Source organism: Micromonospora chokoriensis, assembly GCF_000718555.1.
Taxonomy (GTDB): domain Bacteria; phylum Actinomycetota; class Actinomycetes; order Mycobacteriales; family Micromonosporaceae; genus Micromonospora; species Micromonospora chokoriensis_B.
The window spans coordinates 1-52,703 of sequence record NZ_JOAN01000035.1 but is presented as its reverse complement, the minus strand read 5'-3'; the positions used below and the strand labels follow the sequence as shown (position 1 = coordinate 52,703).

Sequence of the window (52,703 nt, the reverse complement as noted above, 5' to 3'; positions counted from 1 at the left end):
AGCGGGTGCTTTGTTGCCCACCACAACTCCATGATCGACGGGGGAGGGGGCGGAGGGAGGGAGGGCGGGAGGGAGGGAGGCAGGGGCGGGTGGGGGAGCCAGGGGCACGGCGGTTTTTGGGCTGGCCGTTAATTGGCGGTTGGGGCTGACGGGTGTCCGGCTACGGTGTGCCGATGCCCGCCACCGTGCACGTACGTGAACTCACCGCTGACGACCTCGACGCCGCCTGGGAGCTGGGCCGGTTCGCGTTCGGCTCCGACTCCCAGCGTCCCCCACAGGCGAGCGTCGAGGTGCCCGGCCTGACCCGTTACGGAGCCTTCGACGACGCCGGTCGGCTCGTCGGCAAGGCCGTCGACCTGCACCACGACCAGTGGTGGTCCGGGCGAGCGGTGCCGGCCGCCGACGTGGCCGGAGTAGCCGTCGCGCCCGAGGCCCGTGGTCGGGGCGTGGCGCGCGCCATGCTCACCGCCCTACTGCGGGGCGCCCACGAGCGGGGGGCGGCGATCAGCGCGCTCTACCCGACCGTCGCCGCACCGTACCGGGCCTGTGGGTGGGAGACCGCCGGTGTGCTGCGCACCGTCAATCTGGCCACCGCCGCGCTGCCCCGACACCGTCCCGCCGCGCGTCTGGCCGTCCGTGCCGGCACGCCCGCCGACCTGCCTGCCGTCGCCGCCCTGTACGAGCGGGTCACCCGGCACCGCAACGGCATGCTGACCCGCCGCGGTGAGCTGTTCGACGCCACCGACCGTGGCCTGCCCGGCGATGGGCTCACCCTCGTCGAGGACGACGGCGACCTGGTCGGCTACGCCACCTGGCAGCGCGGCCGCGGTTACGGGGCCGATTCGGTGCTCACCGTCGACGAGGCCCTGGCCGTCAGCGCCGAGGCCGCCCGGGAACTCGTCGGGGTGCTCGGCAGTTGGGCCAGCGTCGCACCGACTCTGCGGCTGTGCCCGCTCGACGGTGACGCTGTCAGCGCCCACCTGCCGCTGGAGTCGGCTCGCGAGCACGAACGGGACCTGTGGATGCACCGGCCGGTCGACGTCGTCCGCGCGGTGAGCGCACGCGGGTGGCCCGCCCACGTCCGGGGTTCCGTCGACTTTCACCTCACCGACCCGCTCGCCGAGTGGAACACCGGCACCTGGCGGTTGACCGTCGCCGACGGCGCCGCCGAGCTGACCCGGGTCAGCGGCGAGGCAGACCTGCGGCTGGAGGTACGCGGCTTCGCCCTGCTCTACGCCGGAGCAGCGCACGCCCGCTCGGTCGCGCAGGCCGGCCTGCTGCACCATGCCGCCGGTGTCGCGCCGGATGCCCTGGACCTGTTGGGCGTCGGAGGTCCGGCGCAACTGCTCGACTACTTCTGACCGGGCCGGGCCCGGCGCGGTCCTGGCTAAAGCGTCACCTCGGCCAGGCCGGGCACGCGGCCGCGAAGGACCGCGCGGGCCGGCCGGTAGGACTTACCCACACCCCGTCGGGCTCGCGCCTGGTCAGGTCGGGGTCGCGGCCAGTTCGGCGTTCGCGCGTCGGGTGACCAGCGTGAGCGCCCGGGCAGCGGCGCTCGCCTCGTCGCTCGGGATGTCCGCGTAGAGGCGAGCGCTGATGCCCGCGACGGCGTCGGCGATGCGGGCCTGCACGGCGTGGCCGGCGTCGGTCAGTCGCAGCCGTGCTGTGTCGGCTTCGTCGTCGACCTGGGCGAGGTGTGCGTCGACGAGGGTGGCGAGCACCCGCTGCACCTCCTGCTCGTCGACCTTGAGCGTGCTGGTGACCCGATGCGTGAGGTCTGCGCGGTCGACTGGGCCGTTGGCCAGGACGTTGAGGGCGAGCACCTGGTTGAACTCGACGCCGAGGGGAGCCACGGCCCGTTCGAGCAGGGCCCGGGTGGCGTAGTGGGCGTGGCCGATGACCTGACCGTTGAGGGTGGGGACGGTGGACATGACGCCTCCTTCGAAACGTTGGCCGCGCCAACGCTGGAGCCGCCAACGTAACACCTAATCGTTGGTCGCACCAACGATTACTGGTAGGCTGCGCTCATGGAAAACGCAGCCCCGCAGTCACCCGCCGGGCTCAGCACCACCCCGAGCTGGCTGCTCAACCAGACCGCCAGCCACGCCACCCGCCTACTCAGCGAGGGCTTCGCCGCGCACGACCTGCGCGGCTACCACTACCGGCTGCTCGCCACCCTGGCCGAGGACGGCCCCGCCAGTCAGGCTGACCTCGGCCGCCGCTGCGGCATCGATCGCAGCGACGTCGTGGCCGCCATCAACGACCTGGCCGGCCGAGGGCTCGTGGTGCGTGCCCCCGACCCGGCCGATCGCCGCCGCAACGTCATCAGCGTCACCGCCGCCGGCGCCGACGAGGCCCGCCGGATGGGCGCGACCGTCGACCGCGTCCAACGCGATCTGCTCGCCCCCCTGTCCAGCACCGAGCGCGAGCAGCTGACGCGACTACTCACCCGACTGCTGCGACACCACAGCGGGCGCTGACCCGCCTCAGCGGGCCTCGCGCAGCTCCGCAAGCCGTGCCTCGATCTCGGCCAGCTCCGCGCGCAGCTTGTCCGCCTGCTGCTCCGCCTCGGCCCGCTCGGTGCCGAGGATCTGCTCCACCGCCTCCTGCACCCCCGGCACGTCGACCAACGCCACCATCTTCAACGCCTCCGCCGGCTTCACCACGTACGGCTTCGCGAGGGCCTTGGCGCCCTGCTGCGCGGCGACGGTCCACTCACCTTCGGCGTACGCCAGGGTGACCGTGAGGCCCGCGGGCCCCTTCGGCTTCACGGCCTTGACCGCCCGCCGCGCCGGCGGCTTCTCCGTCTGCTCCACCTTCGGCTCCTCCTGTCGCTGCGCGGGCACCCGCGGCGTGTCCAACACGAACTCCGGCGCGGCCACCACGGGCGGCTCGGGCTCGGGCTCCGGCTTCGGCTCCACCACCCGCCGGGTCACGCCCTTGGGCGCCACCGCCAGGTCGGCGGGGGAGAACGGCAGCTCGTCGCGGCCGAAACGCACCACCACGAACTCGTCGGACACCTCCGGATCGGTCAGCTCGATCACCTGACCGACCTGACCGGCGATCTGCCCCGCCGCCGCGGTGAACACCACCCGCGGCTTGCGCCCGGCCGCCAACGCCTCCCGGATGCTCTGCACCTCGCTAGTGGACAAACCCTGGCCGGTATCCATCACAACCCTCTTCCGTACACCTGTTTGATTGCTGTCTTGATACCAGCCGGCTGCGACACCCCCCGCACGGGGCTCGTGCCCGCTCAGCCGCCCAGTGCCCGCAACGCCCGGTCCGCGTGGTCGTTCATGCTGACCTCGCTGTGGATCACCTCGATGACCCGCCGATCGGTGCCGATCACGAACGTCATCCGCTTCATGCTCAACGGCCCCAACGGCACCCGCCGCTTGACCCCGAGCTGCTGCGCCACCGCGCCGTCGGCGTCGGACAGCAGCGGATAGTCAAAGCCGTGCAGCTTCGAGAACTCGGCCTGCTTCGCCACCGAGTCGCGGCTGATGCCGATCCGCGACGCGCCCAGCGCCGCGAACTCCGCCGCCAGGTCACGGAAGTGGCAGCTCTCCGCCGTGCACCCCCGCGTCATCGCCGCCGGGTAGAAGAACAGCACCACCGGCCCGGCCGCCAAAAACTCCGACAGCCGCCGCGGCGTGCCCGTCTCATCCGGCAGCTCGAAATCCTGCACCACGTCGCCGACACCCACACCCGCCACCGCGCACCTCCATCATCTGATCGACCGCGCGGTGAGCGTAAGCGATCACGCCCAGAGCGCCGCCACCTCGTCAGCCACCACATCGGCCTGGGCCCGTCCGGCCCGCGCCGCCCCCGCCCGCCGCGCCGGGTCCAGCACGTTACGACCGATCGCCGTACGCGCCGCCGCGTCCGGCGTCACCACCACCACCCGCGACCCGCCCGCCCGCAACCCGTCCACCTGCACCGACAGCCGTGGCATCGGCCCGAACGCCGCCGACGTCGGCGCGAGCACCAACACCCGCCGCGCGTCCGCCGCCAGATCCGCGTTCACGCTCGAACGCATCCCACCGTCGACGAAACGACGCGCGCCGATCGTCACCGGCGGCCACACCCCGGGCACCGCGCAACTCGCGCCCACCGCGTCCACCAGAGACACCCCACTGTCGCGGTCGAACACCACAAACTCACCCGAGGACGCGTCCACCGCCGTGACCAGCAGCCGCCGCGCCGGCCACTCCCGGGCCGGCAGGCGGGCCTCGATCACCGCGCGTCGCGACGCCTCCGACGGAGTACGCGCCGCCACCGCCATCGCCCCGATCCGGGCCCGCGAACGCACCGCGTCACGGGTACGACCACCGGCCCACACCAGCCGCGCCAACGCCGCGAAACCCAACCGCGCCGCCACCTCACTCGACGGTGGCGCCAACTGCTCGGCGTAGAACCCCTGCAGCGGCAACCCGGAGCACACCTGCGCGCCGACCACCGAACCCGCCGACGTCCCCACCACCAGATCCGCCTCGGTGACCGGCACACCCCGCTCGGTCAGCCCCGCCAACAGCCCCAACTCCCAGGCCACCCCGGTCACCCCGCCACCGCCGAGCACCAACGCCCGTTGCATGTGAGCCTCCTCTCGACGACCGACCCGCGCCGGTCACGGTAGCGTCGGCACGACCAGCGCGCAGCGGTCAAACACCCCGGGAGGCACCGTGGCACCCGTCACCGTCATCACCGGCGGCGGCCGGGGCATCGGCGCGGCCACCGCCCGCCGGCTCGCCGCGGCCGGTCACCACGTCGCCCTGTGCTACCGCCGCGACGAGGCCGCCGCCACCGCCGTCCTGACCGACCTGCGCGCCGCCGGCGCACAAGCCCTCGCGGTACGCGCCGACACCACCGACCCCGACCAGGTGCACGCCCTGTTCGACGCGGCCGCGCAGCTCGGCCCGCTCACCGGCCTGGTCAACAACGCCGGCGTCACCAGCCCCATCGGGCCCTTCACCGAGCTGCGCGTCGACGACCTACGCCGGGTCGTCGACGTCAACCTCGTCGGCTACGTCCTCTGCGCGCAGCAGGCCGCCCGACGACTCACCGACGGTGGGGCGATCGTCAACGTCTCGTCGGCGGCCGCGACCCTCGGCAGCCCGGGGGAGTACGTGCACTACGCCGCCGTGAAGGCCGCCACCGACACCCTCACCGTCGGCCTGGCCAAGGAGCTCGCCCCGAAGGGCATCCGGGTCAACGCCGTCGCACCTGGCATCGTGCGCACCGACATCCACGCCGACTCTGGTGTGCCCGACCGCGCCGATTCCGCCGTCGGTCGTATCCCGTTGGGCCGCGCCGGTGAACCCGACGAGATCGCCGCCGCCATCGCCTGGCTGCTCGGCCCGGACGCCTCGTACGCCACCGGGACCGTGCTGCGCGTCTCCGGCGGTCTCTGAGCGCGCGTGCACGCAGTCGGAGACCGCCGGAACCGGCGTCAGTGGGTGAACAGCTTCGCCGCTGTGATGGCGGTCTGCGTCACCCCGTAGCCGAGCAGCGCCGCCACCACCAACCAGGAGATCCACAGCCGGGCCTGCTGCCCGGGTCGGCTATCGTCGCTCATCGCGCGCCACTCCTCTGCGTCGTCGTGTCCTCGGCCGCGTTCCGGCCCGCATCCTGTTGCACGTCCGGCTCCGCTGACGGTTCGTGGTAGCGCTGCGGCACCGGCCGCACCAGCAGGTTCGCCACGAAGCCCACCGCCAGCACACCCACCATCGTGAACAGCGCCGGACGGTACGCCGCCGCCGTCAACGACCCCGGCTCACCCTGTGCGTCGAGGAACCCGTTGACGATCAGCGGCCCCGCGATCCCCGCCGCCGACCAGGCCGTCAGCAGCCGACCGTGGATCGCACCGACCTGGAAGGTGCCGAACAGGTCCCGCAGGTACGCCGGCACGGTCGCGAACCCGCCGCCGTAGAACGACAGGATCACGCAGGCCAACAGCACGAACAGGGCCGTCGCGCTCTGCCCGACCAGCGCCAGCAGCGCGTACAGCACCATGCCGACACCCAGGTACACCAGGTAGATCGGTTTGCGGCCGATGACGTCGGAGGTGGACGACCAGACGAACCGGCCGGCCATGTTGAACAGCGACAGCAAGCCCACGAACCCGCCGGCCGCCGCGACGGTCACCGCCGAGGCGCCGTTGTCCCGGAAGAAGTCCTGGATCATCGGGCTGGCCTGCTCCAGGATGCCGATGCCGGCCGTCACGTTGCAGAACAGCACCACCCACAGCAGCCAGAACGAGCGGGTCTTCACCGCGTTCGCCGCCGACACGTTCGCCGTGGTGACAAGCGGTTTCGCCGCCACGCTGGCCGGGTCGAAGCCGGGCGGCCGCCAGCCCTGCGCGGGCACCCGCACGTTCGCCACCCCGAACATCATGATCACGAAGTAGCCCAGGCCGAGCGTCACGAACAACCACACCAGCGCGCTGCCCGACGCCGTCGAGCCCGCGTTGGCCGGGTCGTAACCGGCGTCGTAGAACGACAACAGCTGCCGCGACAGGGGAGAGGCGACCATCGCCCCACCACCGAACCCCATGATCGCCAACCCGGTGGCCAGACCCGGCCGGTCCGGAAACCACTTGATCAGGGTGGAGACGGGGGAGATGTAGCCGATGCCCAACCCGATGCCGCCGAGCAGCCCGTAGCCCAGATACAGCAGCCACAACTGCTTCGTGGCGATGCCCAGCGAGCCCACCAGGAAACCCGCCGCCCAGAAGCAGGCCGAGACGAACATGGCCTTACGCGGCCCGTTCGCCTCCACCCAGGTCCCGGCGACCGCGGCGGACAACCCGAGCATCACGATCGCGATGCTGAAGATCACCCCGATCGCCGTCTGGCTGGTGTCGAAGTGGGCGATCAGGGAGTTCTTGTAGACGCTTGTCGCGTAGACCTGGCCGATGCAGAGGTGGATGGCCAACGCGGCCGGGGGAATGAGCCACCGGCTGTAGCCGGGCGGCGCGACGGTGTGCCGACGATCGAGTGCGGAAAGCATGCGGTGCTTCCTCTCCGACGAGGACGAGAGACGTCGCACCCAACGTGCCCACACCACGCGTACGCGGCAAACCTCACCGTCGCCGGACGGTCGCTGCGCTGAGCTGAGCGGTCAGTCAGCCCTCAGACCGCTACCGCAGGTCTGGGGTGTGCCAGCCGCCCGCGAGGGCGTCGGCGTCCGCCGGACCCCAACTGCCCTTCTCGTACGACCGCACCGCCGCCGGCAGATCCAGGATCGGCTCGACGATGCGCCACTCCTGCTCGATCGTCTCCGCGCGCGCGAAGCGCAGGTGCTGCCCGTCCATCGCGTCGTCGAGCAACCGCTCGTACGCCTCCTGACGGCGACCGAGCGCCGCACCGAAGTCGACGGACAGATCCACCGGACGGCTCGCCACCTCAGCACCCGGGCTCTTCGCCTGGATCGACATCGTGATGCCGTCACCACGCCCCAGGCGGAACCGCAGCAGGTTCGCGACGGTCACCGTGCCCCGCTCGGCCGGGATCAGCGAGCGCTGCGGCTGCTTGAACTCGACCACGACCTCCGTCGCCGTCCCGGGCAGCGACTTGCCGGTGCGCAGGTAGAACGGCACACCCGCCCAGCGGGGGGAGTCGACAGTCAACCGGGTCGCCACGAACGTCTCCGTGTTCGAGCCCGCCGCCACTCCCGGCTCGTCGCGGTAGCCGGCGTACTGCCCCCGGACGGTCGACTCCGGCGACAGCGGGACGATCTGCCGCAGCACGGCGGCCTCCGCCGCCCGGAACGCCTCGGTGTCCTCGCTGGCGGGCGCCTCCATCGCGATGAGCGCGACGACCTGAAGGATGTGGTTCTGCAGCACGTCCCGGGTCGCGCCCACCGTGTCGTAGAAGCCGGCCCGGCCCTGGGTGCCGAAACCCTCGGCGAGGGTCACCTGGACGTTGTCGATGTGCTCGTTGTTCCACAGCGGCTCGAACAGCCGGTTGGCGAACCGGAAGGCGTACAGACCCTCGACGGCTTCCTTGCCGAGGTAGTGGTCGATACGGAACACCCGCTCCGGCGCAAATGCCGCGCCCAGCGTGCGATCCAGCTCGCGGGAGGACTCCAGGTCACGCCCGAACGGCTTCTCCACGATCACCCGACCCCGATCGGCCAGACCGACGGCCGCCAGGCCCTCGACGACGGAGCCGAACACCCCCGGAGGGATCGCCAGGTAGAAGACCGGCCGCGCGGAGTCGCGCAGCCGCTCCGCCAGCCGCTGGTACGTCATCGGGTCCGCGTAGTTGCCGGAGATCATCGAAAGGTTGCCCGCCAGCCGGTCGAAGGTCTCGTCGTCGACCTCGTCATTGGCCTCGGTGACCGACTTACGGGCCGTGGTGATCAGCTGCTGATCGTCCCAGGGGGAGCGGGCCACGCCGATCACCGGAACGTCGAGGCGGTCGCGCCGGGTCAACTCGTACAGCGCCGGAAACAGCTTCTTCGAGACGAGGTCTCCGGTGACGCCGAACAGCACTACCGCGTCTGAGCGCACGTGCATGGCACTTCCCAATCGATCATCCGAACCTGATCTTCCGAACGGACAACGGCACGACCCACTTCAGGAATTCCCCAGCGTGCGGCGTACGTGAGGTCGGCGACAACGCCGTCTCGCCGAGCCCTTATGTTAAGGAAGGTTTACAGTGCGGGCGGAACGCCGGTAGCCTGCGAATCTAATCGACGAAGGTCGATCATGACGAGGCCTGGAGGTACCGTGCGCCGCCGACACACCACCACACGGCTGCTGGCCCTAGCCGCACTCGCACTACCACTCATCCTGCCCGCCACCCCAGCTACCGCCGCACCCACCGCACCAACCCGACAGCTCAGCGACGTCATCCCGGCACCCGTCGAAACCCGACCCGACGCGCACAACACGTTCCGGATCACCCCCCTGACCGTCATCCGCACCACCCCCGGCTCAGCCGCCGCCTGGCACGTCGGCCACCAACTCGCCACCACACTGCGCCCCGCCACCGGCCACCTCCTACCAGTCCTCCCCGTACGCTCCACCCCGCTACCCGAGATCGCCCTACTCATCGGGGGAGCAGACAACCGCATCGGCCAGCAGGGCTACCAACTCGACGTCACCCGCCGCGGCGTCACGATCCGAGCCAACACCCCCGCCGGGCTGTTCGCCGGCACCCAGACACTGCGCCAACTGCTCCCCGCCGAGATCGAGGCACCCGACCGGCAACGAACCACCTGGACAGTCCCCGGCGGACAGATCATCGACTACCCACGCTTCGCCTACCGAGGCGCGATGCTCGACCTCGCCCGCCACTTCCACACCGTCGACGAGATCACCGCCTACGTCGACCTGCTCAGCCAGTACAAGATCAACTACCTGCACCTACACCTCACCGACGACCAGGGCTGGCGCATCCAGATCGACTCCTGGCCCCGCCTCACCACCGTCGGCGGCGGACCCGGCACCGGAGTCGACGGCGCCGGCCCCGGCTACCTCACCAAAGCCGACTACAAGGCCGTCGTCGCCTACGCCGCCGCGCGACACATCACGATCATCCCCGAGATCGACATGCCCGGGCACACCAACGCCGCCCAGTCGACGTACCCCGAACTCAACTGCGACGGCGTCGCACCGCCCCCACGCACCGACATGGCCGTCGGCTACAGCTCCCTCTGCATCAACGACGAACTCACCTACCGATTCGTCGAAGACGTCATCCGCGAACTCGCCGCCATCACACCCGGACCGTTCCTGCACATCGGCGGCGACGAAGCCCACGCCACCACCGACGAGGAGTACCGCACCTTCATGAACCGGGTCCTGCCCCTGGTCACGAAGTACGGCAAACGCGCCTCCGGCTGGAACGAGATCACCCAGGTCAACCCGCCCACCGACGCCGTCGCCCAGTTCTGGGGCACCGGCACCACCAACGCCAGTCTCGCCGCAGCCGCCGCCCGCGGCAACAAGGTCATCATGTCGCCAGCGAACAAGGCCTACCTGGACATGAAGTACGACGCCAACACCCGCCTCGGCCTGCGCTGGGCCGCCCTGATCGAGGTGTCCGACGCGTACGGCTGGGACCCCGCCACCCGCGTCACCGGCGTCGGCGAGAACGCCATCCTCGGCGTCGAGGCCCCGCTGTGGTCCGAGACCCTGCGCACCCTCGACGACATCGAATACATGGCATTCCCCCGCCTACCCGCGATCGCCGAACTCGGCTGGTCCACCTCCGCCAGCCACGACTGGGAATCGTTCCGGGCCCGACTGGGGGAGCAGGCACCCCGCTGGCGACTGCAACAGGTCAACTTCTACCCGTCCCCACAGGTGCCCTGGCTCTGAGCCGTACCCCCGTCACACGCTAATAGTGGGCACCGGCCGACACGGCCGGTGCCCACGACGCTCAGCGACCGCAGACGGTGTCCAACGCCTTCAGCGACGGGTCGAGATCCGGCGCCTCGACCTCGGTGGCCTTCGGACCGGCGAGGTGCTTCTCCACCCCCACGGCCAGGGTCTCCAACGCGGTACGCACCTGCGGATCGACAGCGGTCGGCGCCGCCGTCTTGAGGTCCTGCAACAGCGCGGTGTAGTGGCCACGCACCTTCGCGCCCTGCTCCTTGGCGCTGACCGGCTTGTCGATCGCGGCGATCGCATCATCCGCCATCGCGACGTAGTGCTTCTTGACCATATCGAGACTGGCGTCGCAGACCTGCTTGCTGTTCGCCGCGACGTCGACGGTCGGGCTGGGCACCGCGGTCGCCGTCGGCGCGGCGGCCCCCGCGCTCTCCTTCTCGGCGGGCTGGCAGCCGACAACGAGGCCAGCGGTCGCGACCAGGCCCAAGACAATACGGACAGGCTTACTCGTCAAGGCGTTCCCCCGTGGTGATGTGCGGCCCCGCCCATCGCGGTGAACGGGCAGCGACCGAAGCGCACCACTGTAGACACCGCACGCCGATGACGCAGACCACTTTTGCCCCGTGGCCGGCCCGGCGCCTACCAGGCCGACAGGACTGGCCACGCCGTACGCACATCTGACAGCCCGCGCTGGGGGAGCAGGCCCCACCCACACGCATCCGCATCTACCACTGCCACCATGCGTCCTTGTTCGACGACTGGTCCTGGCCTGGCCCTGGTTCAGACTGGTCAGACGCCAAGGCGCGCAGCTACAAGCGCTGTCCCTGGAGGGCAGCCGTCAACTGATCCAAGCCCATCGAACCCAGCTCCAACGCCTGCCGATGGAATGCGCGCCGGTCGCCGGGGAAGAACGAGCGGCCTGCCAGCCACACGCGCTCACCCACCTTGTAGGCCAGCGCCTGCCCTGGCCGGCCCAGGTAACGCGCGAGTTCGGCGGACGCGTACGGCCCCTGGTGACAGCGGTCCCGCAGCAGCTTCAGCGCTGCCTCCGGCGTCCACACGGCTCCATCGCCAGACGACATCGGCAGTCGCAGGTGCAGGCCGATATCGAGCACGACCCGCGCTGCCCGCAGGAGCTGCATATACAGATACCCCAGTCGAGCACCCGGTTGTTCATAGAGCCCGAGCTCGTCCATGAACCGCTCGGCGTACAGGGCCCAGCCCTCCTGACTGCCGGAGAGGCCGCCGAGCAGGTTCAGCCGCTGCCCGAGGCCTCCCCGGCAGGCCTCCGAGCCAAGGTGAAGGTGGTGGCCGGGAACGCCCTCGTGATAGGCGGTGCTGTAGGCATACCAGGTGGGGAAACTCGCGGCATCCTCAGGCAGGGACCACCAGACCCGACCCGGCCGCGTCAGGTCCCGCGACGGCCCGATGTAGGCAATACCGGACGACGTGGTCAACCGCGACTCGATGCGCCGCAGCGGGGCGGGCACGTCGAAGTACACGCCGTCCAGCCGCTCGGTGGCGGCCTCCAACAGCTCCTGCAGCCACGCGGCGAACGCCTCCCTGCTGTGCAGCGTGCCGGGTGCGTCGGGGCTGGCGAGCCGGGCAAGCACCTCTGGCACGTTCCCGCCCAGGGCCTCCGCCTCGGCGATCAGCTCTGCCTCCGTCGCTCTGAACTCGTCCCAGCCCCAGTCGTACAGCTCGCGCAAATCAGGCTGGGCCGCGAGGAAGGTGCGCACCCAGAGTGCGTACCGCTGCTGGCCGAACGCTTCCTCCTCAACGGCCCGCGGTGCCAGGTCCGCGGTCAGCATCTCGGCGAGTTTTTGGTACGCCTCTCGCGCGCCGGTCGCTGCGGCCTGCAACGACGCCCGCTGACGCCCCTCGCCGTAGCGATCCACCAGGGCGACATCGTCGTCGATCCAGTCACGGCAGCGCTGCGCGACGAACTCCACTTGACGCCGCGCCGGCAGATTGCCGCGCTCCGCGGCGAGTGAGAGGCTGCGGGCGTACCCGTCCAGGGCCGCGGGGATCGCGGCCAGGCGTGCGCCGACGCGAGCCCAGCCCTCCTCGAAGGCCGCGCCCTCGGCGTCGCCGCCGGGAACCGTGGCCTCGACGGCTTGGCGGATGAGCTGGAGCGGACCGGTGGCCGCCGCGTGCAGTTCGCGCAGGTCCTCGCCGGCGTCGTGGAAGGCGATACGCGCCTGCAGTCGTTCGGCGAGGTGGGCATGCAGCGGGGTCGCGGCCGGCAGTACGGCAGCCGAGATCTCGAGCTCGCGCAGGGCCCGGGCTGCGAGATCGGCGCGGGCCTGATGGCCCTCCGGGCTGTAGTCGGTAAGCCCGTCGAGATTCTGCTCACCAGCCTCGACGACCGCTGTGCAGGGGTCGAGGCCGGCCATGTCGCGCAGGAGCCGATCGGCGAAGTCCTCGATCACGCGGGCAATGCTAGGCAGCCGTGGCTCCGCGCGCTAACGCGCGCTCACCTCGGGGCTTACTGAGGCAAACGTGCTCACCCATGCTCTGAGCGATGTTGGGGGTGATTCGATAATGTACATTATGTAAAGTTGGGCGTTGTGGCGGCCCCCGGCGTCGCCTCAGTCTCGCGTCAGGCCTGGCGGACACGCATCCTCGTCGGGTCGGACGAGGCGTGCGTTGACCAGCGGGTTGCGCCGCAGGGCCGCGAGCACAGCGACGCTGCCGCCGACGTCGGTCCAGGTGTCGTCCCAGAGGGCCGAGACGAGCCAGGAACGATCCGCTGGAAAGAACAGGTCGGGCAGCGCCCCGTCGCCGCGCATATGGCCGGTGCGCCAGGTGAGGGTCTGTACCGGCCCGGCCTCGACCAACACGTAGGGCCAGTCCCAGTAGAGCGACACCCTCGGGGCACCTGGGAAGACGACGTCGTGGGCGCCGGTGTCGAGAAAGCCCAGCCACCAGGGCTGATCCGCGGTGCACGCGGCCAGCTCGTCGATCACGGCGTGTTCGTGGGCGTCGAGACCGACCCCGGCGGGCGGGTGGAAGGTGCCGTACGCCTCGAACACCGGCGGGATCGCGGTGCTGACTGAAAGACCCTGTGTGGTGTGCCCGGCGAGCCAGGCGACGTCGCTGGCCGCGCCGATCCGCCAGCGCCGCCCGTCCTTGTCGACCTGGACGGGGCCGGTCCGGGTCGTTGTGTCACTGCCGTGGCGGGGTGTGGCGACGGTGGCGGGCGACGCCCATGGAGACCACCCGGGCCGGTCGGTCGCCCGCCACCGGTGCCCCGCGCGACAGACCCAGCTCATAGGATCGTCCGGATCTCGGTACACGGTGGGCGTGCCGGGTTGACCACACTCGGGGCAGGTGGCAACGGGCAACATCATGTCGCGCACGATACGTGTTTCTCGATCAGGGCCACCCGTTCCCGCACCGGTCCGGCCGGTACGTCGACCAACTGGTGCCCGTGCTCCTCGTACACCTCCTGGTGCAGGCGGGCGAAGGCCAGCGCGTCGGCGTAGCTGATCTGGCGCGCTGGGGTGTGTCGGATGAATCCCAGCGGGCTGATCAGGAACACCAGACGTTGGTAGGTGCGCTCGCGCATGATCCGGTTCACCTCGGCGGTCAGCGCCGGGCCGATCGGTCTGCCCAGGTGGCGAGCCAATGCCAGGGTGCACAGCGGCGACCGGTCGTAGAACTGGACTGGCTGGCGCGCATCGGCTCCGACCTGCCGGTGCCGTTGCAGCGCGGCGACGGCGTCGACGAAGTCGGAGTCGCGCCACGGCTCGGCGCACCCCTGCGCCTGCCTCCCGGCGATGAGGTCGGTGGCGGCCTCTCGGACGGTGACGTGTCCCTTGCGGTGCAGCGCCTCGATCATGGTTGTCTTGCCGGCGCCAGGCGCTCCCGTGAGGACGAATCGCTGGGGTTCTGGCATCTTCTCCCCCTCTCTCGGCCCCCTTCCCGGGAACCTGAAAATGCTGCATAATATCCCTTATGCATGACAAACAGGACGAATCGCTCGGGGTGCTGATCGAGGAGTTCCTGACCGACCGCGCCACCCGCAAGCCCTCCCCCCACACCCTGGCCGCGTACCGGAGGGATCTGCACGCGGTGGCGACCCTGGTCGCGGAGGACGCCACCCCTCCCCTCCCCCTGGACGCGCTGTCGATCACCGACCTCTCCCCCCGGGTGATGCGGGCGGCTTTCGCGCGGTTCGCCACTCCCCGGGCGCCCGCGTCGGTGCACCGAGCCTGGTCCACCTGGAACAACTTCTTCACGTTCCTGGTAGCTGACGGGTTCGTGGCGGGCAACCCGATGCCAGCGGTCGGGCGACCTCGGGCGCTACTCCCCCAGCCGAAACCGCTGCGCGGCGCGGACACCCCCGAGGTGCTGCTCGCGTCCGCCGCGCGTGACCAGGGCCGGCAACGCGACCCGTGGCCGGAGCGCGACGTGGCGGTGTTGGCGGTGGCGCTCTGCGCGGGGCTGCGCCTGTCGGAGTTGCTGGCGTTGCGCGTCGACTCGCTCGGCGGTCGGCCCGGTGAGCGGCGGGTGGAGGTGGCGGGCAAGGGCGGGCGGCCCCGGGTGGTGCCGATCGAGGCGGATCTGGACCGGGTGCTGGTGGACTACCTGGACAGTCGGGTGCGGCGCTTCGGTTCGCGGTCGGTACGCCCCGACTCGGCATTGCTTGTGGATCGGCGCGGTGAGCCGTTACGCCGTGGTGGCCTGCAGTATCTCGTCGAGTCGTGTTATCGGCGGGCGGGCATCGGTGACCGGGTGCCGCGTGGTGCGCGGTTGCACGCGCTGCGGCACACCTTCGCGACTCGGTTGGCGGAGGACGGTGCGAGCGCCGCGGAGATCATGCGGTTGTTGGGGCACGCGTCGTTGGCGTCGTCGCAGACGTACATCGAGGTGACGGCGGGGCAGCAGCGCGATGCGGTCCGTGCCAACCGGACCAACCGCGCGTTGGCGGGTCTGGTGCCGCCGGGGTGAGCGTGGTCAGTGTGCGCGGTGGCCGGTGCTGTCGGCGGTGACGGGTAGGGGGCCGAGGACGGCGTTGATGATGTGGATGCGGGCGTTGGTGGCCTGGTAATCGGCGCAGACGGTGTCAGCGCGGTCGGCGAGGCGGGCGGTGGGACCGGTGCGGATGAGGGTGACGGTGGTGCCGTCGAGGGTGGTGGCGGTGCCGTCGGCCACCAGGTCCTCGATGGAGTGGGTTCCGGTGATCAGGTGCGCCTTGAGCAGGGTGCGGAGCTGGTCGGTGTGGTGGGTCATGAGGTCGTCCCAGTTGTCTTCGGAGAACGTGGCGGCGAAGGCGTCGTCGGAGGGCGCGAGGATGGTGACGCCGGTGCCGGTGGGCAGGTCGGTGAGGGTGCCGCTGGTGCGTAGGGCGGCTTCGAACGTGGTGAGGGTGGGGATCCACCGGAGTGCCTCGTCGACGGGTTGGCTGGCGAGGAAGGTCGGGTTTCCGGGGTCGGTGCCGGTGGGCAGGGCGGCGCAGAGTGGTCCGGTGACCTGGGGTGCGCTCGTGCTGGTCGGTGGTTTCGCGTCCGTTGTGGAGGTGGCGGTGCAGCCGGCAGTGGTCAGCAGCAGGGCTACGGCAAGGAGGCGCAGAGCGCGAGACGGGTGCGACACGGGCGGGCTCCACGGGTCGGGGTTGGTGGGTGGGCTGGGCCGGCGGTGCGGGGCGTGTTGCCCCGCACCGCCGGCACTCCGGCTCGACTAGCTGACGGTCACAGTGCCGCGCACTGGCTGGTGCGCGGGCCGTGCACGATGTTGGCGATGCCGAGGTTGGTCGGGGCGGTGCTGTTCGCGGTGCAGTTGAGCGGGCCGCGGATGGTGTTGCCGGCCAGCAGGGGTACGTCGGTGCCGGTGGTGTTGGCGGACAGGTTGACCGGGCCGGCGATCGTGACGTCGATGATGGAGATCGCGTCGGTGGTGTTGGTGATCTGCAGTGGTCCGTTGACCGTGGTGTCGGCGAGGAGGACGCCGGCGGCGCGGGTGGCGCTGACTGGTCCACTGATGGTCGTTGCGGTGGCGACGAGTGCGGCGCCCGTCTGGACGGTGACCGGGCCGTTGATGGTGGCGTTGGCGGCGCAGGTGAAGCCGGAGACGACCAGCGGTCCGTTGCGTCGGCCGGTGAGGGTCGGGTAGACGCGTTCGCCGTCGGTCAGCTTCTCGACGCCCTGGGTGTCGAGCAGCAGCGGGATCAGGCCGCGTTCGGGCTGGTTGAGGGGTACGTAGTAGCCGTCGCCGGTCTTGATGACTTTCCAGCCGTGTGCGGCGATGCGCTGCGCGACGGTGGTGCCCACACCGGCTGGTCCGTCGGTGCGTGCGCCGTTGTACTGCTCGTCGGTGAGCTTGTAGGCGCATGGGGCGTTGTCGAGGATGAGGTCGGCGCGGGGTGCGTCCAGTGGCGGTGGGCTGTCGCCGGGGTGTGGGGCGGGGTGGGCGGGGATCGGTCGGGAGCCGCGGAAGACCAGGCGGCCGGTGTTGGCGGCCTGGATTTCGATGGACTCGGCGCGGGAGGTGAGGATGTCGGCACGGTCGGCGCGGTGGTAGTCGAGGAACTGGTGGAAGGTCCACAGGGCCGAGTAGGTCTTGCGGCGTCGGTTGTTGGCGGTGTTGCCCTCGTCGGGTCGGGTCTGCCCGCCGGAACTACGGAGTTCCAGCAGGGAGTTGGTGACGTTCTTGAGGCCGAGGGTGTTGCGCAGGATGGTTTCTTCGCTGAGGCCGACGTTGCCGCCGCCTTCGCAGCCGTAGGGGCAGGCCCACCAGCCGGCTTCGGCGCCCTTGGCGTACATGTGGCCTTCGATCATGTCTTGGGACTGGTCGAAGATGGGTTGGGCGACGTTCTGGTGTCGGGGTGGCAGCATCGGCAGGTCGCCGGCGCGGGTGTTGCCGAACTCGTGGCCGTCGTAGCCGGCGACGGGTCGGTAGTCGCGGACCATCTTGATGTACGCGGTGGTCTCCGGCTGGCGGATCAGCGAGTAGTCGCGGTTGAGGTCCTGGCCGGTGGAGTTGCCGCGGGTGTTGTTGGCGCGGCCGTCGCCGTTGATGGTGGGGACGATCAGGACGGTGGTGTGGCTGAGTAGGTCGGTGATCCGGGGGTCGGTGCTGAACGCGAGTTGCCGGGCCATGATGAGGCAGGCTTCGCGGTCGCCCGGCTCGTTGCCGTGCACGTTGCAGTTGATGGCGACGGGTGCGGTGGCGGCGATGGCCTCCGGCGTGGCTGCCGGGGTGGGGTATCCGATGACCAGCATGTTGATTGGTCGGTTGTGGACGGTGCGGCCGAGTTCGACGACGCGGACGCGGTCGCTGAGGGTGTCGATGGCGGTGGTGTAGGCGTACTCGTCGGTGTCGCTGGTGTATTGCGCGGCGTGGGTGGTCTCCCACTGGGTGCGTAGTTGTTCGCCGGGGGTGGCGGGGTTGCCCCAGGGTGCGGTGGTGGTGGCGGTGACCGGGTCGGAGTAGGGCTGTTCGGTGGTGCCGGCGCGGGCGCGTACCCGCCATTGGAACGTGTCGCCGGGGTGGTAGCCGGCGTCGGCGAAGGTGGGCGCCTGTTGGTTGATCTGGCGGTTGGGGCGCCAGATGCCGACGATGGTGGGTGCGCCGGTGGGGGTGTTGTGGGCGTCGACGGGGGTGCGTTCGATCTGGTAGTCGGTGGCGCCGTCGACGGGTTGCCAGGCGAGGGTGGTGTATCCGTCGGCTTGGTGGGCGGTGAGGGCGGTGACCTGGTCAGGTGGTGCGGCGCGTTGGGCGTTGGCGGGGGTGGGTGCGGTGGTGAGGGTGACGGTGATGAGGGTGGACACGGCGATGAGGGTGGGTCGCGGGCGTCTCATGTGGCCTCCGACGAGGTGATCGTGGCAGGTGTCGGACCAGCATGATCGTCGAAGTTCGTCGATGCAATGATCTTGAGGGAATCTTGCGTATCGGCGTCGCGCTCCCCCGCCGCGGTTACGCGGTGACGGTGGTGGGCTGGCCCGGTGTCAGCCAGCGGATGCTGTCGCGCACAGGGGGCCTGGCGGCGGCGAACGTCCGTTCGATGGCGTCGCGGGGCTCCTGGAAGTGCTGCCAGCCCTCGTAGTGCACCGGGATCGTCGTTCGGGGTCGCATCGTGGCGCAGAGCTGCACGGCCCGCCGGGCCGTCATGGAGTAGCGCAGCGGCCCGGTGATCGGGAACCGCACCCCGCCCAGGTGCAGCAGCACCGTGCCGACCGGGATGCGGGTGGCTACCTCGCGTACCCGGCGGGTCAGCACGGTGTCGCCGGTGACCCAGAGTGCGCCGTGCTGTTGCCCGGCCCAGCGTAGGGCGAAGCCGATGACGTCGCCGACGATCGGGCCGCTCAGCGGCGGGCCGTGCCGGCACGGGGTGGCGGTCACCTCGATCGTCGGCCGTCCAGGATGCGCGAGGCGGGTGCTCTGCCCGGCGTGCAGGCCCTGCGTGTCGCGGCCGAGCCGACGGGCCCCGGACGCGGTGGTGAGCACGGTGTCGACATCGGGTAGCAGGGCGCGGCCGGTGTCGTCGAGGTTGTCGCCGTGGTGGTCGTGGCTGAGCAGCACCGCGTCGATCGGCCCGAGGTCGGTGGCGGGGATCGCCGGGCCGCTGATCTTGCGTGACGAGGTGCCCCAGCCGAAGGTGTAGCGCCGCCCGGGTGGGTCGAACGTGGGGTCGGTGAGCAGCCGCCAGCCGCCGACCTCGATCAGGGTGGTGGGGCCGCCGATGTGGGTGATCTGCAACTGGTGTGCGGTGCTCACCGGGCGTGTCGCAGGGCCCAGTCGAGGGCGACGTCGGCGATGTGCTGCCAGCCTTGCTGCGCGGGCAGCAGGTGCGCGTAGCCGTCGAAGAGTTCAACCTCGGTGATGGTGTCGCCCTGGTAGTGCGCGGCGTTGGCGCGTTGCACGCTGGGCGGCATGATGTGGTCTTCGGAGCCGGAGATGAACAGCAGCGGTGCCCGCTGGTCGTTGTGGTAGTTGACGGCGATGTCCTGGGGGCCGGGCAGCAGGTTGGCCAGGACGCTGTCCCAGAGGATGCCGCCGGCGGCGGGGATGGCGTAGCGCTCGTACAGGGCGCGGGCGGTCTGCTCGTCGAAGGTGTTGGTGAACGCGTAGTTCCACTGTTCGAAGGTGAAGCTGACCGCCCGGTGCAGGTTCGCCGGGTTCTTCAGTACTGGGAAGGTGGAGCGCAGCTGCGAGAACGGGGTCACCGTGACGCCTTCGGTGGGCGCCGAGTTGAGCACGACCGCCGAGGCGCCGTACCCCCGGTCGAGTAGTACCTGGGTGAACGCTCCGCCGGCGGAGTGGCCCATGATGATCGGCGGCTTCGGCAGCGCGTCGACGACCGCGCTGAGATGCTCGATGACCTGATGTGCGGTGAGCGTCTCCAGGGGGCTGGGGTCGGCGTTGATCGCCTCGACCTCGCCCTCCAGCCCGGGGTAGGTGGGGGTGAGCACCTGCAGGCCCTTGTTCTGGTAGTGGGTGACCCAGTGTTCCCAGCTGCGGGGGGTGACCCAGAACCCGTGGATGAGGACGATCGTGTCCGGTGTGCCGCTCATGGTCAGCTCCGTGATGTCGGTGAGCCCACCGTAGACATTCGTGACCCGCCATGACGGCTGATCGGGAGGACGGCGCTCAGCCGAGGTCGACCAGCAGGGGGCGGTGGTCGGAGATGGTGGACTGCGGCGCGGTGACGGCGCGTACCGGTGGCAGGGCTTCAACGGCGTGCCGGTCGGCGAGGATGTGGTCGAGTTGGACGCGGGGCTGCCCGGAGGGGTAGGTGGGGCGTCGGCCCAGGGGGTGCCAGCCGGAGATGAGCCGGGCCGCGCCGGCGGGCAGGTTGAGGTCGCCGAGCAGGACGCGGGGGGCTGGTAGCGCGCGCAGGGCGCGGACGGTCTGGCGTAGTTGGCGGGCGTTCCAGCCGGGCACGAAGGACAGGTGGGTCGCGGCGACGGTGAGCGGGCCGTGGGGGGTGTCCAGGACGGCGGCGAGGACCACACGAGGTTCGTCGTGCAGCAGGATGAGGCCGCCGCGGGGGCCGGGCACGTAGACCGGTGAGCGGACGGGTGCCGGTTTGAGGCGGGTGACCTGCCAGCTGCGTACGGGGTATCGGCTGATCAGCCCGATGCCGTAGCAGGGTTCGCCGTGCCCGTCGTCCTCGTGGCGCAGTGGGCGGAACTGTTCGCCGGGGGTGCCGACGACGGCGGCGACGAAGCGGTGGTGGGGTGCGTCGAGGGCGTGGGCGGCGATGGCGGTGAGGTCGAGGTTGCCGCTGCGGTGTTGGTCGCGGTCGACCTCCTGCAGGGCGAGCACGTCGGCGTCGAGGGCGCCGATGGCGGCGGTGAGTCGGTCGGGGTCGACGAGCCCGTCGGTGAGGGACCGTCCGTGCAGCATGTTGAAGGTGGCCAGGCGCACTCCTGCACCTTACGTCCCCGTGGCATGGTTGCCCGGTGGTGAAGGTGTTGCTGTGCTCGGTGCTGGTGTTCGTGGCGGTCGGGGCGTTGGGGGTGTGGTTGCGGCGTACGCGGGGTCGGTGAGGTGAGGCTGGCCACTTCGGGGCTGGTCAGGGCTGCCCTGGTGGAGAGAATTGCTGCCCATGGACGCCGTATCGCTGAGTACCCTGTTGGCCGCCGCGGCGATGGCCGGGTGGGTCGACGCCGTGGTCGGTGGTGGCGGGTTGTTGCTGCTGCCGGCGTTGTTGGTGGCGGCCCCGGGGTTGCCGGTGGCCACCGCGCTGGGTACGAACAAGTTGGCCGCGATCTTCGGTACGGCCACGGCGGCGGCGACGTACACCCGCAGGACCAAGCTGGACTGGCGGGTGGCGGGGCCGGCGGCGGGGTTGGCGGTGCTCAGCGCGGGTGTGGGTGCGGCGTTGGCCGGGGCGGTGCCGGCGTCGGCGTACCGGCCGGTGGTGTTGGTCGTGTTGGTGGCGGTGGCGGTTTTCGTGCTGCTGCGTCCCCGGTTGGGGGTGGTGGCGACGCCGGCGAAGCGGACTCCGGTGCGGGTGGCGGCGGTGATCGCGGTGGCCGGGGTGGGTATCGCCCTGTACGACGGGTTGATCGGCCCGGGCACCGGCACGTTCCTGGTGTTGGCGTTCACCGCGCTCATCGGCGCGGATTTCGTGCACGGCTCGGCGATGGCGAAGGTCGTCAACGCGGGTACGAACCTGGGCGCGTTGGTGGTGTTCGGGGTGACCGGGCACGTGTGGTGGCTGCTGGGCGCGGGCATGGCGGTGTGCAACATCGCCGGCGCGGTGCTGGGGGCACGGATGGCGCTGCGCCGCGGGTCGGGGTTCGTGCGGGTGGTGCTGCTGGTGGTGGTCGTGGCGTTGGTCGCGAAGCTCGGCTACGACCAGTGGGTGGCTCGCTGATGGCGGTGCGCGCGGAGCACGACCGTGCGGTCCTGGCGCGGTTGCTGGGGCGTGACCCGGTGCTGCACGCCTACCAGTTGGGTGACCTGGACGACTTCTTCTGGCCGTACACGTCGTGGTTTCGCCGCGATGATCAGGTCGTGTTGCTGTACCACGGGAGCGACCTGCCGACGTTGTTGGCGTTCGCCGCGCCGGCGGACACGGCGGCGTTGTCGGTGTTGCTGGCGCAGGTGGCGCCGGTGCTGCCGGCCCGGCTGTACGCGCACCTGTCCCCCGGCCTGACCGATGCCCTGGCCGGTTCGTTCCGGTTGACGCCCGGTGGCCGGCACCACCGGATGGCGTTGACCGATCCGGGGCGGCTGGGTGCGGTGCCGGCGGCGGGGGTGGTGCTCGGCGCGGCGGACCTGCCGCAGGTGCGGGAGTTGTACGCGCGGGCCTACCCGGGTAACTGGTTCGACGAGCGGATGCTGCAGACCGGGCAGTACCTGGGGATCCGCGACGGCGCTGCGCTGGTCGCGGTGGCGGGGGTGCACGTGTTCTCCCCGGCGTACCAGGTGGCGGCGTTGGGTAACGTCACGACGCATCCGCGCTGGCGGGGGCGGGGGTTGGGCACCTCGGTGGTGGCGGCGTTGTGTGCCCGACTGCGGGAGAGCGTCACGCATGTGACGTTGAACGTGAAGGCGGACAACACCGCGGCGGTACGCCTGTACGAGCGGGTGGGTTTCACCCGCGTCGCCGCCTACGACGAGTGGACGTTGACGGCTCTAGCCGCGGCGGCTGGGTGAGTCGAAGCGCCCGGCGCGGATCTCACGCAGGGCCCGGCGGCGGGTGTCGCCGCGCAGGGTGTCGACGTAGAGCTGGCCGCGCAGGTGGTCGGTCTCGTGTTGCAGGGCGCGGGCCAGGAATCCGCTGCCGGCGATGGTCAACGGTTCGCCGTGCTGGTCGACGCCGTGAGCGGTGGCGTGCAGGGCCCGGACGGTCGGGAAGTACAGCCCGGGGATGGACAGGCAGCCCTCCTCGTCGTCCTGGAGCTCGTCGGAGAGCTCCAGGGTGGGGTTGATGAGGTGGCCACGGTGCCCGTCGGCGTCGTAGACGAACACCTGGGCGCTGACGCCGATCTGCGGTGCGGCGACGCCGGCGCGGCCGGGGGCGCCGAGCAGGGTGTCCATCAGGTCGGTGACGAGGGCGCGTAGCTCGGCGTCGAAGGTGGTGACCGGTTCGCATCCGGTGCGCAGGACAGGGTCGCCGATGATCCGGATGGGCCGCATGGTCATGGGGGTCAGCGTATCGCCGTGCGGTGCTGGGGTCAGCGCCCGGCCAGGGTGGCGCGGATCGGGGTGGTCTTCGCGGCGGCCTCGGCGACCTCGGCGCCCGCGTCGCTGTCCCAGGTGATGCCGCCGCCGGCCCAGGTGTGCAGGCGCTGGCCGTCGGCGGCGGCGGTGCGGATGGTCAGGCCGAGGTCGACGTGGCCGGGGGCGACCCAGCCCAGCGCGCCCATGCTGGCGCCACGGCCGACGGGTTCGAGGTCGCTGATCTGGGTCAGGGCGGCGAGTTTCGGGGCGCCGGTGACGGAGCCGCCGGGGCAGGTGGCGCGCAGCAGGTCGGCGAGGCCGAGGCCGTCGGCGGCGGCGGCGCGGACAGTCGACTCGGCCTGCCACAGGTCGCACCAGCGGCGTACGGCGAACAGGTCGTCGACGGTGACGGTGCCGGTGCGGGCGATGCGGGCGAGGTCGTTGCGTTCCAGGTCGACGATCATGATGTGTTCGGCGCGTTCCTTGGCGCTGGCGAGCAGTTCGGCGCGGCCGGCGGCGGTGGCCGGGCGGGTGCCTTTGATGGGTCGGGTGATGATGTGCCCGTCGGTGACCTCGACGAGGGTTTCCGGTGAGGCACAGCCGATGGCCCAGCCGTCGCCGGTGAGGACGCCGCCGTAGCGGGCGCCGGGGAGCGCGCCGAGGCGGCTCAGGGCGGGCAGCGGGTCGCCGGTGTAGGGGGCGGCGGCGTGGCCGACGATGTTGGTCTGGTAGACGTCGCCGCGGCCGATGGCGGCGCGGACCGCGTCGACGGCGGCGGCGTGTTGGCGGGGGGTCCAGCTTTCGGTCCACTCGCCGAGGCGCCACGGTGTCGGTGCGCCGGGCGGGGTGGCCCGCGCGGTGCCGTGGTCGTAGACGACGATGGCCAGGTCGGGCAGGGTCGGCGCGGGTTCGGGTGCCCCGGTGGGGGCGCCGGCCAGCAGTGCCCCGGCGGCGGCGGACAGGTAGAGCGCCGCGCCGCAGGCCCCGGTGCCGTGCTGGCCGGTGGCGGGTCGGGTCAGGTCGTGCAGGGGCAGGCCGTGCGCGGCGAGGAACTCCTCGGCGAGGGCTGCGGGGTCGCCGCCGTCGCCGCGACGCCAGTGCAGGCGGGCGCGTTCGGTGAGCGCTCCCCGGCACGCGGCCGGTGCGCCGGGTACATCGACCAACGCAGCCGGGCCGCTGTCCGCGACCAACGCAGCCGCGCCGCCTCCTGCGGCACCCACCTGTGGGAGCGTTTCCACGCCGTACGGTCCAACCTTCCTCATCCGTTCAGTGGATTTCCCGGGCACCAGGCGGTCACCTGCTCGATGCTGGACACTTTCGCTTGGTACTGTGCGTCACTGGTCATGTGAACCATGACACAGTGCCCCCACAGTCCGGAGAACCCGATGTGCCAGCACCAACCGACCTGTCCCTCCGCTGAAGCCACCGACCGGGAAGCCGCGCGGGTCCTGGCCTGCTTCCGTGAGCAGGGCTGGAGCCTGCTCTGCAACGGTGTCATCGTCTTCGAGGACACCGGCGAGTTGCTTCCCGACGGCAGCAGCATCGCACCGCACCGCGGCCCCGCCCGCCACGCCCTCGTAGCCTGACCGACCACTCAGCGTCACCGTTTAGCCGCCGTCGACCCAGGCTAGTCCCCCGGTAAGGGACGCCCACCGCCCAGGTCGCAGCGGCTGCCGGGGCAGGCCATACCCGCCCGCCCCGGCGTGCCCGTTGTCAGTCCTCGAACGCCTCCGGCGACGGGCACGAGCAGACCAGGTTCCGGTCGCCGTACGCGCCGTCGATACGCCGCACCGGCGGCCAGTACTTCCCGGCCCGGTCCACCCCGGCGGGGTACGCGCCCACCGACCGCGGGTACGCGTGCGACCACTCGTCACCGCTGACCATCGCCGCGGTGTGCGGCGCGTTCGCCAGGGGGTTGTCCCCCGCCGGCCACGCCCCGGAACCCACCTGCTCGATCTCCGCCCGAATCGCGATCATCGCGTCGCAGAACCGGTCCAGCTCGGCCAGGTCCTCGCTCTCGGTCGGCTCCACCATCAGCGTCCCCGCCACCGGGAACGACATCGTGGGCGCGTGGAAGCCGTAGTCGATCAGCCGCTTCGCCACGTCGTCCACCGTCACACCGGTCGCCTTCGTCAACGGCCGCAGGTCGAGGATGCACTCGTGCGCCACCAGGCCCTTGTTGCCGGCGTACAGCACCGGGAAGTGCCCCCGCAGCCGCGCCGCCACGTAGTTCGCCGCGAGGACCGCCACACCGGTCGCCCGGGTCAGCCCCTCGGCGCCCATCATCTGCAGGTACGCCCACGGGATCGGCAGGATCCCCGCCGACCCGTACTTCGCCGCCGAGATCGCCGGCGTCGCGTCGGCGTGCGCGCCCAGCGGGTCACCGGGCAGGAACGGCGCCAGGTGCGCGCGCACCGCCACCGGGCCCACACCGGGGCCACCGCCACCGTGCGGGATGCAGAACGTCTTGTGCAGGTTCAGGTGTGACACGTCCGCGCCGAACTTGCCGGGCTTGGCGAACCCGACCAGGGCGTTGAGGTTCGCCCCGTCGACGTACACCTGCCCGCCGGCGTCGTGGACCTTCGCGCACAGCGACGCGATTCCCGTCTCGTACACGCCGTGCGTCGACGGGTACGTCACCATGATCCCGGCGAGCGCGTCCCGGTGCTTGTCGATCTTCGCGTCCAGGTCGACGAGGTCGACGTTGCCGTCGTCGTCGCAGGCCACCACGACGACCCGCATGCCGGCCATCACGGCCGACGCCGCGTTCGTGCCGTGCGCCGACGACGGGATCAGGCACACGTCGCGGTGCGCCTCACCGCGGCTGTGGTGGTACGCCCGGATGGCCAGCAACCCGGCCAGCTCACCCTGCGAACCGGCGTTGGGCTGCACGCTCACCGCGTCGTAGCCGGTCACCTCCGCCAGCCACGACTCCAGCTGACCGATCATCTCCCGGTACCCGACGGTCTGCGCGTCCGGCGCGAACGGGTGGATGTGCGCGAACTCCGCCCAGCTGACCGGCTCCATCTCGGTGGTCGCGTTCAGCTTCATCGTGCACGACCCCAGTGGGATCATGCCCCGGTCCAGGGCGTAGTCGAAGTCCGACAGCCGCCGCAGGTAGCGCAGCATCGCCGTCTCCGAGTGGTGGCTGCGGAACACCGGGTGGGTGAGGAAGTCACTGTCGCGGCGCAGGCCGGTCGGCAGGGCCGGGTCCACGACGCCGTCGAAGCGCGCCACCCCGAACGCCGCCCACACCTCGCCCAGGTGCGCGTCGGTCGTCGTCTCGTCGCAGGACACCCCCACCCGGTCGGCGTCGACCAGCCGCAGGTTCACCCCCCGCTGCGCGGCCGCCGCGACGACCTGCGCCGCCGCGCCCGGCACGGTCGCGGTGACGGTGTCGAAGAACGCGACGTCCGCGACGTCCACGCCACCGGCGCGCAACCCGGCCGCGAGCCGCGCCGCCATCTGATGGGTACGCGTCGCGATGTCCCGCAGCCCGTCCGGGCCGTGGTAGACGGCGTACATGCCGGCCATCACCGCGAGCAGCACCTGCGCGGTGCAGATGTTGCTGGTCGCCTTCTCCCGCCGGATGTGCTGCTCCCGGGTCTGCAACGCCAACCGGTAGGCCGGGTTGCCGTCGGCGTCGCGCGACACCCCGACCAGACGCCCGGGCAGCATCCGCTCCAGGCCCGAGCGCACCGCCAGGTAACCGGCGTGCGGCCCACCGAAGCCCATCGGTACGCCGAAGCGCTGGGTGGTGCCGGCGGCGATGTCCGCGCCGATCTCCCCCGGTGCCCGCAGCAGCGTCAACGCCAGCAGGTCCGCAGCGACCGTCACCAGGGCCCCGACGGCGTGCGCCGCCTCGACGAGGCGCGCGTGGTCGCGGACCGCCCCGGACGCCCCCGGGTACTGCAGGTGCAGGCCGAAGAACTCCGCCGGCAACTCGTCGCGGTCGACGTCGAGGACCCGCACGTCGATGCCGAGCGGCTCCGCCCGGCTGGTGATCACCGCGATGGTCTGCGGCAACGCGTCGGCGTCGACGACGTACACGCTGCTCTTGGTCTTGGAGGCCCGCCGCGCGAGGGTCATCGCCTCCGCCGCCGCGGTGCCCTCGTCGAGCATGGAGGCGTTCGCGGTGGCCAACCCGGTCAGGTCCGTGACCATCGTCTGGAAGTTCAGCAGCGCCTCCAGGCGGCCCTGGCTGATCTCCGGCTGGTACGGGGTGTACGCCGTGTACCAGGCCGGGTCCTCCAGCACGTTACGGCGGATCACCGCCGGGGTGTGCGTGCCGTGGTAGCCCAGGCCGATCATGGAGACGGCGACGGTGTTGCGCGCCGCGAGGGCCCGCAGCTCGGCGATCGTCTCGGCCTCGGTGGCCGGGTCGGGCAGGTCGAGGGTGCCGTGCCAGCGGATCACCTCGGGGATCGCGGCGTCCATCAGCTCGTCGATCGAGTCGTGGCCGACGACCTCCAGCATCCGACGCTCATCGTCGGGGCCGGGACCGATGTGACGGGTGGCGAACTGCTCTACGGTCATAGGGGCACTCCCGGGGCGAGGTCGACGTGTCGGCCTCCCCCTCTGTCGCACCCACAGGTGGCGCTCCACAGTGCCTGCCCACGAGGTCCTTTTGCCTGAGAGGTTCCGGGGAGGATTTGCCCCTTCGGCGCCGCCCTGCGTGCTGTCGGGCGGTCTCTCCCACGTGGGTGTTACCGGCATGGTCAACGCTACCAGCGTTCGTGTTTCCAGCAGATGTCCTACCCCTGGTCGGGGCTTCGCACCCGTTACACCCCGGCCGGCGCGTCCGCGCCGACCCGGGCGGCCAGTTGCGGCAACACCACACCCAACGGCGCGTCGACGCACACGGTGGCGTGGCCGTCACCACGGGTCGACCCCTGGTTGACGATCGCGACCGGGATGCCCCGTTTCGCGGCCCGAATCACGAAACGGCGCCCCGACATCACCGTCAACGACGACCCGAGCACCAGCAACGACCGGGCCTGCTCCACGACCGCGAAACACCGCGCCACCCGCTGCGGCGGCACGGTCTCACCGAAGAACACCACGTCCGGTTTCAACATCCCGGTGCCGCAGATCCCGCAGTCCACCGTCCGGAACGCCGCCACCTGCTCATCGGGGAGATCCACATCACCGTCCGGGTTGACCCCGGCGACGCGGGCCACGAAATCCGGGTTGGCCTCGCGCAACCGCCGGTCCAGCTCCTCGCGGGAGGTCAGGTTGCCGCAGTCCAAGCAGGTCACCTCGTCCAGGCGACCGTGCAACTCGATCACCGATGTGCTGCCGGCCACACCGTGCAGCCCATCGACGTTCTGGGTGATCACCGCGTCGACCAGACCGGCGCGTTGCAGCCCGGCCACCGCCCGGTGCCCGGCGTTGGGCGCCGCGCCCGCGATCAACCGCCACCCCAGGTGACTACGCGCCCAGTAGCGCCGCCGGGCGAGAGGATCCCGGGTGAACGCCTGGAAGGTCATCGGCGTGTGCCGTCGCGCCACCCCGCTGGGCCCCCGGTAATCCGGAATGCCCGACTCGGTGGACAGGCCGGCGCCGCTGAGCACCACCACCCCACCACCGGCCACCAGCGAGGTCAACGCGTCGAGGCTCTCCATCACCCCTCCATGCTGCCTCAACCCACCCTCCACCGCCGAACCCCCGGCCCGGGGTTCGGCCGGCTTCTACGCCGCAACGACGTCGGCAACGACGCAGGCGATGTTGTCCGGCGCCCCCTCGGCCCGCGCCAGGTCGATCAGCGCCCGCACCGTGTCCTCGGGATCGTCCGTCGCGGCCAACGCCGCGCGCAGATCACCGCGATCCACGACAGCGGACAACCCGTCGGAGCACAGCAGATACCGGTCACCGGGCAACGCTGTGCGCAGCGCCAGATCCGCCTCGACCTGCCGACCGCCGCCGAGGGCACGCACCAACACCGCGCGCTGGGGATGCGTCGCGGCCTGGTCCCGGTCGAGCCGGCCCTGATCAACCTGGGCCTGCACCCAGGTGTGATCCTGGGTGAGCAGCGACAGCTCACCGCCGCGCAGCAGGTAGGCCCGGGTGTCACCGATGTGCACCAGCGCCAGGCGGGAACCACTGAGCAGCAGCGCGGTCAGCGTGGTCACCGGCTGGTCGGTGTCGGTCGCCAACCCGTGCACGGCCCGGTCGGCGTCGCTCACCGCGCCGGCCAGCATCGTCAACAGGTCTACGGCCGGCACGTCGGTGAGTGCCAACGGCTTCAGAGCGTCGACAGCGGCGGCGCTGGCCGCCGCACCGCCAGGCCCCCGCATACCGTCGGCCACGGCAAGCAACCGCTCGCTGGCGTACGCGGTGTCCTCGTTGCTGTCGCGCACCAACCCGGTGTCACCACCGGCGGCGCACCGGACGGCAACGGTGGAACAAGGGTGAGACATGGGGGCGCCCCCTTCAGACAGGTGGTCCACGAGGACGGTGGCGAGCCGGGCCCGCGCCGCGGTATCCGCGCTGACCTGCCGCCAGTACGCGGCGACCGCCTCAGCCGCCGCCGCTGGCGCCAAACCGCACACGACCCGGATCGTCGCCAGTGGCATGCCGATCCGCCGCAGCTGGGCGACCAACCGCGCCACCGGCAACTGAGCAGGGTCATAGAGCCGGTACCCGGACTCCGGATCGACAGCGGCCGGCACCAGCAACCCGACCTGGTCATACAGGCGCAACGCCTTCGGCGTCAGCCTCGCCGCCTGGGCGAACGCCCCGATGGTCATCAGCCCCACGTCGACATCCTCCTCGTGCCGGTCACCGCGACCGGCACCCACCAGGCTCAGGGTTACCCGAAGGTCAAGGTCAAGCCAGCGCCACCCACACCACCGGTAGGTTGGTCACATGCGCGTCGTCATCGCCGGAGGCCACGGCAAGATCGCCCTACTGCTGCAACGCCACCTCGCCGAGCGCGGCGACACCCCCGTCGGCCTCATCCGCAACCCCGCGCAGGCCGACGCGCTGCGCGCCGTCGGCGCCATCCCCATCGTCTGCGACCTGGAACACACCGGCGTCGCCGAGCTGGCGGCGCACCTCGACGACGCCGACGCGGTGATCTTCGCGGCGGGCGCCGGCCCCGGCAGCGGCGCCACCCGCAAGGACACCGTCGACCGGGCCGCCGCCGCGCTGCTCGCCGACGCCGCCACCCGCGCCGACGTCGCCCGCTACCTGCTCGTCTCCTCGATGGGCGTGGACGACCCACCCGCCCCTGGCGGCGACGACGTGTGGGCGGCGTACCTCCGCGCCAAACGCGCCGCCGAGGACGACCTACGCGCTCGCGACCTGGCCTGGACGGTGCTGCGACCCGGCCGGCTCACCGACGACCCACCCACCGGGAGGGTCACTCTCACCCGACACGCCGAGCACGGCGCGATCAGCCGCACCGACGTCGCCCACGTCCTTACCGCGCTGCTCGACGAACCCCGCACCACCGGCGCGACGCTGGAACTCATCGACGGGCCCACCCCGATCGCCGACGCCATCCATGCCGCCGCCACCTGAGGGAGAACAATGGACCCGCAACCACTCGACTACCGCTTCACCGCGCCCATCGAGAAAGACGGCGCGTTCGCCACCTACGTGACCGTGCCCGACTCGGCGGACCTGCTCGGCACCCGACGCGCCGTCAAGGTCACCGGCACCATCGACGGTCACCCGTTCAGCGCCACCCTCATGCCCTCTGGCGCCGGCCCTCACTGGCTGCCCATCCGGGCCGCCCTCTGCAAGGCCATCGGCAAGAGCACCGCCGGCACCGAGGTCACCTTCCACCTCGAGCAACGACTCAGCTGAGCGGGTGGGGCCTACGTCAGCGAACCCCACCCGCGAAGATCAACTCTGCTGGTGCCGCGGCAACGCCGACTGCCCCAGCACACCACCCACGAACGGCGCCCCCGGCGTCTGAGCCGAGATCCGATCCATCGTGCGCGCCAACTCTTCGCTGCCATCGTCGAGATGCCGCGCCGCCGCCTGCATGTGCGACACCATCATCTCACCGAAGATCCGCAACGCCTCCCGGGTCGCCACCGTGTCGTCGAAGCTCGGCCCCGCCGCGCTGCGGTACTCCGCCACCGCGCGCTCCGCCTCCTGCTTCGCCTCCGCCTCAGCGGCGTGCAGATAGCTCTCGTACTGCACCCGGGCATACTCGGCAACCCGCCGCGCGTAGTCATGCGCCTGCGCGATGATCTGCTCCGCCTCCCGCTGCGCCGCCGACAGCAGATTCACCTCCCGCGCCGCCGGAACCTTCCCCGCCGCTCCCGTACTCGGAATCACCCCGTGCCGGTGCAACTCCACCCGGTCGGTCAGCCGCTCGTTCTCCGCCCGCAACGTCGCGATCTGCGTTGCCAACAAGTCCAACTCGTCAGCGACCTGCATCCGAAACCGGTCCACATCCGCGTTGTCGTAACCACGCCGGGTAAAGGACGCGGCACCGAACTCCCACCGCCGAACCCGATCGGAGGTCATCCGCACCTGCACACCGCCGGAAACCTGCACCCCGTCATACCGACTGATCGGCGTCGCACTCACCTGAGCAGACCTCCGTTCGCGACTGCGGGGCTCGCAAGCTCACTCCTCGCGCTCACCGGGCCTGCCTTCCGTGACTGCGGGGCTCGCAAGCTCACTCCTCGCGCTCACCGGGCCTGCCTTCCGTTCGCGACTGCGGGGCTCGCAAGCTCACTCCTCGCGCTCACCTGTGCCCACCTCCTGGGGCGTCACCCGCAGGCTGCACCGCCGTCCGCCACGACGGGCCGTACCACTGCGCACCCAGGCCCTCGTGGTGCACCTGACCGGCGTGGAAACCCGCCTGAACCAACGTCTGCACCGCGTGCGACACCATCTCGTCCGACCCACACACGAACACGTGCCGGGAACGCCAGTCACCGTCCGCCAACGCCCGGTCCACCGCGTGCACGAACTCCCCCGGCCGCTGCGTGTCGGCACCCACCACGTACGTCACCGTCAACCATGGATACGACGACGCCAACTTGTCGATCGCGTCGCTGTCGTAGAGCTCGCTGCGGGAACGGGCCCCCACATACAGATCCACCCGCCGGCGGGAACCCTCCGCGGCGACCTGCTCCACCAACGCCTTCACCGGCGCCCAACCGGTGCCCGCCACCAGCAACAGCAGGTCGCTGGAGCCCGCCGACCACAACCCCAGCCGATCCCCCACCGGCGCGGCCAGGTGGACCCTATCCCCCACCGCCGACCCATACACCAGCCGCGACGACACCGCGCCACCCGGCGCGGCCCGCACATGCAACTCCAACGTGCCGTCCGTGCGCGGCGCGTTCGCCGGCGAGTAGTACCGCCATGACCGCACCGACGGGTGCGACACCCCGATCGACTGACCCGGGGTGAACGGCAACAGGTACTGCGGACGCACCGTCAGCACCGCCACGTCGAACGCCCGCCGCTCGTGCGCCACGATCTCCGCCACCCACCACGGCGGATTCACCGCCTCAGCGGCCTGCGCGGCCTCCGTCATCACCTGGGCGACCAACCCGTACGCTGCCGTCCAGTCCGCAGCCAACTCGTCGGTCCACTGCTCGGCGAGGAAATGCTGCAACGTCGCCACCAGCGCCTCACCGACCGCCGGGTAGTGCTCCGCACGGACCGCGAACTTGCGGTGATCCGCGCCAAGATCCTGGAGGAAACCCACGAGCCGATCCACCTGGTCCACGTTGGACACGATGTGCCCCAACGCGGTCACAAGGCGATCCCGCTGCCCGGCCATGTTCGTGGGGAACATTTGCCGCGTCTCAGGATGAGCGAGGAACAACGTTGAGTAGAAGTAGAGCGGCACCTGATCGCCATGACCGGCGACCACCGACCAACTCTGCTTGAGGCGGGCCACGTCCACGCTCAGACGCCCGACCGGTCTCCGGAAGCCACCACCTGGCCCTGCACCTGCCCCAGCACCGTCTGCACGTCGGCAAGAATGTCGGCCGGCACACCCAACTCGGTCAGCGTCGCCGTCAGATGCTCGCCCACCTTCGCGTAGTGCCCCACCGTGATGTTTAACGGTTGATGCGCCTCGGCCAACCCGCGACCCGTGTACTCGTTCGGGCCACCCAGCACCACGGTCAACATCAACGCCAAGTGCCGCCGCTGACCCGCCATGTCCACATCGGCGAAGTAGCCCGCCAACTCCGGATCCGCGAGCACCTTGTCGTAGAACAGCTCAACGGCCGCCTTGACCGAACTGGCACCGCCAATGCGGTCGTAGTGCGTAGCGGGAGCGGTCTCTTCCGTAACCGTCACGGTCGTTCCTTCCGGGGGTGAAGGGTCCAGAACCGTGAGGGACCATAGCGTGTCAACCGCCTCCGGTCAGCTGCCCCATATCGGATTCCCGACAACACGCCGCCACGCTGCGTCACCACTACCCGCAGGTACTTCCACAGCCGGCCACCACAAGGACACCGACAGTATCCACAATGGACGCGAGTGGCCTATCAGCGCTTGTCACCGTCACCGACGGTCGCGAGAAAAACCAACCAGAAATAACCGGAAGCTGGAACGGGAACGCTCAGCCGGCCCGCCGCCGCGCCCGCCGCGCAGCCAACTCGTCACCCACCGGATCCGAACCCGACGCCGCTATCGGCTCCACCGGGCCGCTCGCCGCCGGCTCCGCCGGCAGATGCGACAACGACCCCTGGATCTCCTTGAAGGCCCCACCGATCGCGATACCGAAGACCCCCTGGCCACCCTGCAACAGGTCGACCACCTCCTCCGGAGACCGGCACTCATACACCGTCGTCCCATCAGAGATCAGCGTGATCCCCGCCAGATCCTCCACACCACGCGACCGCAACGCCTCGATCGCCTTACGGATGTTCTGCAGGGACACCCCCGCATCCAACAACCGCTTCACGACCTTCAACACCACCAGGTCCCGGAACGAATACAACCGCTGCGTCCCCGAACCCGAGGCATCACGAACGCTCGGCACCACAAGCGTCGTCCGCGCCCAGTAATCCAACTGCCGGTAACTGATGCCCACCGCGTGGCAGGCCGTCACACCCCGGTAGCCAACCGAATCGCCCTCGGCCGCCACCCCTGGCGACGACGCACCCGGCTCGTCGAACTCTGCACCCGGCTCGGAATCCCGCGGCTCGTGCATCCGGACAACCTCCCCGTCAGTGTGGCGACGCGTCGTTTCCTCCGACGCGCACCCCTCGACATGGAAACCCTAACGCCACCCACATGGGTTACCACGGAGGAACCGACGCGACACGCCGCGCAGCCACCGAGAAAGATCACCAACCGCACCGGAGCATCACCCACCGTGACACCCCGGCACCGAGCCACGAGCCCGCTCAGCCCGCGAAATCCTCCGGACGCACCTGGTCCAGGAACTCGCGGAACTTCTCCACCTCGTCCTCCTGCTCATCAGGAATGACGATCCCCGCCTCGCTGAGGACCTGCTCAGCACAACGAATCGGGGCACCGACACGCAACGCCAACGCGATCGAATCGCTCGGCCGCGCCGACACCCGCACTCCGTCGCCGATCAACAGATCCGCGTAGAAGACGTTCTCCTTCAGCTCGGTGATCTCCACCGCCTGCAAGGGCGCCTTCAACGCCGCCAACACATCCCGCAGAAGATCATGCGTCAACGGCCGGGCCGGCTTGACCCCCTGCTGCTCATAAGCGATAGCCGTCGCCTCGACCGCACCGATCCAGATCGGCAGGTAGCGGTCCCCCTCGACCTCCCTGAGCAGGACGATCGGCTGGTTGCTGGGCAGCTCCACCCGAACTCCGACCACGCTCAGCTCGCGCACCGCCGCCTCCGTGTCGTTGTCACCTACGCCGCACCGCGCCCTTCCCTGCACGGTACACGGACCGCGACACGGCCGTCCCATGCGCTACAGCACCACGCCCGCGCCGAAAAGGGGTTACCCCGGCAAGCCTACGGCACGCTTCCCCGAAGAGATCTTTCCGCTCAGCCGCCACCCGCCGGGCACCCTCACCGACCCAACGTCGAACGCAGACCCACCCGCACCAACGCCGCGTGCAACTGCTCCGACAACGCCACCAACTCACGCGCTGTCTCCGCCGCCCGCGCCCGCGCCGCCGGATCACTCTGCCGCGCCAACGGCGCCACCAACTGCGCGAACAAACCGACCTCCCGGTCCGCCGCCGTCCGATAACCCCGCAGGTGCCGCGGCTCCAACCCGTACGACGCCAACCCCGCCACCGCCGACGCGATGATCAAAGCATCCGCGTCATACCACCCAGGCGGATCCGACACCAACACACCGAGCCGCTCCAACTCCACCAACGTCGACTCGTCGATCCCACTACGCGCCACCAGATCGACCCGGCCGAGCCGCACCTGCGACGACTCGGCCGGCTCCGCCAACTCACGACCCGGCACCGCACCATCAGGACCAACCGCCACCAACGCCGGCCGCGACCGCCCCGGCTGCTCATCACCAGACGAATCCCACTGGGCCAACTGCTCACGGATCACCCGCAACGGCAGGTACTTGTCCCGCTGCGCGGTCAACACGAACCGCAACCGCGCCACATCGTCCCAGCTGTACTTCCGGTAACCCGCCGCCGTCCGCTGCGGCTCGACCAAACCCTCGGCCTCAAGAAACCGCAGCTTCGAAATCGTGGTGTCCGGGAAATCCACCCGCAACTGCCCAAGCACCTCGCCGATGCTCATCAGCGGCTGAGACCGGGCCGCCCCGGGTGACGTGGAGGCCGCAGGCTCGTTCACCCCCGGCCGGCCTCCTCCTCCGGGCGCGGACCGGCGATGAACACCACTCGGAACTTACCGATCTGGACCTCGTCACCATTGCTCAACGTGGCCGCCTCAACCCGCTCACGATTGACGTACGTGCCATTGAGGCTACCCACGTCGCGCACCGTGAACGTGCCACCATCACGGTGGAACTCCGCATGCCGACGCGACACCGTCACGTCATCCAGGAAGATGTCACTGTCCGGGTGCCGGCCACTGGTCGTCACATCGTGGTCCAACAAGAACCGGGCACCCGCATTCGGGCCTCGACGAACCACCAGCAGCGCCATACCCGGCGGCAACGAACCGGACATCCGGCTCGGCACCACATCGGTATCCGGCCCCTCCAGCACTTCGTCGAGCGAACCGAGATTGAGCGTCGAAGTGACGTCGAGTGGGGGGAACTCGTCGTCTGGCCGCGTCATGGGACCACCTCACGGATCTGTTCGGTCGGCGTCGGGTAATGGCGGGTCTGGCCGCCGGGCACTTGAACACCCGGCGGCTGGCTCCCCGTGCCCGGGAAGGCAATTCCGCAACGCTCAACTATTGGGTTCTCGGTCGACTGGGCGAGCCTAGCCAGCGCCGAAATGCAGGGCAACCGGACGCGCGCAGACATCCCACGCACCGGATCAAGCACACTCAGCCTTCGGTGATCTTCTGATACGCGGCCGCCGTCAGCAACCCATCCGTCGCCGTCGGATCATTCGGCGTGATCTCCACCAACCAACCCTCACCGTACGGATCAGTGTTGATCAGCTCAGGCGTGTCAGCCAACGCCTCGTTGCGCGCCGCAACCGTGCCGGCCACCGGGGCGTAGATCTCCGACACACTCTTGGTCGACTCGATCTCACCCAACGAGTCACCTGCCGCGACCACCGCACCAGCCTCGGGCAACTGCACGTACACGATGTCACCCAGCGCGTCCTGCGCGAAGTGCGTGATGCCGACCCGGACCGAAGCCGTGCCGTCACCCGCCACCCACTCATGCTCGGCGGTGTATCGCAGATCCTCGGGAATCACCAGACGCGTCCTTCATCCATCGGTGCCCCGGACCACCCGGGTCCGGCGCGCCCCGCGCCGGTCAGGAGACCGGACGGGCGTGTTCCAACTTGATCGGCACGTGCAGCGCCGAAACCTCGGCAACCTCACGCTCCCCAAACGTCACGTTACCGCCGTCACCCCGGACCGACGCCACCACCCCACCAGGAATGTTCAACGCCGTACGCATCGTCGCCGGATCACCGATCACCGTGATCGTGTACGGCCCCGTCATCCGACGCCCCTCCACCATCAACGACCCGTTGTCCCCATCGAGGAAATACGTCGACGCGATGACCCGCACCGTCGACCGATCCCCACCGGAGATCTGCATCGCCTCCGCGCCCGCACCCCGCAACTCCTGCACCGCGTCCAACACCCGGTTCGCCGAGATCGGCTTGACACCGGCGTCGAACTGCACCGTCAACCCCGGACCCACCGCCGGCAACGTCCCCGCCAGGATGCCCAGCTCGTCCGCCCGCCGCGTCGCCTCATCCAACGCCGCCTGACGACCCTGCTCACCCGAGCGCAACTGCCGCTGACTGTCCTCCAGAGCCCGGATGTCCTGCTGCAGGCGGTTCTCCCGCGCATCCAGATCCGACAGGATCCGGACCAGGTCCTCCTGCCGCGTCGCACCCAACGTCGGGTCCGTCGACGTCGTCTTCAACTGCACGACCAACGTGAACCCCAACAACGCCAGCAACGCCGCGATCATCACCCCGGCCGTACTCCACCGGGACCGACCAGCCACCACCGGCGACACCGCGCTCAGGTCCACCGTCGCACCGTCGTCGACCGGCTCCACGCCCGGCTCATCATCCGACGGCTCGGGCTCGGGCTCCGCCGGCCCCTGCGGCGCCAACGGACTCAACTCATCCGGATCCGGCGCATCCGGCCGCGGATCCGGCTCACCCGCCGGCCCACCCGGCCGCACCGGACCCGCCGGCTGCGGCCACCCCGTCCCCGTGTCGGTCTGCTCGTCACTCATCGCAACCCAACCTACGCCCGGAACAGGTGCCGACGGATCGCCGCCACATTGCCGAAGATACGCACACCCAGCACAACGACCACACCGGTGGACAACTGCCCACCCACCCCCAACTGGTCACCCAGATACACGATCAGACCAGCGACCAGCACATTCGAGATGAACGACACCACGAACTGCTTGTCGTCGAAGATGCGGTCCAACCGGGCCCGCACCCCACCGAACACCGCGTCCAACGCGGCCACCACCGCGATCGGCAGGTACGGCTGCAACGCCGCCGGCACCGTGGGATCAAGCCACACGCCCAGCACCACACCGGCGAGCAACGCCAACACCGCGATCATCGGCCACCTCCGGAGGGGCTAACAGTCATCGCCGGACCGGACGACCCGGGACTGCCGGACCGGACACCCGACGCGGAAGGGCTCGGACTGACCGACGGCTTGGCGTAGCGTAGCTGCGGCTCCGGCGCCGCCGGCAGGGTGAGGTCATCCGACTCCCGCACACCGAACGACAACCCGGTCCCCTGCGCGACCTTACGCATCAGCGCCGCGTTACGGCTGTCCTCGAACTTGCGCCGCATCGAACCCGGCCCAATCGCCGACACCTCGTACGGCCCGGTCACCGGCCGGAAATCCACAAGCATCGCCTCACCCGCCGACCGGATCGTCGACGTCGACGTCAACCGCTGCCCGTTGATGGCAATCGCCTCCGCGCCGGCACTCCACAACGCGTTCGCCACCCCCTGCAGGTCGCTGTAGAGCACCCGCGGCGGCCCCGCGCCGGCCCCGGTCACCGCGTCCGCGTTGTTCGGCGCGTCCGCCAACCGCACCACCACACCATCGCCGCGCACCCGACCCAGCCCGGTGCTCGCCTCCAGGTTGCGCAACCGGGCCGCGGCCGACCCGCTCAACGCCGCGTCGCGCTGCCGACTGACCTCCTCGCGCAGTTGGTCCGCGCGCGTGGACAACCGGTCCGTCTGGCTCTCCCGTTCCTTGATCTGCGCCACCAGACCCGAGCGGGCCTGGCTGCGCCCCGGCTCGTCCGCCATCGTCTGCCGGTACGCGACCGCGAACAGGAAACCGAGCATCACCACCACGACCAGGCTGACCGAGCGCGTCGGCCAGGCCCGCCACCGCAGCGCCGGACCGGACTCCGCCGCCCGTCGACGGGCGGCGGCCGCGTCCGCGTACCCCGGATCCAGCGGGTTGCGAAACAGCTCGGTGAGGAAGTCCGGCGCGTACACCCGATCCTGGCCGGGTTTGCCGAGCTGCGGCGCGCTCACGCCGCCGCTCCCGGGCCGCGCGCCGCGCGCACCAGCCGGGCCGCCTGTACGACGTACATCCCGCCAGCCACCCAGTAGAGCACCAGCCCCCACCAGGCCAACGCCCAACCGATGGCGCTCGCCGCCGTCGCCACGTCGGTCGCCGCGCTGGCCAACAGCAGCACCGGGAACGCCGCGAGCAGCAGGAACGTGGCGGTCTTACCCACGTAGTGCACCGGCGGCGGCCCGTACCCGTAGCGACGCAGCACCGCCAGTGAGGCGAGCAGGAGCAACTCACGGGCCAGTAGCGCCGCGGTGAACTGCCACGGCACCACCTCCCGCGCGGTGAAGGCGACCAGGGTGGCGAGGATGTAGAGCCGGTCGGCGAGCGGGTCGAGCAGCTCGCCCAGGCGGCTCACCTGGTGCAGGCGGCGGGCGATCCAGCCGTCGACCCAGTCGGTGGTGCCGCCGATGGCCAGTACGACGACCGCCGCCACGTCGGCCCGCGCCACCAGGAACAGGTAGAGGAAGAGCGGCACGCCCAGCAACCGCCCGAAGCTGATCAGGTTGGGCAGGGTGAGCACCTGGTCGCCGGGAGCCTCGTCACCGATGCCCGGCGGTTGTTCTGCCCGAGCCGGCCGACGCGACACCGATCCTCCTCCACGGCACGCGGGCCCCCGGCCGACGCCGGGCGCGGCTGCGGGTCGTACGCGCTGTCGGGCCGGCCACCGCCGGCGCTTCCCTACGGCCCCGGGCGGGGCCCCTTCCCCTGATGCGGCCCGCGATCTCGATGATCGCGGGCCGGGTAGGTGCGCTGCCACTATATCGGGCTTCCTCTCGCTGGCCGGTCGCCGTCGTCGGCTGTCGGTGCGGCTGTGCCGCCCTGTGGCGTGGGTCACCACGCGTAGAGCGTCCTAGGATAGTGGTGGAGGAGGGTGCGACGATCAGGCCGTCTGGACGGCGGGATCGGTCTGCTGCTCGGGCACCGACGTCGCCGCCCGAGCGAACGAGGCAAGCGCCAGCAACAGATCGTGCTGCGTCCGCGCCGGCATCCGATCCAGTACGGCCTGCACCGCGCGCTGCCGCCGCTCGGCCAACTCCCTCAGCAGGGTCAGCGCGGCGGCGGTCGGCACCAGTCGCACCTCACGCCGGTCGCGCGGATCAGGCACCCGGCGCAACAGCCCGGTCGCCTCCAGCCGGTCGCACAGGCGACTCGCCGAGGAGGGCACGACCTCCAGCAGCTCCGCCAACCCGTTGACGTTGGTCTCCGGTCGAGCGCTGATCAGCGTGAGCACTCGCAGCTGGGTAGGCGGCACCTGGTGCCGCGCCGCGGCCGAGTCGAGTACGGCGATCAGCGTCTCGGCGGCCGCGTCGATCGCCGCGGCGAGATCCGCAGGTCGCTCCACCTGATGTCCCCTGCCGTCGTCGCGCTGGTGCCCGCCCGGCATCGCGGCGGCGAACCTCACCCCGTGCCCTGCGTACGCGGGCCGTGCCAGTCGAGGCAGACCACGACGGCGTCATCGCGCAGATCGGAGTCCGCGTGGTAGGCGTGCAGTTCGCGCATCACCGTACCAACCGCCTCGGCCGGCGGCTGCAGCCGCGTGGCGCGCAGGGATCGAACCATCGCCCGCTGCCCGTACGCCTCCTGGCCCGCCGGCTCGGCCGCCCACACCCCGTCGCTGACCACGAAGAGGCGGTCGCCCGGCTCGAGTCGCAACTCCTGCAACTCGTAGCGGGTCTCGGCGAACATGCCCAGCGGCAACTGCTGGTCCAGTTTCAACGGCTCCACCACGGACCCACGCATCCGCAGCAGATGCGGGGAGCCCGCGTCGACTGCCCGCACCCGGCCGGTGCGAGTGTCCACCTCCAACAGCAGAGTGGCCACGTACCGGGCGCCCCGGTGTTGGTAGAAGACCGTGTCCGAGGCCAGCTCGGCCTGCTCCACCAGGCCGCCACCGGAGCGACGCGCGTTGCGCATCGCGTTGACCGTCACGGCGGTCAACATGGACGCGGCCAGACCGCTGCCCTCGCCGTTGAGCGCCGTGACGGTGAGGCGGTCGCCATCCAGGGACCAGTCGAAGTGGTCGCCACCGACCGTGTACGCCGGTTCGAGTTGACCTGCCAGATCGAACGCGTGGTGCGACACACCGCGACCGGGCAGCAGGTCCCACTGCATCTCGGCGGCCATCGTCAGCCGCTCACGGCGGCGGGCCCGCCGGTAACGGTCGGTCTCCCGGTCCGCCGCGCGCATCGCCACCGCCAGGGCGCCGGCAATGTCGGTCGCGCGACCGGTGACCGCTGCGTTCGGTACGGCCGGCAGCTCGATCAGCAGCACACCCAGCCGCTCTCCCCACACCGTCAACGGCAGGTAGAACCGGCAGGGACCCTTGCCGTCGCGGACCGGAAGCTGGCTGCTGAAGCAGCGCTGCGCCATGGTGTGGCAGGCCAGGAACCCGGCCGCCGGCAGGTCCGGATCCAGCACCGGCCAGAGCCCGCTGATCCGGTAGTCGGCGACGAAGACATCGGTGCGCAGCGCGCCCATCGTCGACCGGATGGCCCGGTCCGCCGCCTCTGCCAACTGGTCGGGCGGGGCCTCGCGCAACGCGCGCGACACCACGTCCGGCGCGTCAACCATGGTCGTCCTCCCCAGAAGCTTGCTATACGGCAAGCATCATACGGACGCCCCCGGATGGTTGATCCGCGCGGTCAATCACCCACGCGGGTCGCGAGCACGCCATGGAACGCGTCGGGCACCTGCGCCGGCGGGCCCTCGGGCCGCCACTCGGCGATCGGGACGATCCCGTCCGCCGTCGGCGTCCACCGACCCAGCAGAGGCGCGAACGCCACCGGTGCGCGCATCCGGAACTGCGGCCCCATCATCGCCAGCGCCTGCGGGTGGCCCGCCAACTCCTCGGTGTCGAAGTCCACCGCGAGCAGGCTGCCCGGCGCCGCGGCGGAGTACAGCTCGTCGAGAGTACGCGTCAGCGTGTCGTCGTCGAGGAACGCGGCCAACCCGAGGAAGACCACCCCGACCGGCCGCCGACCCCACCCCGGCACGAAACGGTGCAGCTGCGCCGGGTCGACGGTGCCGATGTCGGTCGCGTCGCCGAAGCCGTAGCCGGCCCGGTCGCTGCCGGCCAGGATGCTCTGCCCCAGCCGGATGGTGACCGGGTCGACGTCGGTGTAGAGCACTGTCGCGTCGGGGGCGACCTCGTGCACGTTGCCCATCGTCGGCACCCCAGCGCCGAACACCAGGAAACCGTCCATGCCGTGGGCGGCCATGGCCCGCACCGCCCGGCCCAGGAACGCCCGCAGCTCGCGGAACACCGGCGCGCACGGCCCGTACGCCTGCTCGAACGCGCTCGCGGCGGCCACGTCGACGGGGAAGTGATGCTGCCCGCCCAGCCAGAAGTCGATCATGCGAGCGGTGCTCGGCTGGTCTGGTTCACCCATCGGCGACGCTCCCTCTCCGGCTGGTCGTCGCCAGCGTACCGACCGGGGAGCACTGCGCGGTATCGCGGCGCGGGGGCGTGCGGGCCGGCGATACTGGCCGCGAGCGGAGGTGGGCGGTGAACTCGGCGAACAACGCGGCGGTGGTGGTCGGCGTCGACGGCTCGGAGCCGGCGCTGCGGGCCGTCCGCCTCGCCGCCACCGAGGCGGCGAGGCGGCACCGGCCACTGCGGATCGTGCACGGCTTCATCTGGCCGCTGCTGCACGTGCCGGTCTCCCCCGCTCCGGACGCGCCGCCCGGCGGCGGGTTGCGTCACCGGGCCGAGGAGCTGGTCCAGGCTGCGGTCGCCGAGGCCGAGGCGACCAGCCCGGGCTTGTCGATCTCCGGCGAGATCATCGACGGTGAGGCCGCCGCTGTGCTGGTGGGCGAGTCGCCCACCGCCGCGCTCATCGTGCTCGGCGACCGCGGGCTGGGTGGCTTCTCCGCGCTGGTGGTCGGCTCGGTCGCGGTGCAGGTCGCCGCGTATGCCGATTGCCCGGTGTTGGTGGCGCGCGGCGCGCAACGCCCCGACGAGCCGGTGCTGGTCGCGGTGGACGGTTCGGATGCCTCCCGGATGGCGGCCGACTTCGCCGCCGAGACCGCCGTGTCGCGCGGTGTGCCGCTGGTCGCGATGCACGCCTACCGGCATCCGGGCAGCAGCGGTCCGGGCGACATGCAACCCCTGGTGTACGACGAGGCGAAGCTGCACGGCGAGCAGGAGCGGATGCTCGCCGGGTGGCTGAGAGGGCTCACCGAGCAGCATCGGGGTCTGCGGTTGACCTGCCGGGCGGTACGCGGCCGAGCAGGCAGTGTGCTCGCCGAGGCGTCCCGCTCGGCCCAGCTGGCGGTCGTCGGTGGGCGAGGGCACGGCGAGGTGACCGGGTTGCTGCTGGGGTCGGTGAGCCAGTCGATGCTGCACCACGCGCAGTGCCCGGTCGCCGTGGTCCGCCCGCCCCGGTAGGACCCGGGGTTGGCCCGTCGCCAGACGGGTAGACGGCCGCCGTACGCCGATGGCAGCAGATACCCCAGACCGACCAAGGAGGCGGCAGATGCCAGGACCACGGCCGGGCAGTAACGCGTACGACAAGCAGCGGGCGCGGTTGCGTAACGCGATCGACGACTCCGGACGCCGGGTACCCGACGGCAAGGCCAATCAGGTCGCCAACCGGATCCTCCAGGAGGATCGCGGCCAACGTGGCGTGGTGCGCGGCGACCGCACGTACGGTCCGAAGGGCGAGCGCGAACCGGGCGACCCGAAGTGAGGAGGGTCGACGTGGCCGACGGCGCGATCGCGGGCGCCGTCGGCAGCACCGCACTGAACGTGGTCAGCTACCTCGACATGGCGCTGCGGGCACGGCCGGAGAGCGACGTGCCGCAGGAGACCGTCGATCGGCTGGCCGGGATCGCGCACGTGGACTTGGGCACCGGGGCCCGGGCGGCGAACCGCCGCTCGGGCCTCGGGCCGTTGATCGGCTACGGGCTGGGCATCGCCGCGGGCGTCGCGTTCGCACTCTACGCCGGTGGTCGGCGGCAGCCTCTGCCAATCGCCACCGGCCTGCTCGGCGCGGGTGTCATGACGATGACCGACGGGTCGATCACGGTGCTCGGGATCAGCGACCCGCGTACGTGGCGACGCTCGGACTGGATCTCCGACATCATTCCGCACCTCGCGTACGGGCTGACGGCCGCCGCCACCTGGAACAGGTTGCGGCGGCCGTCAGGTCGCAGTCGCTAGCTGGTCAGCGGGTGTCGCTGTCGTCCTCGGCCACCGGCTCACCGGCCGGGCCGTAGGGCGACACCTGCCCCTTGGGCACCGGTCGACCCTCGTCGCCACGCGACGTGCCACGGTTGGCCGGGTGCCCGCCCGGGGCGGGGCCCTTGTTGTCCTGGCTGGTCGCGCCCAGTGCGTTGCGGCGCAACTCCGGCTGCTGCGGGTTCGTCACGGGGTGTCTCCCTCCGATTCGGCAGGCGGCATCGACCGCCTCCACCGCCGGCATACCCGCCCGCACCTGTCGCATTCCGGCCACGGGCACCGGTGCGACGGCTAGCGGGTCCGCAAGTGGGTACCCGGTCGGTGTGGGCAATGATCGAACGGTGGTGCGGGTCCTCCTCGACCGGCGTGGCCGCACCTACGCCGAGGAGGCCGGGATCCGGCTCTCCGACCGGCCCGGGCCGCTGTACCAGTTGCTGGTGCTGACCACCCTGTTGAGCACCCGGATCCGGGCGTGCGTGGCGGTGGACGCCGCGCGGGAGCTGTTCGCCGCGGGCTACCGCACGCCGCAGGCGATGGAGGCGGCCAGTTGGCAGGACCGCGTCGACGCGCTGGGCCGGGGCCACTACCGCCGCTACGACGAGCGGACCGCCACCATGCTCGGCACCGGCGCCCGACTCTGTCTGGATCGCTGGCACGGAGACCTGCGGCGACTGCACCGGGAGGCTCCAGGCGACCTCGCCGGGCTGCGGCGACGGCTCACCGAGTTCCCCGGCATCGGCCCCACCGGGGCGGACATCTACCTGCGCGAGGCGCAGTCGGTCTGGGCGGATCTGCGCCCGTACGCCGACCGTCGGGCCCTGGCCGGGGCGAAGCGGCTGGGTCTGCCGGGCTCTCCGGACCGCCTCGCCGGTCTCGTCGACGAACCGGACTTCGGCCGGCTCGCCTCAGCGCTGGTGCGTGTGGCGTTGGGTGAGGAGTCCGCCGGTGAGGTCACCCGCGTCGCCGCCCGCTGAGGCGCTCACTTGACCGTCTTGTCCCCCGGACGGGTCAGGTGCCAGACCAGCAGCGCGGCGAGCAGCGCGAGGACCACCACCCCGCCGGAGATGCCACGGCCCTCCTCGGGGCTGCGGCCGGCACTGCCGAAGTAGATCACCGCGAGGCCGGCCAGCACCGTGACGAACGTACGAAACCCTCGGTCCTTCACGTCTGGCACCGTAGGCGGGGCGAGTCCGCCCGGGGATCGATTTAGGCATTTTGTCACCCTTCCGGGCGACCTCCTCAGCGCTCGGCCACGAACCCACAGAGCCGCACCCGGCGCACCGCCCGGTCGGCGACCTCCACCACCTGCAGGGTCAACCCGGGCAGACGCACGGTCTCACCCGGGCCCTCCGGCAGGTGCCGTAGCCGGGCCAGCACCAGACCCGCCACCGTCGTGTAGTCCCGGGACAACGGGAAGCTCAACCGCACCCCCAGGTCGGGCAGGTCGTGCAGCGGAAAGTCACCGGGCACCAGCAGGGACCCGTCCGCTTCCCGAACGACCCCGCGCACGTCGCGGTCGGTCTCGTCGTACAGCTCGCCGACGACCTCGGCCAGCAGATCCTCCATGGTCACCATCCCGTCGATGCCCCCGTGCTCGTCGACGACCAGGGCCAGTTGCTGATGCTCCTGGCGCAGCTGACGCATCGCGTCGGCGACCAGCAGGGTCACCGGCAGCAGCAGCGGTGCGCGAACCCGCTCGCCCACCGGGGCGGTCCCGGCCCGCACCAGGTCGCGGATGTGCACCACGCCGAGCACCTCGTCCAAGCCACCGGGACCGGTCACCGGAGCGCGGGACCGCCCGGCGGCGGCGAGCCGCCGAACTCCCTCGTCGGCGCTCAGACTGGCCGGCAACGTCGTCACCTCCCGCCGGGCCACCAGGATCTCCCGCAGCGTCCGGCCGGCGATGTCGAACGCGCCGGTCAGGATCTCCCGCTGCTGGGCCGACAGGCCACGCTGGCTGGCCAGCATCTCCCGCAACTCCTCCTCGGTCATCTCCTCCCGGTTGGCCTGCGGGTCACCGCCGGCGAGCCGCACGACCGCGTCGGTGGCCCGGCTGAGCAGCCACACCGCCGGCCGGGACACCCGGGCCAGCAGATCCAGCGGGGCGGCGCTGAGCAACGCCCACCGCTCGGCCCGCTGCATGGCCAGCCGCTTCGGGGCCAACTCCCCGAACACCAGCGTGACGAACGTCAGCAGCACGGTCACCAGCAGCACCGCGGCGGGACGCGCCGCCCCGCCGAGGAAACCCAACGGGCCGACCAGCGGAGAGGCCAACGACACCGCAGCCGCCGCCGAGGCGAGAAACCCCGCCAGGGTGATGCCGAGCTGAATCGTCGCCAGGTAACGGTTCGGATCACGCGACAGCTGCACCAACCGGTCGCCGGCGCGGCTACGCCGGCCCAACCGCCGCAACTGCCCCTCGCGCAGCGTCACCAACGCCATCTCACTGCCGGAGAGCGCGGCGTTGACCAGCACCAGCACGGCCACCAGCGCCAACTGCCCGAGCTGACCGCCCATCGCGTACCCCCGTCCGCCGCCTCAGGTCACTCAACCGCAGCGGGGCGCACCGCGGGTTCGGTTTGCGCCCGCGCCACCGCTCAGTCGACCTCCAGGTCGTCCAGCGAGATGGAGTGGGTCATCAACCAGCGGGCCAGCGCCGACATCCCGAACAACCACAGCGGCACCGACTCGGTCGGGCCGTTGGTGGCGTAGATGGCGAAACGCAGGTCCGGCGCGCGGTACGCCTCTATCCGCCACTTGTGCTGCCGGTCCCGCCAGACCGCCGAAGGGTCCATGGCGTCACCGTAGGTGACCACCGCCGGCCGGGGGGCCGGTTGGCCCAGCACCGGCGGCTCAGCCCGGCACCACCGTCGTTCCGAACACGATGCGGGCAACGGACACCAGGAGGCTGATCCCGACTGCGGCGAGGATCAGCCAGCCGAGACCACGCCATCCCGAGCCACGGCCGAGCACCGGCACCGGCGGCGGTCTCCACAGCTCCCGGTAGGTCCAGGCCAGCACACCCACCCCGAACGGCAGGAGCCCGACCCAGAACCAGAACCACCGGGTGCCGACCAGCGGCGGCGCACCGCCGATCAACCGGCCCAGCCAGAGCACGGTCAGCACGCCAGCGAGCAGAGCCGCGACGTTCCCGATCCGGTGCGCGAGGCCACCGTCCGCGGGCCCCGCGCCGGAAATAGCGGTGAGCTGGGCGTCCCGCCAGCTCGGCTCGGCGCCCGCCGACGGGTCTGGCGCGGCGAGGTACGACTCCGAGGCGGGCTGTGCGCCGAAGATGTACCGGCTCTGGCCGTTCGACACGGTCCAGACGAGCATCCCGCCGTTCGTCGCATACTGCGGCCGAGGCCGGCTGCCCCAGTACGCACCGTCGTCGGCCCAGCCGGACGCCCGCTGGAAGGCCACCACCTGCCCAGTCGCGAGATCGCGGTCGAGCTGGGCCTCGGTCGACTCGCGCGGCTCCACCCACCACGCCAGCGGCACCCACAGCACCCAGAGCAGCGGCAGTCCCCAGCGCAGCGCCGCCGGGACGACCTCCCGCCACCGGCCGCCCAACGGCCGCGACCGGGACGCCATCACCTCGACCATCAGCCCACCGTCGCATCCCGACGCCACCCTGTCAGCCCCGGAGGGCTTGCGCTCTCAGGACACGACGATCCGGGCGTCGTCGGGCAGCCGTCGGGTCGCGCCGCGCCGGTCCAGCAACTCCAGCAGGGGCACCGCCACCCGGCGGGTGGTGTCCAACGCCTGCCGGGCCGCCGACAGGGTGAACGGCTGCGGCAGCCCGGCCAACACCCGCACCGCGTCGTCGAGCGCGTCGGGCAGCAACACCACGTTGTCGGCCAACCGCAGCAGGGCGCCGGCACGCACCGCGGCGCCGATCTCCCGGGGGCCCAGACCGAGGTCGACGAGGCGGTCGGCTTCGGGGGCACGAAACGGCCGGTCGCCGTACTCGACGCGGACCCGCTGCACGGCCCGGGCCACCGCCTCGGGCAGCGCGTCCGCGCCGGCCGCACCGACCCTACCGGCGTGGATCCGCAGCGGCGGTCGGACCAGCGCCTCGACCAGCACCCGGTCGGGTAGGGCGAGGCGTTGGCGCAACGCGTCCACCGGCATCCCGGGCTCCAACGGGTGCTCCCGCGCGTGCCGGGCGACCTCCTCGGTCACCTGGTCGCGAAGCCGCCGCCAGTGCGCGGGGTCGGCCAGCCAGTCACCGGCCACCGGCTCGGCGTACGCCGGCCCGTCGTGCACCGGCACGCCCATCCGAATCAACGCACCGGCCCGGATCAGCCGGCGGCGGCGCAGCTCCCCCGCCAGGTCCGGTCGACCGTCGAGCGCGGCGAGGACCTGCGCGCGGGCGGCAGCCGCACCCCGTCGGGCGAGCGGTGGGGGTGCCACGTCCAGCACCCGCACCCCGCCGCTGACGTGGTGGCGGCCCGGGTCCCGCAGCAGCGCCCGGTCGCCCACCAGCAACGGCAGCGGGCGGGCCAGCCGCAGCCGGACCGTGTCCGGGCCGAGCGGACGCACCCGTACCGGCACCGCCGCCGAACCGACATGCAGGGTGAGGGTGGCCGGCAGGTCGGCGGCCGGGTCGCCAGCGAGCCGAACGTCGACGAGGTCGGTGTGGTGAAACCGGCCCGGGGTGAGCAGCGCGTCGCCCCGGCCGAGCCGGTCACGGGGCGTACCGCGCAGGTTGACCGCCACCCGGGCGACCGCCGCCGCCTCCGGCCGGGCCTCGCCCAGGCAGTGCAGGCCCCGGACCCGGACCGGTTCGTCGGTGCCGGCCAGCTCCAACTCGTCGCCCACCCGCAGCCGGCCCGCGCCGAGAGTGCCGGTGACGACGGTGCCACTGCCCCGCACAGTGAAGCTGCGGTCGACCCAGAGCCGGACCGGGTCGTCCACGACCGGGGCGGGCACCCGGGCGGCGAGCCGATCCAGGGCGGCCCGCAGCTGCGGCAGGCCGGCGCCGGTGAGGCCACTGACCGGCACCGCCGGCACCGCGCCGAGGCTGGTCGCGGCGATCTCGGCGCGAGCACGGGCCATCGCCGGCCGCGGATCGGCCAGGTCCGCGCGGGTCACCGCCAGCAGGCCGTACGCGACACCCAGCGCGTCCAGTGCGGCCAGGTGCTCGGCGGACTGCGGCATCCAGCCCTCGTCGGCGGCCACCACGATCAACGCTGCCGGCACCGGGCCGACCCCGGCGAGCATGTTCGGCACGAACCGCTCGTGCCCGGGCACGTCGACGAAGGCGACAGTGCCGCCGGACGGCAGCGTGGTCCAGGCGAACCCCAGGTCGATGGTCATCCCCCGGCGGCGTTCCTCGGCCCACCGGTCGGGTTCCATCCCGGTCAGCGCCCGGACCAGTGTCGACTTGCCGTGGTCGACGTGCCCGGCGGTCGCGACGACGAACACGCTCAGTCGTCCCCGGGTACGCGCAGCACGGCCGCCAGGACGGCGTCGTCGGCGTCGGCGGGCACACAACGCAGGTCGAGCAGGAGTCGCCCCCGCACCACCCGGCCGAGGACCGGCTGGTCTCCGGTGCGCAGCGACGCCGCGTACCGCTCGGGCAGACTCAGCGCCCACGAGTCCAACTCCACGCCGGGGGCCCCGCCCCCGCCGACCACGGCGACGGCCGGCACCACCTCCGCCTTGCGGCCGTCCGCGCCGAGCCGGTCCCGGAGCCGCTCCACCCGCCGGTGCAGGGCACCCGGGTCGGCGTGCAGCGCCGAGCGGGTTGGTGTGTCGGGTTGGTGCAGGGTGGCGGCGAGCGCCGCCAGGGTCAGCTTGTCCACCCGCAACGCCCGGGCCAGCGGGTGGCGACGCAGCCGGTCGACCAGTTCCGCGTCGCCCAGCAGCAGCCCCGCCTGCGGACCACCGAGTAGCTTGTCGCCGCTCGCCGTGACCAGGGTGGCGCCCGCGCGCAGGGTGCTGGCCGCGTCCGGTTCGTCGGGCAGCAGCGGGTCCGCGCTGAGCAGGCCGGAGCCGATGTCGGCGACCACCGGCACCCCGAGCGTGGCCAGTTGCCGTACGCCGGTGGCGGAGGTGAAGCCCGTGACCCGGAAGTTCGACGGGTGCACCTTGAGCACGAAGCCGGTCTGCGGGCCGAGCGCGGCGGCGTAGTCCGCGAGGGTGGTGCGGTTGGTGGTGCCCACCTCCCGCAGCCGAGCCCCGGTGCTCTCCAGCAGGTCGGGTAGGCGGAAACCGTCGCCGATCTCGACCAGCTCGCCCCGGCTGACCACGATCTCCCGACCGGCGGCCAACACGGTGGCGGCCAGCACCAGCGCGGCAGCGCCGTTGTTGACGACGTGCACGGCGCCCGCGTCGGGCACGGCGGCGGCCAGCGCGTCGAGCGCGCCTCGACCGCGACGGGCCCGCCGGCCGGTGACCAGGTCCAACTCGACGTCGGTGTGGCCGGCGGCGGCCACCACCGCGGCGACCGCGGCGGGTGACAACGGCGCCCGACCCAGGTTGGTGTGCAGCACGACGCCGGTGGCGTTGAGCACCACCCGGGGGCCGGGGGTGGGCAACGCGGCGACTGCGGCGTCGCGTACCTCGTCGGGGTTGATCTCACCGCGCCGGGCCCGCTCCTGCGCGCGGGTGACAACCGCCTTGACCTGCTCCCGGCCGAGGGTCGCGGTGGCCGCGACCAGCTGCGGATCGGCGAGCAGCGTGTCGGTGCGGGGCACCCGGCGTCGCGGGTCCACCGAGCCGTCGCCCATCACGTCATCTCCTGCAAGCAGTGTGGCGGAGACGGACGGGAATCGAACCCGCCTGGCCCGGGTCCCGGACCACTCCGGTTTTGAAGACCGGGAGGGGCACCAGCCGCCTGAACGCCTCCACCGGACATTCGATCACACTGCGGGCAGGTCCGCCCGAGCAGATGGAAGATCCATGGCGCTTCGCCGCGCTTCGACCCGTTCGCGTTGCGGCACCACCGTGTACCGGGGATCACGGGCCGAGGCGACGCCGCCGTAGAAGATGCCGAACCGGGTCAGCACCGACGCGGCCAACAGCGCGGCACCGGAGAGCGCACCGACCACCCGGCTGCGTCGGCCCAGCAGAGCGCCCGCCACCCCACCGGCGGTCAGCAACCGCCCGGCACGCAGCAACCGACCCGGCCGGCCCAACCGGTAGGGCTCGCTGAGCAGACCGAGGCGGGTCTCCACCCGATGCGCGCCGTAGAGCTCCAGGGCCGCGCCGGCCACCGCCATCCGGCGGGCCGGCCCGGCCTGGGCCGGCGGCGCGGCGAGCAGACCCACGCCGGCGCCGCTGGCCAGCGCGCTGCCCGCGAAGATCACCGGCAACTCGGGGTACGCCTCATGCCACGACGGCACCGCCGTGTCGGCCAGCAACACCCCGGTGTACGTGGCCAGCGCTGGCGCGGTGCCGGCGGCGAGCAGCCCAGCGGCGTGCCCGATCGGCGGTAACGCCCTCCGGGCCAGCCCGAGCAGACCGTGGCGGGGCAGCACCTTCGCGGCCTCGGCGATCGCGGCGACGCCCGCCGCCGGCCCGTACACGGTGAGGATCCAGGTGCCCATCGACATCGGCGAGGTCGGTTTGGCGACCCGGAGCATGTGGTGGAACCGCGACGGCCGGCCCAGGTCCTTGACCAGGAAGACAGCGCTGGCGCTGACGGCCGCCAACGCGGTGACCCGACCGGCGCGCCGCAGCGTGGGCCGCCCGGTGAGCTGCCCACCCGCGGCGAGCAGCGACGAGCCGGCGGCCAGCCCGCCGGTGAACAGGTACGCGGCGATGTCCCACTTCCAGACCGGCGCCTTCAGAATGGGCCGACCGTAGTACGAGGTGAACTCGGCCTCCGGCACCCGCACTTCCTCGCCACCGCCGCGCCGCCTGCCCCGCCGGCCACCGGCTTCGGTGCTCCGCCGCACCGTCAGGTCGCCCCGGCGGCTACTGGCGGCGGTGCCCCTGTCGTTCGGAAGGTCGCCACCGCTCGTGGCCGCTGCGCCACTCGCGGTACTGGGGCGGTCGTCGCTCACCGGTGGTCGGTCGCCGCCCTCGGCGGCGAGCCGCTCCCGGAATTGACGGAACCGGTCGCCCACTGGGCGGGGTGGGGTCACGAGGAACCTCCGACGAACGCGGCGACGGTCGCCGCCGCCATGGCCAGGGCGGCGAGGCCGGCGCGTTTCCACATGGCCGGCAGATCCCGGGTGGTCACCACCGGATCCGGTGGCAGGCCGTACACCTCGGGCTCGTCGAGCAGCAGGAAGAACGCCCCGTCCCCACCGACACCGTCGTTCGGGTCATGCCCGTAGAGGCGCGCCTCTGGGACCCCCCGATGGTGCAGCGTCTCGACCCGGGCGGCAGCCCGTTCGTGCAGCTCGTCGAGGGGCCCGTACTGGATCGACTCGGTCGGGCACGCCTGCGCGCACGCCGGAGTCATCCCCGCACCCAACCGGTCGTAA

58 protein-coding genes, 1 tRNA gene, 1 pseudogene and 1 riboswitch are annotated in these 52,703 nt (G+C 71.4%); of the genes and pseudogenes, 14 read left to right on the top strand and 46 right to left on the bottom strand.

Annotated elements, in window-relative coordinates; genetic code table 11:
• Window positions 1–173 precede the first annotated feature (173 nt).
• Entirely contained in the window at window positions 174–1,361 is a 1,188-nt protein-coding gene (locus IF46_RS0131560) for a GNAT family N-acetyltransferase (protein ID WP_030492059.1), read from the top strand.
• Between the two features lie 123 nt (window positions 1,362–1,484).
• On the opposite strand, the gene IF46_RS0131555 is transcribed toward IF46_RS0131560, so the two are convergent.
• Window positions 1,485–1,931 carry a MarR family winged helix-turn-helix transcriptional regulator gene (locus tag IF46_RS0131555; RefSeq protein WP_030492058.1) on the bottom strand — a complete coding sequence of 149 codons (447 nt, stop codon included), beginning with the start codon at window positions 1,929–1,931 and terminating at the stop codon, window positions 1,485–1,487.
• A gap of 96 nt (window positions 1,932–2,027) precedes the next feature.
• Between IF46_RS0131555 and IF46_RS0131550 the strand changes: the two genes are divergently transcribed.
• Window positions 2,028–2,480, top strand: coding sequence for a MarR family winged helix-turn-helix transcriptional regulator (locus IF46_RS0131550; protein WP_030492057.1), 453 nt, complete (start codon window positions 2,028–2,030; stop codon window positions 2,478–2,480).
• A gap of 6 nt (window positions 2,481–2,486) precedes the next feature.
• On the opposite strand, the gene IF46_RS0131545 is transcribed toward IF46_RS0131550, so the two are convergent.
• The 3 genes from IF46_RS0131545 to IF46_RS0131535 all read right to left on the bottom strand — a co-directional run bounded on the left by IF46_RS0131545 (window position 2,487) and on the right by IF46_RS0131535 (window position 4,594).
• The gene (locus IF46_RS0131545; RefSeq protein WP_030492056.1) at window positions 2,487–3,170 is read right to left on the bottom strand and encodes a hypothetical protein; all 684 of its coding nucleotides are present in this window, start codon (window positions 3,168–3,170) and stop codon (window positions 2,487–2,489) included.
• Window positions 3,171–3,253: 83 nt separating this feature from the next.
• Window positions 3,254–3,715 carry a peroxiredoxin gene (locus IF46_RS0131540; protein WP_030492055.1) on the bottom strand — a complete coding sequence of 154 codons (462 nt, stop codon included), beginning with the start codon at window positions 3,713–3,715 and terminating at the stop codon, window positions 3,254–3,256.
• Window positions 3,716–3,760: 45 nt separating this feature from the next.
• A complete protein-coding gene (locus tag IF46_RS0131535; protein WP_030492054.1) occupies window positions 3,761–4,594 on the bottom strand; it encodes a patatin-like phospholipase family protein in 834 nt (277 codons plus the stop codon).
• 88 nt (window positions 4,595–4,682) lie between these two features.
• Here IF46_RS0131535 and IF46_RS0131530 point away from each other — a divergent pair, with 88 nt between their 5' ends.
• The gene (locus tag IF46_RS0131530; RefSeq protein WP_030492053.1) at window positions 4,683–5,411 is read left to right on the top strand and encodes an SDR family oxidoreductase; all 729 of its coding nucleotides are present in this window, start codon (window positions 4,683–4,685) and stop codon (window positions 5,409–5,411) included.
• Between the two features lie 38 nt (window positions 5,412–5,449).
• Here the strand turns inward: IF46_RS0131530 and IF46_RS35600 are convergent, their stop codons facing one another.
• From IF46_RS35600 to zwf, 3 genes are all read right to left on the bottom strand, one after another.
• A complete protein-coding gene (locus IF46_RS35600) occupies window positions 5,450–5,575 on the bottom strand; it encodes an MFS transporter small subunit (protein ID WP_269640502.1) in 126 nt (41 codons plus the stop codon).
• Window positions 5,572–7,008, bottom strand: a complete 1,437-nt coding sequence (locus IF46_RS0131520; protein ID WP_030492052.1) for an OFA family MFS transporter — start codon at window positions 7,006–7,008, stop codon at window positions 5,572–5,574. The genes IF46_RS35600 and IF46_RS0131520 overlap by 4 nt, the downstream gene beginning before the upstream one ends.
• Before the next feature lie 130 nt (window positions 7,009–7,138).
• Window positions 7,139–8,518, bottom strand: a complete 1,380-nt coding sequence (zwf, locus tag IF46_RS0131515) for a glucose-6-phosphate dehydrogenase (RefSeq protein WP_030492051.1) — start codon at window positions 8,516–8,518, stop codon at window positions 7,139–7,141.
• Between the two features lie 192 nt (window positions 8,519–8,710).
• On the opposite strand from zwf, the gene IF46_RS0131510 reads away from it, so the two are divergent.
• On the top strand, window positions 8,711–10,327 hold the full coding sequence (locus IF46_RS0131510; RefSeq protein WP_051724293.1) for a beta-N-acetylhexosaminidase: 1,617 nt from the start codon (window positions 8,711–8,713) through the stop codon (window positions 10,325–10,327).
• Between the two features lie 61 nt (window positions 10,328–10,388).
• Here IF46_RS0131510 and IF46_RS0131505 read toward each other — a convergent pair whose 3' ends face one another.
• From IF46_RS0131505 to IF46_RS0131490, 4 genes are all read right to left on the bottom strand, one after another.
• Entirely contained in the window at window positions 10,389–10,853 is a 465-nt protein-coding gene (locus tag IF46_RS0131505; protein WP_157563722.1) for a hypothetical protein, read from the bottom strand.
• A gap of 295 nt (window positions 10,854–11,148) precedes the next feature.
• Window positions 11,149–12,771 (bottom strand): DUF885 domain-containing protein, encoded by a 1,623-nt coding sequence (locus IF46_RS0131500; protein WP_084598120.1) that lies wholly within the window; start codon window positions 12,769–12,771, stop codon window positions 11,149–11,151.
• A 159-nt stretch (window positions 12,772–12,930) separates the two neighbouring features.
• Window positions 12,931–13,614, bottom strand: a complete 684-nt coding sequence (locus IF46_RS35440; protein WP_232234229.1) for a hypothetical protein — start codon at window positions 13,612–13,614, stop codon at window positions 12,931–12,933.
• 74 nt (window positions 13,615–13,688) lie between these two features.
• Complete coding sequence (locus IF46_RS0131490) at window positions 13,689–14,240, bottom strand: AAA family ATPase (RefSeq protein ID WP_030492046.1); 552 nt, start codon at window positions 14,238–14,240, stop codon at window positions 13,689–13,691.
• Between the two features lie 59 nt (window positions 14,241–14,299).
• Here IF46_RS0131490 and IF46_RS0131485 point away from each other — a divergent pair, with 59 nt between their 5' ends.
• Complete coding sequence (locus tag IF46_RS0131485) at window positions 14,300–15,295, top strand: tyrosine-type recombinase/integrase (protein WP_030492045.1); 996 nt, start codon at window positions 14,300–14,302, stop codon at window positions 15,293–15,295.
• Between the two features lie 6 nt (window positions 15,296–15,301).
• On the opposite strand, the gene IF46_RS0131480 is transcribed toward IF46_RS0131485, so the two are convergent.
• The 5 genes from IF46_RS0131480 to IF46_RS0131460 all read right to left on the bottom strand — a co-directional run bounded on the left by IF46_RS0131480 (window position 15,302) and on the right by IF46_RS0131460 (window position 20,713).
• Window positions 15,302–15,937 (bottom strand): fasciclin domain-containing protein, encoded by a 636-nt coding sequence (locus IF46_RS0131480; RefSeq protein WP_030492044.1) that lies wholly within the window; start codon window positions 15,935–15,937, stop codon window positions 15,302–15,304.
• A 98-nt stretch (window positions 15,938–16,035) separates the two neighbouring features.
• On the bottom strand, window positions 16,036–18,144 hold the full coding sequence (locus IF46_RS0131475; RefSeq protein ID WP_030492043.1) for a M14 family zinc carboxypeptidase: 2,109 nt from the start codon (window positions 18,142–18,144) through the stop codon (window positions 16,036–16,038).
• Between the two features lie 115 nt (window positions 18,145–18,259).
• Entirely contained in the window at window positions 18,260–19,060 is an 801-nt protein-coding gene (locus tag IF46_RS0131470; RefSeq protein WP_030492042.1) for an MBL fold metallo-hydrolase, read from the bottom strand.
• The gene (locus tag IF46_RS0131465) at window positions 19,057–19,857 is read right to left on the bottom strand and encodes an alpha/beta hydrolase (protein ID WP_030492041.1); all 801 of its coding nucleotides are present in this window, start codon (window positions 19,855–19,857) and stop codon (window positions 19,057–19,059) included. Before IF46_RS0131465 ends, IF46_RS0131470 begins: the two co-directional genes overlap by 4 nt.
• Before the next feature lie 76 nt (window positions 19,858–19,933).
• Window positions 19,934–20,713 (bottom strand): endonuclease/exonuclease/phosphatase family protein, encoded by a 780-nt coding sequence (locus IF46_RS0131460; protein WP_030492040.1) that lies wholly within the window; start codon window positions 20,711–20,713, stop codon window positions 19,934–19,936.
• A gap of 181 nt (window positions 20,714–20,894) precedes the next feature.
• Between IF46_RS0131460 and IF46_RS0131455 the strand changes: the two genes are divergently transcribed.
• Both IF46_RS0131455 and IF46_RS0131450 read left to right on the top strand, forming a co-directional pair.
• Window positions 20,895–21,668 (top strand): sulfite exporter TauE/SafE family protein, encoded by a 774-nt coding sequence (locus IF46_RS0131455; RefSeq protein WP_030492039.1) that lies wholly within the window; start codon window positions 20,895–20,897, stop codon window positions 21,666–21,668.
• Window positions 21,668–22,453 (top strand): GNAT family N-acetyltransferase, encoded by a 786-nt coding sequence (locus IF46_RS0131450; RefSeq protein WP_036393876.1) that lies wholly within the window; start codon window positions 21,668–21,670, stop codon window positions 22,451–22,453. The genes IF46_RS0131455 and IF46_RS0131450 overlap by 1 nt, the downstream gene beginning before the upstream one ends.
• Here the strand turns inward: IF46_RS0131450 and def are convergent.
• Both def and IF46_RS0131440 read right to left on the bottom strand, forming a co-directional pair.
• On the bottom strand, window positions 22,433–22,942 hold the full coding sequence (def, locus tag IF46_RS0131445) for a peptide deformylase (protein ID WP_030492037.1): 510 nt from the start codon (window positions 22,940–22,942) through the stop codon (window positions 22,433–22,435). The two genes, IF46_RS0131450 and def, sit on opposite strands and share 21 nt — an antisense overlap.
• Window positions 22,943–22,974: 32 nt before the next feature.
• Window positions 22,975–24,222: a chorismate-binding protein gene (locus IF46_RS0131440; RefSeq protein ID WP_030492036.1), complete on the bottom strand. Its 1,248-nt coding sequence runs from the start codon at window positions 24,220–24,222 to the stop codon at window positions 22,975–22,977.
• Window positions 24,223–24,345: 123 nt separating this feature from the next.
• Between IF46_RS0131440 and IF46_RS0131435 the strand changes: the two genes are divergently transcribed.
• Window positions 24,346–24,546, top strand: coding sequence for a DUF5999 family protein (locus IF46_RS0131435; protein ID WP_007460326.1), 201 nt, complete (start codon window positions 24,346–24,348; stop codon window positions 24,544–24,546).
• Between the two features lie 127 nt (window positions 24,547–24,673).
• Here the strand turns inward: IF46_RS0131435 and gcvP are convergent, their stop codons facing one another.
• The 3 genes from gcvP to IF46_RS0131420 form a co-directional block, all read right to left on the bottom strand.
• Entirely contained in the window at window positions 24,674–27,496 is a 2,823-nt protein-coding gene (gcvP, locus tag IF46_RS0131430) for an aminomethyl-transferring glycine dehydrogenase (RefSeq protein ID WP_030492035.1), read from the bottom strand.
• A gap of 73 nt (window positions 27,497–27,569) precedes the next feature.
• Window positions 27,570–27,668: riboswitch (glycine riboswitch) on the bottom strand.
• Window positions 27,669–27,741: 73 nt separating this feature from the next.
• Entirely contained in the window at window positions 27,742–28,584 is an 843-nt protein-coding gene (locus IF46_RS0131425) for an NAD-dependent protein deacetylase (RefSeq protein ID WP_030492034.1), read from the bottom strand.
• Between the two features lie 66 nt (window positions 28,585–28,650).
• Window positions 28,651–29,718 (bottom strand): MerR family transcriptional regulator, encoded by a 1,068-nt coding sequence (locus tag IF46_RS0131420; protein WP_030492033.1) that lies wholly within the window; start codon window positions 29,716–29,718, stop codon window positions 28,651–28,653.
• A 109-nt stretch (window positions 29,719–29,827) separates the two neighbouring features.
• On the opposite strand from IF46_RS0131420, the gene IF46_RS0131415 reads away from it, so the two are divergent.
• Both IF46_RS0131415 and IF46_RS0131410 read left to right on the top strand, forming a co-directional pair.
• Complete coding sequence (locus IF46_RS0131415) at window positions 29,828–30,484, top strand: NAD(P)-binding oxidoreductase (RefSeq protein ID WP_030492032.1); 657 nt, start codon at window positions 29,828–29,830, stop codon at window positions 30,482–30,484.
• Between the two features lie 9 nt (window positions 30,485–30,493).
• Window positions 30,494–30,772, top strand: coding sequence for a DUF1905 domain-containing protein (locus IF46_RS0131410; protein WP_030492031.1), 279 nt, complete (start codon window positions 30,494–30,496; stop codon window positions 30,770–30,772).
• A 39-nt stretch (window positions 30,773–30,811) separates the two neighbouring features.
• Here IF46_RS0131410 and IF46_RS0131405 read toward each other — a convergent pair whose 3' ends face one another.
• The 15 genes from IF46_RS0131405 to IF46_RS0131335 all read right to left on the bottom strand — a co-directional run bounded on the left by IF46_RS0131405 (window position 30,812) and on the right by IF46_RS0131335 (window position 42,475).
• Window positions 30,812–31,507 (bottom strand): DivIVA domain-containing protein, encoded by a 696-nt coding sequence (locus IF46_RS0131405; RefSeq protein ID WP_030492030.1) that lies wholly within the window; start codon window positions 31,505–31,507, stop codon window positions 30,812–30,814.
• Between the two features lie 160 nt (window positions 31,508–31,667).
• Entirely contained in the window at window positions 31,668–32,843 is a 1,176-nt protein-coding gene (locus IF46_RS35595) for a globin domain-containing protein (RefSeq protein ID WP_030492029.1), read from the bottom strand.
• A 2-nt stretch (window positions 32,844–32,845) separates the two neighbouring features.
• Window positions 32,846–33,244, bottom strand: a complete 399-nt coding sequence (locus IF46_RS0131395) for a group I truncated hemoglobin (protein WP_030492028.1) — start codon at window positions 33,242–33,244, stop codon at window positions 32,846–32,848.
• A gap of 265 nt (window positions 33,245–33,509) precedes the next feature.
• Complete coding sequence (locus IF46_RS0131390; protein WP_030492027.1) at window positions 33,510–34,103, bottom strand: MerR family transcriptional regulator; 594 nt, start codon at window positions 34,101–34,103, stop codon at window positions 33,510–33,512.
• A 196-nt stretch (window positions 34,104–34,299) separates the two neighbouring features.
• Window positions 34,300–34,764, bottom strand: a complete 465-nt coding sequence (locus IF46_RS0131385) for a bifunctional nuclease family protein (protein ID WP_030492026.1) — start codon at window positions 34,762–34,764, stop codon at window positions 34,300–34,302.
• Window positions 34,765–34,949: 185 nt separating this feature from the next.
• Window positions 34,950–35,654, bottom strand: a complete 705-nt coding sequence (locus tag IF46_RS0131380; protein ID WP_198041577.1) for a MerR family transcriptional regulator — start codon at window positions 35,652–35,654, stop codon at window positions 34,950–34,952.
• Between the two features lie 50 nt (window positions 35,655–35,704).
• Entirely contained in the window at window positions 35,705–36,157 is a 453-nt protein-coding gene (locus tag IF46_RS0131375) for an FHA domain-containing protein (protein ID WP_007071101.1), read from the bottom strand.
• Window positions 36,158–36,371: 214 nt separating this feature from the next.
• Window positions 36,372–36,752, bottom strand: coding sequence for a glycine cleavage system protein GcvH (gene gcvH, locus IF46_RS0131370; protein WP_030492024.1), 381 nt, complete (start codon window positions 36,750–36,752; stop codon window positions 36,372–36,374).
• 61 nt (window positions 36,753–36,813) lie between these two features.
• On the bottom strand, window positions 36,814–37,758 hold the full coding sequence (locus IF46_RS0131365; protein ID WP_030492023.1) for a DUF881 domain-containing protein: 945 nt from the start codon (window positions 37,756–37,758) through the stop codon (window positions 36,814–36,816).
• A gap of 11 nt (window positions 37,759–37,769) precedes the next feature.
• The gene (locus IF46_RS0131360) at window positions 37,770–38,102 is read right to left on the bottom strand and encodes a small basic family protein (RefSeq protein WP_030327710.1); all 333 of its coding nucleotides are present in this window, start codon (window positions 38,100–38,102) and stop codon (window positions 37,770–37,772) included.
• Complete coding sequence (locus IF46_RS0131355) at window positions 38,099–39,043, bottom strand: DUF881 domain-containing protein (RefSeq protein ID WP_030492022.1); 945 nt, start codon at window positions 39,041–39,043, stop codon at window positions 38,099–38,101. The genes IF46_RS0131360 and IF46_RS0131355 overlap by 4 nt, the downstream gene beginning before the upstream one ends.
• Window positions 39,040–39,672, bottom strand: a complete 633-nt coding sequence (locus IF46_RS0131350) for a CDP-alcohol phosphatidyltransferase family protein (RefSeq protein WP_030492021.1) — start codon at window positions 39,670–39,672, stop codon at window positions 39,040–39,042. Before IF46_RS0131350 ends, IF46_RS0131355 begins: the two co-directional genes overlap by 4 nt.
• A 294-nt stretch (window positions 39,673–39,966) precedes the next feature.
• Window positions 39,967–40,428 (bottom strand): MarR family winged helix-turn-helix transcriptional regulator, encoded by a 462-nt coding sequence (locus IF46_RS0131345; RefSeq protein WP_030492020.1) that lies wholly within the window; start codon window positions 40,426–40,428, stop codon window positions 39,967–39,969.
• A gap of 56 nt (window positions 40,429–40,484) precedes the next feature.
• Window positions 40,485–41,657 carry a PP2C family protein-serine/threonine phosphatase gene (locus IF46_RS0131340; protein ID WP_030492019.1) on the bottom strand — a complete coding sequence of 391 codons (1,173 nt, stop codon included), beginning with the start codon at window positions 41,655–41,657 and terminating at the stop codon, window positions 40,485–40,487.
• A gap of 71 nt (window positions 41,658–41,728) precedes the next feature.
• Window positions 41,729–42,475 (bottom strand): SAM-dependent methyltransferase, encoded by a 747-nt coding sequence (locus tag IF46_RS0131335; protein WP_030492018.1) that lies wholly within the window; start codon window positions 42,473–42,475, stop codon window positions 41,729–41,731.
• A 116-nt stretch (window positions 42,476–42,591) separates the two neighbouring features.
• On the opposite strand from IF46_RS0131335, the gene IF46_RS0131330 reads away from it, so the two are divergent.
• From IF46_RS0131330 to IF46_RS0131320, 3 genes are all read left to right on the top strand, one after another.
• Window positions 42,592–43,473 (top strand): universal stress protein, encoded by an 882-nt coding sequence (locus tag IF46_RS0131330; RefSeq protein ID WP_030492017.1) that lies wholly within the window; start codon window positions 42,592–42,594, stop codon window positions 43,471–43,473.
• Between the two features lie 88 nt (window positions 43,474–43,561).
• Complete coding sequence (locus IF46_RS0131325; RefSeq protein ID WP_030492016.1) at window positions 43,562–43,774, top strand: hypothetical protein; 213 nt, start codon at window positions 43,562–43,564, stop codon at window positions 43,772–43,774.
• Complete coding sequence (locus IF46_RS0131320; protein ID WP_030492015.1) at window positions 43,771–44,247, top strand: hypothetical protein; 477 nt, start codon at window positions 43,771–43,773, stop codon at window positions 44,245–44,247. The genes IF46_RS0131325 and IF46_RS0131320 overlap by 4 nt, the downstream gene beginning before the upstream one ends.
• 4 nt (window positions 44,248–44,251) lie before the next feature.
• On the opposite strand, the gene IF46_RS0131315 is transcribed toward IF46_RS0131320, so the two are convergent.
• A complete protein-coding gene (locus IF46_RS0131315; protein WP_030492014.1) occupies window positions 44,252–44,455 on the bottom strand; it encodes a hypothetical protein in 204 nt (67 codons plus the stop codon).
• Window positions 44,456–44,588: 133 nt separating this feature from the next.
• Here IF46_RS0131315 and IF46_RS0131310 point away from each other — a divergent pair, with 133 nt between their 5' ends.
• Window positions 44,589–45,239: a hypothetical protein gene (locus IF46_RS0131310; protein WP_030492013.1), complete on the top strand. Its 651-nt coding sequence runs from the start codon at window positions 44,589–44,591 to the stop codon at window positions 45,237–45,239.
• 5 nt (window positions 45,240–45,244) lie between these two features.
• Here the strand turns inward: IF46_RS0131310 and IF46_RS0131305 are convergent, their stop codons facing one another.
• The 9 genes and pseudogenes from IF46_RS0131305 to IF46_RS0131270 form a co-directional block, all read right to left on the bottom strand.
• The gene (locus IF46_RS0131305; RefSeq protein WP_030492012.1) at window positions 45,245–45,430 is read right to left on the bottom strand and encodes a hypothetical protein; all 186 of its coding nucleotides are present in this window, start codon (window positions 45,428–45,430) and stop codon (window positions 45,245–45,247) included.
• A 74-nt stretch (window positions 45,431–45,504) separates the two neighbouring features.
• Complete coding sequence (locus tag IF46_RS0131300; RefSeq protein ID WP_030492011.1) at window positions 45,505–46,782, bottom strand: hemolysin family protein; 1,278 nt, start codon at window positions 46,780–46,782, stop codon at window positions 45,505–45,507.
• 80 nt (window positions 46,783–46,862) lie between these two features.
• On the bottom strand, window positions 46,863–47,060 hold the full coding sequence (locus IF46_RS0131295; RefSeq protein WP_030492010.1) for a hypothetical protein: 198 nt from the start codon (window positions 47,058–47,060) through the stop codon (window positions 46,863–46,865).
• A 58-nt stretch (window positions 47,061–47,118) separates the two neighbouring features.
• On the bottom strand, window positions 47,119–47,868 hold the full coding sequence (locus tag IF46_RS0131290) for a hypothetical protein (RefSeq protein ID WP_030492009.1): 750 nt from the start codon (window positions 47,866–47,868) through the stop codon (window positions 47,119–47,121).
• Window positions 47,869–47,922: 54 nt separating this feature from the next.
• Window positions 47,923–49,692, bottom strand: a complete 1,770-nt coding sequence (gene selB, locus IF46_RS0131285) for a selenocysteine-specific translation elongation factor (RefSeq protein WP_030492008.1) — start codon at window positions 49,690–49,692, stop codon at window positions 47,923–47,925.
• A 2-nt stretch (window positions 49,693–49,694) separates the two neighbouring features.
• On the bottom strand, window positions 49,695–50,999 hold the full coding sequence (selA, locus tag IF46_RS0131280; protein ID WP_030492007.1) for an L-seryl-tRNA(Sec) selenium transferase: 1,305 nt from the start codon (window positions 50,997–50,999) through the stop codon (window positions 49,695–49,697).
• A 23-nt stretch (window positions 51,000–51,022) separates the two neighbouring features.
• A tRNA-Sec gene (locus IF46_RS34645) sits at window positions 51,023–51,118 on the bottom strand.
• 13 nt (window positions 51,119–51,131) lie between these two features.
• On the bottom strand, window positions 51,132–52,109 hold the full coding sequence (nrfD, locus tag IF46_RS0131275) for an NrfD/PsrC family molybdoenzyme membrane anchor subunit (protein ID WP_420063609.1): 978 nt from the start codon (window positions 52,107–52,109) through the stop codon (window positions 51,132–51,134).
• A 245-nt stretch (window positions 52,110–52,354) separates the two neighbouring features.
• Window positions 52,355–52,703, bottom strand: a pseudogene (locus tag IF46_RS0131270) (4Fe-4S ferredoxin); the annotation flags it as partial.

Bases quoted from the DNA above. Each gene is read 5' to 3' on its own strand.
- IF46_RS0131440 (WP_030492036.1), bottom strand. From the start codon at position 24,222: ATGAGGAAGGTTGGACCGTACGGCGTGGAAACGCTCCCACAGGTGGGT.
- IF46_RS0131510 (WP_051724293.1), top strand. From the start codon at position 8,711: ATGACGAGGCCTGGAGGTACCGTGCGCCGCCGACACACCACCACACGG.
- IF46_RS0131390 (WP_030492027.1), bottom strand. From the start codon at position 34,103: ATGCACGAGCCGCGGGATTCCGAGCCGGGTGCAGAGTTCGACGAGCCG.
- selA (WP_030492007.1), bottom strand. From the start codon at position 50,999: ATGGGCGACGGCTCGGTGGACCCGCGACGCCGGGTGCCCCGCACCGAC.
- IF46_RS0131290 (WP_030492009.1), bottom strand. From the start codon at position 47,868: ATGGTCGAGGTGATGGCGTCCCGGTCGCGGCCGTTGGGCGGCCGGTGG.
- IF46_RS0131520 (WP_030492052.1), bottom strand. From the start codon at position 7,008: ATGCTTTCCGCACTCGATCGTCGGCACACCGTCGCGCCGCCCGGCTAC.
- IF46_RS35440 (WP_232234229.1), bottom strand. From the start codon at position 13,614: ATGAGCTGGGTCTGTCGCGCGGGGCACCGGTGGCGGGCGACCGACCGG.
- IF46_RS0131560 (WP_030492059.1), top strand. From the start codon at position 174: ATGCCCGCCACCGTGCACGTACGTGAACTCACCGCTGACGACCTCGAC.
- IF46_RS35600 (WP_269640502.1), bottom strand. From the start codon at position 5,575: ATGAGCGACGATAGCCGACCCGGGCAGCAGGCCCGGCTGTGGATCTCC.
- IF46_RS0131425 (WP_030492034.1), bottom strand. From the start codon at position 28,584: ATGGAGAGCCTCGACGCGTTGACCTCGCTGGTGGCCGGTGGTGGGGTG.
- zwf (WP_030492051.1), bottom strand. From the start codon at position 8,518: ATGCACGTGCGCTCAGACGCGGTAGTGCTGTTCGGCGTCACCGGAGAC.
- IF46_RS0131485 (WP_030492045.1), top strand. From the start codon at position 14,300: ATGCATGACAAACAGGACGAATCGCTCGGGGTGCTGATCGAGGAGTTC.
- def (WP_030492037.1), bottom strand. From the start codon at position 22,942: ATGACCATGCGGCCCATCCGGATCATCGGCGACCCTGTCCTGCGCACC.
- IF46_RS0131475 (WP_030492043.1), bottom strand. From the start codon at position 18,144: ATGAGACGCCCGCGACCCACCCTCATCGCCGTGTCCACCCTCATCACC.
- IF46_RS0131300 (WP_030492011.1), bottom strand. From the start codon at position 46,782: ATGGGCGGTCAGCTCGGGCAGTTGGCGCTGGTGGCCGTGCTGGTGCTG.
- IF46_RS0131325 (WP_030492016.1), top strand. From the start codon at position 43,562: ATGCCAGGACCACGGCCGGGCAGTAACGCGTACGACAAGCAGCGGGCG.
- IF46_RS0131450 (WP_036393876.1), top strand. From the start codon at position 21,668: ATGGCGGTGCGCGCGGAGCACGACCGTGCGGTCCTGGCGCGGTTGCTG.
- IF46_RS0131380 (WP_198041577.1), bottom strand. From the start codon at position 35,654: ATGAGCATCGGCGAGGTGCTTGGGCAGTTGCGGGTGGATTTCCCGGAC.
- gcvP (WP_030492035.1), bottom strand. From the start codon at position 27,496: ATGACCGTAGAGCAGTTCGCCACCCGTCACATCGGTCCCGGCCCCGAC.
- IF46_RS0131340 (WP_030492019.1), bottom strand. From the start codon at position 41,657: ATGGTTGACGCGCCGGACGTGGTGTCGCGCGCGTTGCGCGAGGCCCCG.
- IF46_RS0131550 (WP_030492057.1), top strand. From the start codon at position 2,028: ATGGAAAACGCAGCCCCGCAGTCACCCGCCGGGCTCAGCACCACCCCG.
- IF46_RS0131545 (WP_030492056.1), bottom strand. From the start codon at position 3,170: ATGGATACCGGCCAGGGTTTGTCCACTAGCGAGGTGCAGAGCATCCGG.
- IF46_RS0131365 (WP_030492023.1), bottom strand. From the start codon at position 37,758: ATGAGTGACGAGCAGACCGACACGGGGACGGGGTGGCCGCAGCCGGCG.
- IF46_RS0131465 (WP_030492041.1), bottom strand. From the start codon at position 19,857: ATGAGCGGCACACCGGACACGATCGTCCTCATCCACGGGTTCTGGGTC.
- IF46_RS0131490 (WP_030492046.1), bottom strand. From the start codon at position 14,240: ATGCCAGAACCCCAGCGATTCGTCCTCACGGGAGCGCCTGGCGCCGGC.
- IF46_RS0131360 (WP_030327710.1), bottom strand. From the start codon at position 38,102: ATGATCGCGGTGTTGGCGTTGCTCGCCGGTGTGGTGCTGGGCGTGTGG.
- IF46_RS0131375 (WP_007071101.1), bottom strand. From the start codon at position 36,157: ATGACGCGGCCAGACGACGAGTTCCCCCCACTCGACGTCACTTCGACG.
- IF46_RS0131410 (WP_030492031.1), top strand. From the start codon at position 30,494: ATGGACCCGCAACCACTCGACTACCGCTTCACCGCGCCCATCGAGAAA.
- IF46_RS0131415 (WP_030492032.1), top strand. From the start codon at position 29,828: ATGCGCGTCGTCATCGCCGGAGGCCACGGCAAGATCGCCCTACTGCTG.
- IF46_RS0131435 (WP_007460326.1), top strand. From the start codon at position 24,346: ATGTGCCAGCACCAACCGACCTGTCCCTCCGCTGAAGCCACCGACCGG.
- IF46_RS0131535 (WP_030492054.1), bottom strand. From the start codon at position 4,594: ATGCAACGGGCGTTGGTGCTCGGCGGTGGCGGGGTGACCGGGGTGGCC.
- IF46_RS0131295 (WP_030492010.1), bottom strand. From the start codon at position 47,060: ATGGACCCTTCGGCGGTCTGGCGGGACCGGCAGCACAAGTGGCGGATA.
- IF46_RS0131555 (WP_030492058.1), bottom strand. From the start codon at position 1,931: ATGTCCACCGTCCCCACCCTCAACGGTCAGGTCATCGGCCACGCCCAC.
- IF46_RS0131455 (WP_030492039.1), top strand. From the start codon at position 20,895: ATGGACGCCGTATCGCTGAGTACCCTGTTGGCCGCCGCGGCGATGGCC.
- IF46_RS0131335 (WP_030492018.1), bottom strand. From the start codon at position 42,475: ATGGGTGAACCAGACCAGCCGAGCACCGCTCGCATGATCGACTTCTGG.